The 57671-nt window shown below is 34.5% G+C and carries 46 protein-coding genes (2 of these 46 only partly in view); 27 read left to right on the top strand and 19 right to left on the bottom strand.

From position 1 onward, the window contains the following. The 10 genes from ACHRV3_RS06255 to ACHRV3_RS06210 form a co-directional block, all read right to left on the bottom strand. Nucleotides 1-2009, bottom strand: partial view of a two-component regulator propeller domain-containing protein gene (locus tag ACHRV3_RS06255; RefSeq protein WP_395433670.1) — the 5' portion only. Its footprint begins 2041 nt before the window's first position; the window shows 2009 of its 4050 coding nt (coding positions 1-2009); the start codon lies at nucleotides 2007-2009; the stop codon falls past the left edge of the window. A gap of 101 nt (nucleotides 2010-2110) precedes the next feature. Continuing rightward, nucleotides 2111-4801, bottom strand: coding sequence for a DUF4962 domain-containing protein (locus ACHRV3_RS06250; protein WP_395433668.1), 2691 nt, complete (start codon nucleotides 4799-4801; stop codon nucleotides 2111-2113). A 29-nt stretch (nucleotides 4802-4830) separates the two neighbouring features. Continuing rightward, complete coding sequence (locus ACHRV3_RS06245; protein ID WP_395433667.1) at nucleotides 4831-6210, bottom strand: sulfatase; 1380 nt, start codon at nucleotides 6208-6210, stop codon at nucleotides 4831-4833. 249 nt (nucleotides 6211-6459) lie between these two features. Further along, nucleotides 6460-7890, bottom strand: a complete 1431-nt coding sequence (locus ACHRV3_RS06240) for an alpha-L-fucosidase (RefSeq protein ID WP_395433666.1) — start codon at nucleotides 7888-7890, stop codon at nucleotides 6460-6462. Nucleotides 7891-7901: 11 nt separating this feature from the next. Beyond that, entirely contained in the window at nucleotides 7902-9794 is a 1893-nt protein-coding gene (locus tag ACHRV3_RS06235) for a RagB/SusD family nutrient uptake outer membrane protein (RefSeq protein WP_395433665.1), read from the bottom strand. Nucleotides 9795-9810: 16 nt separating this feature from the next. Next, nucleotides 9811-12966, bottom strand: a complete 3156-nt coding sequence (locus tag ACHRV3_RS06230; RefSeq protein WP_395433664.1) for a SusC/RagA family TonB-linked outer membrane protein — start codon at nucleotides 12964-12966, stop codon at nucleotides 9811-9813. A gap of 731 nt (nucleotides 12967-13697) precedes the next feature. Continuing rightward, the gene (hepC, locus tag ACHRV3_RS06225) at nucleotides 13698-15680 is read right to left on the bottom strand and encodes a heparin-sulfate lyase HepC (protein ID WP_395433663.1); all 1983 of its coding nucleotides are present in this window, start codon (nucleotides 15678-15680) and stop codon (nucleotides 13698-13700) included. Nucleotides 15681-15692: 12 nt separating this feature from the next. Then, nucleotides 15693-19292 carry a heparin lyase I family protein gene (locus ACHRV3_RS06220; RefSeq protein WP_395433662.1) on the bottom strand — a complete coding sequence of 1200 codons (3600 nt, stop codon included), beginning with the start codon at nucleotides 19290-19292 and terminating at the stop codon, nucleotides 15693-15695. A gap of 243 nt (nucleotides 19293-19535) precedes the next feature. Then, a complete protein-coding gene (locus tag ACHRV3_RS06215) occupies nucleotides 19536-20726 on the bottom strand; it encodes a glycoside hydrolase family 88 protein (protein ID WP_395433661.1) in 1191 nt (396 codons plus the stop codon). Between the two features lie 650 nt (nucleotides 20727-21376). Beyond that, a complete protein-coding gene (locus tag ACHRV3_RS06210; RefSeq protein ID WP_395433699.1) occupies nucleotides 21377-21613 on the bottom strand; it encodes a DDE-type integrase/transposase/recombinase in 237 nt (78 codons plus the stop codon). 177 nt (nucleotides 21614-21790) lie between these two features. Here ACHRV3_RS06210 and ACHRV3_RS06205 point away from each other — a divergent pair, with 177 nt between their 5' ends. From ACHRV3_RS06205 to ACHRV3_RS06190, 4 genes are all read left to right on the top strand, one after another. Then, nucleotides 21791-22360, top strand: a complete 570-nt coding sequence (locus ACHRV3_RS06205) for a hypothetical protein (RefSeq protein WP_395433660.1) — start codon at nucleotides 21791-21793, stop codon at nucleotides 22358-22360. Between the two features lie 71 nt (nucleotides 22361-22431). Then, complete coding sequence (locus tag ACHRV3_RS06200) at nucleotides 22432-23850, top strand: hypothetical protein (protein WP_047778153.1); 1419 nt, start codon at nucleotides 22432-22434, stop codon at nucleotides 23848-23850. A 113-nt stretch (nucleotides 23851-23963) separates the two neighbouring features. After that, nucleotides 23964-25001 carry a hypothetical protein gene (locus ACHRV3_RS06195; protein ID WP_395433658.1) on the top strand — a complete coding sequence of 346 codons (1038 nt, stop codon included), beginning with the start codon at nucleotides 23964-23966 and terminating at the stop codon, nucleotides 24999-25001. 46 nt (nucleotides 25002-25047) lie between these two features. Further along, a complete protein-coding gene (locus tag ACHRV3_RS06190) occupies nucleotides 25048-25827 on the top strand; it encodes a hypothetical protein (protein WP_395433657.1) in 780 nt (259 codons plus the stop codon). 934 nt (nucleotides 25828-26761) lie between these two features. Here the strand turns inward: ACHRV3_RS06190 and ACHRV3_RS06185 are convergent. Next, a complete protein-coding gene (locus tag ACHRV3_RS06185) occupies nucleotides 26762-27112 on the bottom strand; it encodes a winged helix-turn-helix transcriptional regulator (RefSeq protein ID WP_395433656.1) in 351 nt (116 codons plus the stop codon). Nucleotides 27113-27355: 243 nt separating this feature from the next. On the opposite strand from ACHRV3_RS06185, the gene ACHRV3_RS06180 reads away from it, so the two are divergent. From ACHRV3_RS06180 to ACHRV3_RS06145, 8 genes are all read left to right on the top strand, one after another. After that, entirely contained in the window at nucleotides 27356-28099 is a 744-nt protein-coding gene (locus ACHRV3_RS06180; RefSeq protein WP_395433655.1) for an SDR family oxidoreductase, read from the top strand. A 296-nt stretch (nucleotides 28100-28395) separates the two neighbouring features. Beyond that, the gene (locus ACHRV3_RS06175) at nucleotides 28396-29694 is read left to right on the top strand and encodes an epoxide hydrolase family protein (protein ID WP_395433654.1); all 1299 of its coding nucleotides are present in this window, start codon (nucleotides 28396-28398) and stop codon (nucleotides 29692-29694) included. A 229-nt stretch (nucleotides 29695-29923) separates the two neighbouring features. Beyond that, complete coding sequence (locus ACHRV3_RS06170) at nucleotides 29924-30337, top strand: cupin domain-containing protein (protein WP_395433653.1); 414 nt, start codon at nucleotides 29924-29926, stop codon at nucleotides 30335-30337. Between the two features lie 240 nt (nucleotides 30338-30577). Continuing rightward, the gene (locus ACHRV3_RS06165; RefSeq protein ID WP_395433652.1) at nucleotides 30578-31609 is read left to right on the top strand and encodes an alpha/beta fold hydrolase; all 1032 of its coding nucleotides are present in this window, start codon (nucleotides 30578-30580) and stop codon (nucleotides 31607-31609) included. Nucleotides 31610-31704: 95 nt separating this feature from the next. After that, the gene (locus ACHRV3_RS06160) at nucleotides 31705-32115 is read left to right on the top strand and encodes an organic hydroperoxide resistance protein (protein WP_395433651.1); all 411 of its coding nucleotides are present in this window, start codon (nucleotides 31705-31707) and stop codon (nucleotides 32113-32115) included. A gap of 73 nt (nucleotides 32116-32188) precedes the next feature. Further along, nucleotides 32189-32962: a DUF1223 domain-containing protein gene (locus ACHRV3_RS06155; RefSeq protein ID WP_395433650.1), complete on the top strand. Its 774-nt coding sequence runs from the start codon at nucleotides 32189-32191 to the stop codon at nucleotides 32960-32962. Between the two features lie 270 nt (nucleotides 32963-33232). Next, the gene (locus ACHRV3_RS06150) at nucleotides 33233-34249 is read left to right on the top strand and encodes a sensor histidine kinase (RefSeq protein ID WP_395433649.1); all 1017 of its coding nucleotides are present in this window, start codon (nucleotides 33233-33235) and stop codon (nucleotides 34247-34249) included. Beyond that, entirely contained in the window at nucleotides 34230-34997 is a 768-nt protein-coding gene (locus ACHRV3_RS06145) for a LytR/AlgR family response regulator transcription factor (protein ID WP_395433648.1), read from the top strand. The genes ACHRV3_RS06150 and ACHRV3_RS06145 overlap by 20 nt, the downstream gene beginning before the upstream one ends. Nucleotides 34998-35059: 62 nt before the next feature. Here the strand turns inward: ACHRV3_RS06145 and ACHRV3_RS06140 are convergent, their stop codons facing one another. The 4 genes from ACHRV3_RS06140 to ACHRV3_RS06125 all read right to left on the bottom strand — a co-directional run bounded on the left by ACHRV3_RS06140 (nucleotide 35060) and on the right by ACHRV3_RS06125 (nucleotide 38440). Continuing rightward, a complete protein-coding gene (locus ACHRV3_RS06140) occupies nucleotides 35060-35854 on the bottom strand; it encodes a DUF1223 domain-containing protein (RefSeq protein WP_395433647.1) in 795 nt (264 codons plus the stop codon). A gap of 267 nt (nucleotides 35855-36121) precedes the next feature. After that, nucleotides 36122-36934, bottom strand: coding sequence for a helix-turn-helix domain-containing protein (locus ACHRV3_RS06135; protein ID WP_395433646.1), 813 nt, complete (start codon nucleotides 36932-36934; stop codon nucleotides 36122-36124). Nucleotides 36935-36997: 63 nt separating this feature from the next. Then, complete coding sequence (locus tag ACHRV3_RS06130) at nucleotides 36998-37885, bottom strand: oxidoreductase (protein ID WP_395433645.1); 888 nt, start codon at nucleotides 37883-37885, stop codon at nucleotides 36998-37000. A gap of 159 nt (nucleotides 37886-38044) precedes the next feature. Next, nucleotides 38045-38440 (bottom strand): DoxX family protein, encoded by a 396-nt coding sequence (locus ACHRV3_RS06125; RefSeq protein WP_395433644.1) that lies wholly within the window; start codon nucleotides 38438-38440, stop codon nucleotides 38045-38047. A gap of 171 nt (nucleotides 38441-38611) precedes the next feature. Here ACHRV3_RS06125 and ACHRV3_RS06120 point away from each other — a divergent pair, with 171 nt between their 5' ends. The 10 genes from ACHRV3_RS06120 (at nucleotide 38612) to ACHRV3_RS06075 (ending at nucleotide 45991) form a co-directional block, all read left to right on the top strand. Then, nucleotides 38612-39184: a Crp/Fnr family transcriptional regulator gene (locus ACHRV3_RS06120; protein ID WP_395433643.1), complete on the top strand. Its 573-nt coding sequence runs from the start codon at nucleotides 38612-38614 to the stop codon at nucleotides 39182-39184. A 286-nt stretch (nucleotides 39185-39470) separates the two neighbouring features. Further along, nucleotides 39471-40025, top strand: coding sequence for a YceI family protein (locus ACHRV3_RS06115; RefSeq protein ID WP_395433642.1), 555 nt, complete (start codon nucleotides 39471-39473; stop codon nucleotides 40023-40025). 4 nt (nucleotides 40026-40029) lie between these two features. Next, nucleotides 40030-40248: a 4-oxalocrotonate tautomerase family protein gene (locus ACHRV3_RS06110; RefSeq protein WP_029269944.1), complete on the top strand. Its 219-nt coding sequence runs from the start codon at nucleotides 40030-40032 to the stop codon at nucleotides 40246-40248. A 5-nt stretch (nucleotides 40249-40253) separates the two neighbouring features. Continuing rightward, complete coding sequence (locus tag ACHRV3_RS06105) at nucleotides 40254-40988, top strand: SDR family NAD(P)-dependent oxidoreductase (protein ID WP_395433640.1); 735 nt, start codon at nucleotides 40254-40256, stop codon at nucleotides 40986-40988. A gap of 70 nt (nucleotides 40989-41058) precedes the next feature. Next, nucleotides 41059-41817 (top strand): type 1 glutamine amidotransferase domain-containing protein, encoded by a 759-nt coding sequence (locus tag ACHRV3_RS06100; RefSeq protein WP_395433639.1) that lies wholly within the window; start codon nucleotides 41059-41061, stop codon nucleotides 41815-41817. An 81-nt stretch (nucleotides 41818-41898) separates the two neighbouring features. Further along, nucleotides 41899-42390 carry a cupin domain-containing protein gene (locus ACHRV3_RS06095; RefSeq protein ID WP_395433638.1) on the top strand — a complete coding sequence of 164 codons (492 nt, stop codon included), beginning with the start codon at nucleotides 41899-41901 and terminating at the stop codon, nucleotides 42388-42390. A 79-nt stretch (nucleotides 42391-42469) separates the two neighbouring features. Continuing rightward, entirely contained in the window at nucleotides 42470-42952 is a 483-nt protein-coding gene (locus tag ACHRV3_RS06090; protein ID WP_395433637.1) for a nuclear transport factor 2 family protein, read from the top strand. Nucleotides 42953-42974: 22 nt separating this feature from the next. Further along, nucleotides 42975-44060: an NAD(P)H-dependent flavin oxidoreductase gene (locus ACHRV3_RS06085; protein ID WP_395433636.1), complete on the top strand. Its 1086-nt coding sequence runs from the start codon at nucleotides 42975-42977 to the stop codon at nucleotides 44058-44060. Nucleotides 44061-44146: 86 nt separating this feature from the next. Beyond that, nucleotides 44147-44728 carry a TetR/AcrR family transcriptional regulator gene (locus tag ACHRV3_RS06080; RefSeq protein ID WP_395433634.1) on the top strand — a complete coding sequence of 194 codons (582 nt, stop codon included), beginning with the start codon at nucleotides 44147-44149 and terminating at the stop codon, nucleotides 44726-44728. Nucleotides 44729-44791: 63 nt separating this feature from the next. After that, complete coding sequence (locus ACHRV3_RS06075; RefSeq protein ID WP_395433632.1) at nucleotides 44792-45991, top strand: MFS transporter; 1200 nt, start codon at nucleotides 44792-44794, stop codon at nucleotides 45989-45991. A gap of 517 nt (nucleotides 45992-46508) precedes the next feature. Here ACHRV3_RS06075 and ACHRV3_RS06070 read toward each other — a convergent pair. The 4 genes from ACHRV3_RS06070 to ACHRV3_RS06055 all read right to left on the bottom strand — a co-directional run bounded on the left by ACHRV3_RS06070 (nucleotide 46509) and on the right by ACHRV3_RS06055 (nucleotide 51804). Further along, nucleotides 46509-47675: an IS3 family transposase gene (locus ACHRV3_RS06070; protein WP_395433631.1), complete on the bottom strand. Its 1167-nt coding sequence runs from the start codon at nucleotides 47673-47675 to the stop codon at nucleotides 46509-46511. A 660-nt stretch (nucleotides 47676-48335) separates the two neighbouring features. Beyond that, nucleotides 48336-48470, bottom strand: a complete 135-nt coding sequence (locus tag ACHRV3_RS06065; protein ID WP_395433085.1) for a hypothetical protein — start codon at nucleotides 48468-48470, stop codon at nucleotides 48336-48338. A 69-nt stretch (nucleotides 48471-48539) separates the two neighbouring features. Then, complete coding sequence (locus tag ACHRV3_RS06060) at nucleotides 48540-49397, bottom strand: sialate O-acetylesterase (protein WP_395433086.1); 858 nt, start codon at nucleotides 49395-49397, stop codon at nucleotides 48540-48542. Between the two features lie 553 nt (nucleotides 49398-49950). Beyond that, complete coding sequence (locus ACHRV3_RS06055) at nucleotides 49951-51804, bottom strand: tail fiber domain-containing protein (RefSeq protein WP_395433630.1); 1854 nt, start codon at nucleotides 51802-51804, stop codon at nucleotides 49951-49953. A gap of 950 nt (nucleotides 51805-52754) precedes the next feature. Between ACHRV3_RS06055 and ACHRV3_RS06050 the strand changes: the two genes are divergently transcribed. From ACHRV3_RS06050 to ACHRV3_RS06030, 5 genes are all read left to right on the top strand, one after another. Beyond that, on the top strand, nucleotides 52755-53396 hold the full coding sequence (locus tag ACHRV3_RS06050; protein ID WP_395433110.1) for a DUF305 domain-containing protein: 642 nt from the start codon (nucleotides 52755-52757) through the stop codon (nucleotides 53394-53396). Nucleotides 53397-53419: 23 nt separating this feature from the next. Beyond that, nucleotides 53420-53800 (top strand): YncE family protein, encoded by a 381-nt coding sequence (locus ACHRV3_RS06045; RefSeq protein ID WP_395433629.1) that lies wholly within the window; start codon nucleotides 53420-53422, stop codon nucleotides 53798-53800. 54 nt (nucleotides 53801-53854) lie between these two features. Next, a complete protein-coding gene (locus tag ACHRV3_RS06040; RefSeq protein ID WP_395433628.1) occupies nucleotides 53855-54841 on the top strand; it encodes a YncE family protein in 987 nt (328 codons plus the stop codon). A 355-nt stretch (nucleotides 54842-55196) separates the two neighbouring features. Beyond that, the gene (locus ACHRV3_RS06035) at nucleotides 55197-57569 is read left to right on the top strand and encodes a TonB-dependent receptor (RefSeq protein ID WP_395433108.1); all 2373 of its coding nucleotides are present in this window, start codon (nucleotides 55197-55199) and stop codon (nucleotides 57567-57569) included. A 4-nt stretch (nucleotides 57570-57573) separates the two neighbouring features. Next, a protein-coding gene (locus tag ACHRV3_RS06030; RefSeq protein ID WP_395433107.1) for a DJ-1/PfpI family protein crosses the window boundary here: on the top strand, nucleotides 57574-57671 show its 5' end (the start). 706 nt of this gene lie beyond the right edge of the window; only the first 98 of its 804 coding nucleotides appear in the window; it begins with the start codon at nucleotides 57574-57576; its stop codon lies off the right edge, out of view.

Raw genomic sequence — 57671 nt, 5'->3', positions numbered from 1 at the left:
TCCAGGGCGGTAAAACTAAGTTTAAGAGGAAGCGGACGTTGTTTGATCTTTTTAGGATAGAAGTAGGAAATCCCCTTTATACCTCCAAAGAGCATCATTCCATCTTTGGCTTTGCAAAACGAATATTCATTAAATTGTTTGTTTTGCAGTCCATCACTTTCATCAAAATTTTGAACAGTGCCCTTATCCGGATTGAATTTTACCAGTCCGCGATTGGTAGAAATCCAAAGATTTCCATCATCATCTGAAAGTATTCCGTAGATTGTTTCTTCGGTAAAATCTTTTCTTGTTTTAAAACTGGTGAAGGTTTCTTGTGCTTCATTGTATAATAAAAGTCCTTCCCGGGTTCCAATCCAGATTCGGTGTTTTTGATCTTCAGTAATACAATTTATAATATCATCACTGGGTTTGCCGTGTCCTACAACTCCAAACAAAAAATTATCAGGATAAAATAGGGTCACTCCATTTGTGGTTCCAATCCAGATGCGATGTTTGCTGTCTTCAAAAAGGAAATTAATATTGTCTGAAACAAGTCGTTTTCCTGCTTTATCAAGAAGGATATGTGTAAATGATTTCTTTTCTATATGAAATTGATCCAGTCCGGATTTTGTACCTACCCAAATACGATTTTTAGAGTCTTTAAGAATGCTGTACACCAAATCTCCCGCAATAGAATTTGGATTGTTCTCATCATGACGAAAACGCTCTACCATCCCGCTGTTGGGATTAAGTAAATTTAAACCTCCATTATGTGTACCGGCTAGTACATTTCCGTTATCATCAAATGCAATTGCCTTAATATTATTAGAACTTAAACTTTTTGGATTGTTTTCACTGTTAGAAAAATAGGTAATGGTATTGGTCGTTTTATTCCAATAATTTATTCCTTTATCGTTGGTTCCAATCCAAAAGTTGCCTTTTGTATCTTGTTTAATGACACCTATAACTTCATCATTTAAAGAAGGTTTGCCTGAGTTTTGACTTAAAAGATTGAAATTAATATCATTTTTATGGTAGTAGTTTAATCCCGCATAATACGTTCCGAGCCAGATACCGTTTTGTTTGTCTTTGAAAAAACAGCGCACAGAATTCTGACTAATCGTAAAAGGCTGTGCTATTTGATGGTAATAATTTTTAAAAGTGGAATTGTTGGGATTAAAAATAGTAAGGCCTTTAAAAGTGCCCAGCCAAATATTTCCTTCTGTATCTTTGCCAACACATCTAATATTGTTATCTGCGGCACTGTTTGGGTTGGTCGTATGCAGTAACGAAGTAATCTGTTTGGTTTGCGTGTTGTATGTTAGTACTCCGTCACCTTCCGTTGCAATCCAGAGTTTGTTTTTATCAATGTATACATCATTTATATAAGGCTTTTTTTTGCCTAAATCAATTTTTACCAATTGATGTACTGCAGGTTTCAGTTTAAACAGACCAACATCTGTACCTAAAATAATTTGCTGCTGCCAAATCCCGACATAGTTGATTTTTTTTATTTCATGAGAGGAAGCATTGAATTTTACCGGAGTGAAATTTTTGCTTTGTGGACTTAATAAAAAAACATCTCCGGCATTAGAAACTGCCCATATTTGATGCAAATGATCTTCTGCTATAGAAGAAATAAACCATTCTCCCAAGCTGCCGGGAAGTTTGTAATTTACAAAGCTGTCTGTGTTATAGTTGTAAATGCTGACTCCTTTGTTTCCTCCAATCCATAATTGCCCTTTGTGATCTAAGAATAAACTGCGGATGTAATAGGACTGCAGACTGTTCTTTTGACTTTTTAAAGGACGATATACTTTAAATCGTTTACTATCGTAGCGATTTAACCCATCTTGAGTTCCCACCCAAATAAATCCCAGTTTATCCTGCTGTATGGCAAATACAGAGCTTTGTGACAAACCTTTGTCTACGGAGATATTACGGAAATTACGATCCGGTAATTGTGCATAATTCTTAGATGGAAAAAGAACAATGCACAGTATAGCGAGGATGGTAAGTTTTTTTCTCATAAGGGGTATTTGTCGGTTCCGTTTTTTTAAATAGCGCTCTATTGCTAGTTTGTCTAAAAATCAATTTGGAAAACTAATTTACAGAAAAATAAGAGTGGTTTCTAATCTAATTTTTTATCGTATTTGACCACATCCGGCAGTTCATCAACGGCTTCTGTGATATCCCATTTTGTGCTGTTCATTTCTAATAATACAGAGCTGCCGGCAATTTTTGGGATATAGTTTTTGCCTTCAAAATTAATCGGAACATTGCCATAACTGAATAGGGATTGTATCGTTTTATTGGAAACTTGAAAGGCACTGGCTTGATCTCCGTCTAATTGCGCTTGTATTTCCCAGTTTCCTACTTGAAAATGTGCTAATCCATCATTAGTATTGAGCCTTTTTATAATTTCCGTTTTTCCGTCTTTAATTTGAATGATCGTTAGAAATCTAAATTTTTGTTTTGCTTCTGAGGTGATTCCGGCGTGCCATTGTTCTTTAAAATCCTTTATTTGGCCTTCATCATTCGTGACCTTATTCCAATTGACAGCCGGCTCAAAAAAATTGTTGTGCACTTGCATTTTCAAGGGACTGTTTGCGATTACTTTTGCGCTTATATTTCCTAAGTCACTATTGACAATAAAGTTTTGTTCTGCCGCATTTTCAGTATTTTGTGCTTCGATTGTATAATAAGGACACTGAAACTGTGTGGTCCATTTGACAGGAGTTTTTGCTTCTAATTCATCATACAAAACAATATAACCTCCTTCTAATTGCAGCATATGTCGACGGTATACGGTAACTCCGGATTCGCCATAACCATTTGTTTTATTAGGGACTACATTAATTTGCTTAAAACGATTTAACCAAAAATCACTTTTAATTTCTCCATAAGCATTACCGGCATCTCCCAGTGCATATTGGATATGTTTTCCCGAAATAGCCCTTGGAATCCAACCGTAACCTTCTTCTCCGATTTTTTGATTTAAACTGTCGGCCAATATAGTATTATAAGCCTTAGAAGTACGATAATCCAGGAGATTGTGTTTATCACTAAAGTTGCTGTAATACCCGGTGCCTCCAAAAATTACTTTTCCTTTAAAATTAATGGTAAAAGCATTTTGAGAAGCATGTCCATGTCCCGAAGAACCAAACGGACTGCTAATGAGGTAACTGCTCAGTGTTTTATTAGCATCCTTTAGATTTTCATGCATTGCAACCACCCCGATATCGGCAAACTTTCGCGTTTTAGGCAAGTCGCCAGGTGAGGAAACAGCTAAGGTTTTGTTTGGTTTATAATTCAATAAACGGAAAAGTAAATAATCATCTGATCCTTTAAAATAATCCGGATGCTCTTTTTTTATTTGTTCAACATACCAATTTAAATAAGGATTATTCATTTTATAAGTAAGTGCTTCAGCAAACCAGGCTTCTCCTTTTACGATATAAGGAATGTTCTCCCACATATCTCCCGTTGCTGTACTTGCAGCGTCGGTGGGATGTGTGTATAACATATAATACGGCAGGTTTTCCATCCATGGTAATTTAAAATAATCAACACCACTAAAATCACCAAACATCTGTGATAAGTAAATGATGGATTTAAAATTTACTCTAAAATATCCGTTTCCTTCGTGCCAGCCGCCATCTGTGGTACCTAATACAGGAAAACGTGCCGACCAGACTTCGTACATATAGGTGAGCCATTCTTTGGCTTCCGGAACGTCATTAATTACTGCAACGGTGGCTATAGCTAAGTTGCGAAGCGTAATCTGCCAAACATGATTATCGCTGACATGCAACTCAAAACGATTTGGTAAATGACTGTAAACCCGTTTAGCTCTAATGGTAATTATATTTTTAAAAATTTCTTTTTCCTGTGCATTCAGAAAGTCATAACCTGCATCATAAAACCATCCTAAGGCCTCCAGCACGGCACCGCTGGTAAAATCATCACCTGTCGCCAATCCATTTGGGTTCATATTGGCAATATTCAGGGCTCTGCGTTTGGCATCAAGAATAAATCGTTTGTCTTTAGTCAATTGATAAGCAATACATAAGTTTCTAACGGGAGTACCCACTGCATCACCAAAACCATGATACATTCGCTCGACAATAATCTTCTTTTCTAATTTATTTTTACCGGTGGTATCAATGACACGTTGGGGTTTTTCGGTAGGAAGAGGAGCCAGCATTAGTTTTTCTGCGAAAGCAATAAATTTCTTAGCCTCCGGATTTTCTAAATTATTCTTATAAAAATCCGATCCAATGCGATTCATATCCCATAAAAGGGGATGTGCTCCTTGGTTTCTTTTTAAAACGACGCTTATTGGAGGCGATACTTTTTCGTTAGCATATTTAGGATCAATTACAAAATCATAAACCGGTGACCAGGTCCATTGGTTGCTTCCTTTTAATGCATAAGCGTATTTCCAGTACCATTTTCCCGGTTTTAAAGACTGATGTAAAGGATAAACCGCCCAAGCTTGTTCTGAACCGGTAAGCAAATCTTTGGTGAAATTCTTATCACTGGCCAGCATTACTTTGTAACGGACTTTACCAATATTTGGATCTTCCGGTACTTCGCTTCCGCTTTCCATTGGTTTTACCATTGTTTGGCCATTAGTAGCAGGCCAAAGTAAAGCCGGAGCATTGGTTGGCACCGTTATTCCATTTACGGGATAAGGCCATTCTCTGACTCTGGAATGCAATTTTTCAGCATTCAATTTGATTATAGCCGGTTGCTGTTGACCGAAAGTATGTAAGGTAAGAAGTAAAAGCGATACTATAATTATTCCTTTTTTTATCATTTTTTCTACTAGTTTATTTTCTAAATCTTTTATAATCCGGAAACGAATTGGTCTCCATTGTTTTTACACCATTGTTTCAAATAGCGGCGCATTGCGATAAGTTCTTTTTTGTAGACTTTATCTACTGCCAGATTTGTTATTTCTCCTTGGTCTTTGGTTAAATCAAAAAGTTGTTCTTTGATAGCTCCTTTATTATAAACAATATATTTGAAATTTTTAGTGATTACGGCACGACCACTAATCCCCAAAAGTTCTTCATTGTCGGCAAAATCAGTTTCTATTACCAAAGTATCACGAAGATTTAGAGTAGGATTTGCTATTTTTTTACTGAGGTCAACACCTTTCAAATAGGCAGGTTTTTTAACGCCTGTAAAACCGCAAATTGTTGGAATAATATCGGTACCATTACAAACTAACATTTCATCGGTGCGTGGTTTCCATTCGCCAATTTTTGAAATAATAAAAGGTATTTTGGCCGCTTCTTCGTATAAAATTTGTTTTTGATTCCAGCTGTGGCCTGCATAACCATCACCATGGTCGGCTGTAAAAATGATAATGGTATTTTTTTCAATATTATATTTTTTCAAGGAAGCCAGCACCATTTCAATATAAAGATCAACTTTTTCAACCAAGCGGTTGTATGCCCAGCGATATTGACGCCATTGGTCGCCATTCCAATTAACAGTAGGGTAGGTGCGAAAACTTACTTTTTGCTGTTCGCGTACAATTTTAGGTTCAAAGTCCGGAATTTTCCAGTTTTCCGGAAGTGCAGGACATAAATTTGGTGGAGGTGCTTTTTCTAGCAGATCCATTTTTAAATCTTCGTCTCGTGCCCATTCACAAATATCATGTGGATTTAAAAAAGATGCGACTAATAGAAAAGGAGTGTTTTTATTTTCTTTTATAAAACGAGCACAGAAAGAAGGCGTTGCGGCATCATTATAATCTTGAAAATCGGTATTCTCGATATATTCAAATCCATGTTGGCTTTTTTTGGCAGTTGGAACAGGTAGATGCCATTTGCCTACATAACCTGTTTTATAACCTCCATTTTGAAAAATTTTGCCCATCATTAACAAATCCTCAGGCCATTGTCCGTCTTTTTCAGGTGCATTACCTATAAAACCGGTTTCATGAGGCATTTTTCCACTCATAATTGCACTCCGAGATGGAGAACATAAGGGCTGCGCGCAATAGGCTTTGGTAAAACGAACTCCATTTTGGGCTAGTTTATCCATAGCCGGAGTATGCAAATCTTTGTTACCGACAATGCTCATTGCATCAGCGGTTTGCTGATCTGTCATTATAATTAGAATATTCGGACGCTCTGTTGTTTGCCCATTAGTGATTAATGGAATGCTTAAAAATAACAATAGACATACAACCAGACTGTTTTTTTGAAATAACATAATATCTCTTTATAAGATTATTTATTTGATTTAAGAGCACTCAAACACAAAACGAATTTAGGTAGCAATAGGTTAATAACGTTTTGAATTTGTACAAAATGATATTAAATTTAGCTAAAATCTTTTATGAATAGTAGCTATGGTTTTGAATTGATTTTATAACTCTTTGGAATATTAATGCAGCACATTAAGCACTGCATTAACGTCCAAAAAAAGAACAATTCTAAAAACGATTGCTCTATTTCTGTTTTATCGTATTGAAAATGCAAGTGCCGGAATATTTTTTCCGACTAGATCTTTGGGCAAGGAGACTTCTATCTTATCTCCCGTTTGTTTCCATTTTAAAGTTTTACCTGTTGAAAGCAATTTTAGGGTGCTTTTAGTAGGTATAATTCCTTTCCATTGAAGACTAACTGGAACTGGTGTATCTTCTTTTAGGCAAGCAATAGCGTATTTAACTTTGCCATCTTTGGATTGCGTAAACCAAATATTTTCATTGTTATAAATAGCTGAGGTTCGGGTTGCATAAATCGCTTCTCCATTTTGTTTGAGCCATTGTCCCACTTTTTCTAAACATGCGGTCACTTCTTCAGGAAATTCTCCTTCCGGTGTAGGACCAACATTCAACAAAAAATTTCCTCCTTTAGCGACAACTTCTGTCAATTTATGAATGATATAGGTAGCGGATTTTATTTTATCGTTTTTTCTATAACCCCAGCCTTTACCAAGTGTCATGCAAGTCTCCCAAGGATCATTAATTTGTTCTTTTGGGATAGATTGTTCCGGTGTTCTGTAATTTTCATAGGGTCCGTGTACCGTTCTGTCCACAATCAAAATACCAGGCTGTGCCTCGCGTGACATGCGGGTTATTTCTGGCATATTTATATCTTGGCTGAAATCAGGGTATAAAGAAAAACCTTCGGGCCTTTTTTTGCCTTGTTCCAATGGGCGAACCCAGCCGCCATCCAGCCATAAAACATCGATCGCTCCATAATGATGCATTAGTTCGCTAATTTGGTTATAGGTGAAATCCTGAAATTTTTTCCAGCGCCAAGGGTTTTTATTTCCATCATAATTGACATTTCTGTCCGTTGTGGCGTAACGAGGCCACCAAAAATATTCGGAATGCCAATCGGGTTTAGAAAAATAGGCCCCGATCATCATTCCTTTTTTGCGATACGCTTCAAAAATAAATTTGGTTACATCGGCTTTTGGATTTTTGGCAAAAGGTCCTTTGGTTATTCCATAATCGGACTCTTTGGTATCAAACATATTAAAACCATCGTGGTGTTTGGTGGTAAAAACAACGTATTTCATTCCAGCCTTCTGAGAAATTTCTGCCCACTTATCGGGATCAAATTTTGTAGGATTCATTTTTTCAGATAAACTCCAATACCACTTTTTATAATCTTCATAAACGACATTACTGTCTCGTACAAATCGTGGTTCGTTGCACAAGAGCCATGATTCACGAATTCCTTCTACACTGTAAATTCCCCAATGCATCATGATACCAAACTTTTGATCCCGCCATTTTTCTAATTTTTGTAATACCAGAGGGTCAGTTGGGTATTCATACACTTTCGAAGCCTCATAAATATCTGCAGGTCTTTGCGGTTGCTGCGCAAATGATACTATAGAAAGGAGCGCTATAAAAAAGGTTAGAATGTTTACTTTCATGGTTTAAAATTTTAATATCCTGGATTTTGACGTGTTATATTTTTATTTACGTCAGTTTCATTTTGTGGATAAGGATAGAGTTCGTGTTTTCCTTTTACAAAATTGGTAACCGCCGGATAGAAATAGTTGGAGCGAATGGCTTTAACTGCGGTACTGGTTTCTGTTATTTTATCGGATAAAATTCCCCATCTAATCAGATCTGATCGATGCATTCCTTCACCGGAAAGTTCCCAAGCTCTTTCTTGTTGTAATGCTTTTAAGAAATTATCTTTATTTAATCCGGCAGGAAGATGTATTTGTGTTGTTGTGGGTTTTGTCAAAAGTGTCGCTGTAGCTGTGGCTCCTGAGCCTTTTCCGTCAGTACTTGTAATGGTTATTGTGGGTGCCGATGTATAACCGTCACCTGAACGAAGCATTGCAATGGTACCTATTGTTCCGTTAGCAAGTGTGACCACTGCTGCAGCTGCATCTGTACCTCCGCCGCCAGTGATTTGAATTAGAACATTACCAACCGCTGTATATCCTGTTCCTTTGTTGCCTAAGGTGATATTTATTCCGCTTCCTGTAATGTCTGCGCCAAAGCCTCTTCTTCTCACTTGATTAATAGCATCATAGGCAATCGCATTTGGACCTTCGTTTAATTCGTTTTCTATTTCGGCACGCATTAAAAGCAGATCTGAATAACGCATAACCACCCAATTAATGTGTGTATACGAACGTTCAAGTGTTGAATTAGTTTGATATTCGCGACTCCACTTGGCTGTTGTCCACGATTCGTCTTGCCTTGCGGTTAACAGTGGGTTTTTGTTTCCAAGGGCGTTAATAGAGTAGGTTGCAATTGAAACATCTCTTCGTTGGTCGGCGGCGTTAAAACTGGTGTAAAATGGTTTTGGCACTAAACATCTTCCGGGAGTTGTTGCATATAAACTACTTGCAGCGGTCAATGGAGCATTAAAATAACCAACCCATGAGGCATTACCAATAGTTCCTGAGGGATTAAAAAAAGCAATTTGAAAAATGTTTTCAGTTGGCTCTAAAACATGCTGACATTGATTTTTAAATACTTTTGAGTAGGATGGATTTAACTTATATGGATTTTGAGCCATAATATCATTAATCTCTTTCTGAGCTATTAAATAGAAATCTTTGTAATTACCAGGTCTGGACATCGTTCCATTTGCACTTAATGAATAACCTCCGGCAAAAAGAGCGACTCTTGCCAATAGGGCTTTTGCGGTCCATTTATTTACGCGTTCATCTTTCGGTGTTTCTTCAGGTAATAAAGCAGCAGCTTCCTGCATGTCCTGAATAATTTGAGCATATATTTCTTTTCGATCTACAAGAGCTCCTCTCAGATCATCACCTGTTTGTGAACTTTTAATTTTAAATGGCACATCACCCCATAAACGCACTAATTCAGAATAATAAAAACCACGCAAAAACTTAGCCTCGCCAATATAGCGGTTCAATTGATTTTTTTGGTTTTGTGTACCATTCGTATATAAATCCATTTGAGGAATCTTTTCTACAACTACATTTGCGCGGTCAATTCCCTGATAGAATTTAGACCAAACCGTATATAATGCATTTGTTTGTGAAATTCCCTGATAGTGAGCGATGGTTCTCCAGTCGTCTGAACCTAAGCCGCTTATTTGTAAAATATCTGTATCCGCATCAAAGACAAAAGGGATATACCAGCCATAAGTATCTCTTGAAGACATTGATTCGTAAACACCCAATGTAGCCATGTTAGCCTGATCTGTATTAGAGAAAAAATTGGCACTTGTAAAATAGGAATACGGAGTTACTTCTAATTCGTTATCACAAGAATTTAAGAGGAATAATAAGCAGGCTATTCCAGCCGCGATGCTTATTTTTTTATAGGAAAATAACTTATTTTTCATTTTCTGAATTTTTAAATTAAAGTGAAATACTTAGTCCTGTGATAAAGGATTTGCTTCTAGGATAAGCACTAAAATCTACTCCTCTGGTTATCGCATTATTACTCACACTTACTTCAGGATCATAGCCTGTATATTTAGTAAATACATATAAATTGTATGCCGTAAAATAAATTCGGAAGTTGGAAATTTTAGACGCATTTAACCATTTTTTGGGTAATGTATATCCTAAACTTACATTGTTGATTCTCAGAAAGGAACCGTCTTCGATAATATCACTGTACAAACGTCCTGTCGTATTACCATTATAAACAGGATTGGTTTTTCCTTGGTTTAAAGCAGCAAGCTCGTTAGGATTTGTGACAACATTTCCGTCTGAATTTATAGACATCCATCTGTTGGAATAGATATCTAAAGTGTTTAAATTCTCTAAATTAAGTCTTGAGTTATTTAATACATTGGCATTATAGATATCATTTCCGACACAGAAATCAAGGAAAACACTAAAATCAATTCCTTTGTAGCTAAAAGTATTGTTTAGACCTCCGGTATATTTAGGATTTGAATTACCAATGGCAGTTCGGTCTAAATCATTTATAATTCCGTCCGGTGTTCCATTCGGACCGCTGATATCTTTAAATTTGATAAATCCGGGTTGTACGACAATATTATCTTTTACCACACCCGATTTTAGAGCATAAGTATTGGTTGTCTGATTGTAGTCAAAATCGTTTACCTGATATAATCCGTCTCTGACATAACCGTACATAATACCGACCGGTTTACCAACTTGTAAGATGTAGTCATTAGTGGTTGTATAACTATTGGTAATAAGTGAAGTTTCACCTTGGCTTAATTCCAATACTTTGGTTTTATTAAAGGCAATATTAAAACTGGAACTCCAATTAAAATGATCCGTTTTAATATTTGTCGTATTTAACGTAAATTCTAGTCCACGGCTGGAAGTCGCTCCAATATTTTGAAATTGCTGGCTGAAACCGGAACTTGCAGGGACACGGGTATTGTACAACAAATCTTGAGATTTATTATCGTAAAGTTCTGTCGTAAGACTGATGCGTTGTTTAAAAAAACCTAAGTCTAAACCAATGTTGGTTGATTTTGTTGCTTCCCATTTCAAGAACGGATTAGGGAGATTGTCTTGATAAGCAGTTGCGGTCTGCTGATTGTTGAGCGGATAAGATCCGGAATCAAAAATACCTAATGCAGCATAATTTGCAATACGATTATTTCCTGCTTCACCATAACTTACACGCAGTTTCAAATCCGAAAACTGAGGGATGCTTCTCATGAAATCTTCTTCAATAATTCGCCATGCTAAAGAGATTGACGGAAAAAAGCCCCATTGGTTTTCAGTACCAAATTTCGAAGATCCATCTGCTCTTAAACTGGCAGATAAAAGATATCTGTTTTTATAAGAATAATTTGTTTTTCCGAAAAAAGACAAGAGTTTATCATCCTCAGCGTAGGTGGTAGGAATTCCTGCAATCGTTCCTAATTGCAATTTATCCCAGCTTAAGTTAACATCCGGAAATGCTGAAGCTGAAGCAGACATTCCTTCGGCATAATTATAAATATATTCTTGTCCTGCGGTGACATCTAATTTATGCTTTTCGCCAAATTTAGTACTGTAGGTTAGAACGTTATTATAATTTAGACGTGTAGCAGTATTGTGTGTCACAGAACCATTAGCTCCACCGCTTCTGATTGCTTGAATACCTTCGGCACCGTTAAATAATTTGTACTTATAACTATTGTCAGAATAATTGATTAATCCGGTGTAGGTCAAATGTGGCGTGATATTGTATAAGAGCTGAAAACTCATATTTAGCGTTTTTTTGATGGTTTCTCTTTGCTGATTTTCTATAGTAAGCACCGGACTTTGAAAAACGGGAGAATCTTGATTGTCTAGTGGGTCAACTACCAGAGTTTTTAAATCTTCATCGACACCGTTTTTTCCAATTGTTGGTCTGTATTGTAATAAAGCCTGCAGCATACTTAATCGGGCATTTCCGCCTTCTCCTGTAGACAGGCCTGTAATTTTTTGATTTGAAAAATTTACAATAGAATTAATGGTGAATTTCTTGCCGACTTTATTGGTCACAGAAAGCTTCGCAATATTTTTTATAGATTCACTTCCCAGCATAATCCCCTGATCGTTATTATTCGAATAAAAGACATTGTATTTAGTATCATTTTCGCCACCACTAATACTCAATTTATGATATTGGCTTACCACAGCTTTACCAAAAACTTCCTCTTGCCAGTCGACACCTTGTCTGTTTTTGTATAAACCTTCCAACTCTTCAAAAGTGCCGTAATTATTTGTGAATTTTTGCAATCTTGCCGGATCGGCTAATGCTCCTTCGTACATTAATTTCACATAATCGTAAGGTTTCATTACGTCCAGCTTATTTGCTAATGTTTTTATTCCGCCATAAGTATCATAGCTTAAGGTCAGTTTTCCTCCTTTAGCTTGTTTTGTAGTAACCAAAACAACTCCATTTGCTCCCTGAGCCCCATAAATTGAAGTGGATGCTGCATCTTTTAAGACATCTACAGATTCTATATCCATTGGGTCTAAAAAAGCCAATCCGGTAGTCTGAGCTACGCCGTCAACAACATATAAAGGTTCATTACTTTGTGTAATAGAGGTTCCTCCTCTGATTTTTAGAGAAGGCTCTCCACCCGGTCTGCCGTCAGACATGGTGACCTGCATTCCGGCAATACGCCCTTGTAAAGCCTGTGCCACGTTTTGTACAGGGATTTTAGCCAGTTCATTACCTTTAATAGAGGAAACAGCTCCCGTAAGATCTTTTCTTGATTTTGTGCCGTAACCTACTACGACTACTTCATCCAGATTATTTGTGTCATCTTGAAGTCTGATATTGATGCTGGTTTGGTTTTTAACCGGTTCTTCTTTTGTTTTGGTTCCGATGTAAGAAAAGACCAGTACGGCATTAGAATGTACTTTAATGGAATAAATCCCGTCCATTGATGTTGTGGTACTGTTTGTTGTTCCTTTTTCAGAAACAGTCGCTCCCGGCATAGGCATCTTCTGTGAATCGGTTACCAGACCTTTTACAGTAATAACATCCTGTCCGTACATAACCTTACATGTGGTAAGCAGTAAAAATAAAAATATAGTCCTTTTCATAATCTATTGTAAAACAGGAATTAAATTGAAATTTTATCCCTAATTAATATTGTTTGGTTGATTCCCGTCTTTTTGAATAGTTTAAATTCTACTGTCTCAGATTCATTTAATTTACCTGATAAAGTTGAAGCTACTAATTTCAAAAAGTGTTTAAAATACTGTTGCTTCTTTTTTAGAGTTTGATTTTCCTAAAAACAGCTGTATTGGTTTTTTCTTTAAGCAGAAAAGGATAACGATTTAGTAACTTAAAAAAAGAGTTGTGATGTTTTACTTCCAGATGTAAAAACGGTTGGTGTGTTAGTTGATTCATTTTTTTTTGGTTTAGTCATGTTAAAAGTTTGATTTGATAAAAACAAATATAGAAATCGAGTACAAACGGTTGTTTTGAAAATAACTAAAAAGCTATTGAATTTGATTAATGTGTATTTGTAATGGTTGATTTTTAACGAAATAACCCGTATTTAGGAGTGTTCTTGAGGTTTTTAAAACAGCGTTTTTATCTTACTTTTTCAAATCGTATAACCATGTAAGCGTTAAATCAAACGTATTGTAAGGTTAACTTTAATACTGTTTGGGTTTAATTATAATCTGGAATTTAATGGGTTGACTTTACCGATTAGGTTCTGGTATTTATTTTAAATAATGGAATAATTTTAAAAAATAAAATCATAAAAAAAACACCTAAATAATTTCAGGTGTTTTACAGAGCGCATTTTAATAAGGTGAAAAAATCAATCGATTAATTGGGCTGTTATTTTGCTTTTCTTGCCATTTACAGTAATGTTTAAGTCAATATTTCCTTTCTCAAAATCATTGTTTCTATTAGGTTTTACCTTTATTTCGGGAGCTCTATTGCCTTCATAAGGGAAAATGATCGTTGCAAATAGTTCATTCTTGTTTTCGTTTTTAATCTTTTCGAATACAAAAGCGGGTCTTTTTACTTCTTTCGCATATATATAGGAAACTTTTCCGTCTTCTTCAGTAAGTGTTACATGATTTGAATATATTGCTTGTATCAAAAGATTATTGCCATCGGCATAAGTGGTATAAATCTTATTTTTAGCAGTATCAAAAACGGGTTTACTGTCTTCCTTTAATTGAAAATGGACGCCCAAATTCCCGGTTGCTTTACCAATGGCACGATCTATAATTACGAAATATTTTTTGTCAATAAAGAAAACGGTACGCTGGTGATTTAAATCAGTATAACTAGGATTTGTATAGGTTAAAATATCTAAGTTTTTAGAGGTTTTCCACTTATTTTGTTGGGCTTTGGTAATGATCATATTCTCATTGTTCAAAGTCAAAGTACTGTGCACTTTGGTCTGGCGATACCAATTTCTCTTTTTGGTTATTTCTGCGTCACCGCTATAGAGATAGGAACCGCTGTCCGGTGTAAAATTCCTTCCTTTTACCCATAATTCAAATGTTCCATTATCGGGCTGAGCATGAAATTCAGCAGGAGGGCCGGCTTTTAAAATCAAGACCGTCGATTGATCGTTCCATCCATTTCTAAAAGTATAAAAGCCGGCATTTGGCAATTCACTTGATAAATAATCAGGTACTTTACCTTTAGCGCCATTAGTAGCAAAATATTTCATTAATTCATTTTCCGGAAATATTTTTGACCAGTCTGTAAATTGTTTCATTCGCAAACGTTTTTCTACGGGCCAGGAATCACCAAACATTGGGTTGTTATAATCCGGGAAAGAGATATTTGCGACTGCCGTGATCATTTTTTCAATCGTTTCGCGGTAAGTGTTTGGAAATTCTTTCTCAACTCCAGCCATTTTAGCCGAATTATAAGCTTTCAAGAAAATATCAATGCAGGCAATATGATAGGTAGGGGATAGTTCCCATTGCACACCGTCAGGAAGTACTTGAAGTTTTATTTCACGATTTAAAACCTCGATACCGCTTTTGCGCCACTCTTCTGCCTTTTTTAATTCCGGAAAAAAAGCGCCGGCGCCCAGAACACGTTGAGCTTCAAACAGTAGGTGGTTCCCTTCTTTACTATAATTTTCAGGAATATAAGAGGTTTGTTTGTCAAAGCTGTTTAGAAATTCCATTAAAAATGCCGGCGTGAAATTAGGTGATGCGACAAATAAATTAAACGTTCCGGGAAGACTTTGTATACGCTCAGAAACTTCTAAAGGACGCCACGCAATGTGATTGTTTTCGATAGAACGTCCTAAATAGTTTTTCTTTTCCCAATCACGAAACTGAAAAATCCACTCTTTGGCATATTTTTCCTCTCCACTGGCGCGGTAGGCGATACCCATACTTTGCCACCACGTTACGCGGTGCAGCTGCCAGCGAATTTCGTTATCTTTTACAGGCCAGTAATCCCAATTGATGTCTTTTCCATAATCAAAAAATCCATATCCTTTTTGCGGTTTAAATTGGTGTAGTAGGGCATTATCTGCCTTTTCCTGATCTGCTTTTCCAATTTCTTTTCCTTTAAATTTAGCCTCATCGCCCAAATTAAAATCAGAGAGCTTACTATTTTTGCGAGTGCGATAATAGGTCAATAATTCATTCGCAGCATCAGTATACTTGCCGGCTTCAAACAGTTTATTTACTTTTTCCAGTCCCGGATAAGTAAGATTAACATTGTCGAAACTCGTTTTTGTAATTTCCTTTTCCTGAGCATTACCGAAAGAAATTGTCAATATTGCGAAAGTAAAAAGGATTGTTTTTATTAGATTTTTCATGCGAAATTTTGACTATTGTTTGATTAGCTTAACTGTTTTTTTATTCTGACCTTCCGTTATTTCCGCAAAGTATAAACCCGTTTTTAGCTCATGACCAATGGTGAACGTTTCACCACTTTTTGCATTTAAAAGTTTTATTTTTCTTCCTAACACATCAAAGATACTTACAGAATAAGTTTGATTGGGTTTTCCTCTAATGCTTAAATTAAATTCAGATTTCGATGGATTAGGAATTGCGGTTACGATGAACTCATTGGTTTCTTGTTCTGCGAGAGTTATTTCTTCTTTTGGGGTTTTACTGTAATCCATTTCACAACTACCAAGATAACAGCCGTGTGCTAAATGAGCCGAAACTGCATTTGAGGAAATGCAAAGTGTTTTATCGTGATTAGGGCTGCTCGTATGGCATATGCTTACTTTTTTACCGGCACAAAGAATATTGGTTACAGTGATTTCTTTTGTTACGGTGGAGGAACATCCAAGGGCATCTGTAACGGTAACGGTATAAGGATGTACCCCTTCAACCGAAGGATTCACTAAAATACGGGCTGTTGTGGCGCCATTATTCCATGCATAAGTGTAAGGCGCTTTTCCGTTCAGAGTAGTTGCAGTCAGGGTTAGCGAGGACGGACCGTAACCTAAATAAATAGTATTTGGTTTACCTCCCGGACTTACCGCATAAATATCGGGAATGTTTACTGAGAACTCACTGTTAATTGTAATTGTAGTAGTAGCGGTGCTGCTATTTCCGGCATGGTCAGTAACGGTCCATGTAATTGAGGATACTCCCACATTAAAATTACCATCGACATTTAGGCCATTTCCATCTCTATTGGTTGCGCCTGTAATGTGATAAAAAATAGATTTAATGTCGCAATTATCAACTGCTGTGACAGCCGGAAGTATATAATGATTCCCCAGGTCATAACATAGTGTAACAGCAGGGATAGAATTTAGTGCAGGTGATTCGACATCGAGAACAGTAATTTTCTGAGTCGTTATGGCGGTATTACCATTTGTATCGACAGCGGTCCAAGTTACGATTGTTGTTCCTGCAGGAAAAAAATCCAGAGCGTCACTAGTCACGCTTGCAACGGCACAATTGTCTGAAACTTCAGGTTTTAGTAATGTTAGTACTGCTCCACATTGATTTGGGTCATTATTTATTGTTATTTCTACAGGTTCTGAAAAAACAGGTTTTTCTAAATCTGCTACTTTTATCTTAAATGTAATAGAAGCGCTGTTGCAGTCATCTGTTGCTGTCCAGGTTACGGTAGTCTCACCGGTATTAAATATTTTATTTGCTAAAGATCCGGTGCCAGTAGCTGTAGTGGCTCCGGTGAGCGAATAACTGTAAGTAGGTGCACTGCAATTGTTAATGGCTGAGATGTCTAATTCACTTTCTTTAGCGGTATAGGTTCCTAAACCCTGATCGGTATTCTTTGTTACATCAGATTTATTAGGAATAGCAAGAATGGCTTTCGTTTGACCATTGAAAGTAAAATCATCAATACCTACTAAAGAAGTTCCGCTTGTTCTATCTGATCCGTACCAGTATAAACGTAGGGTAATGGGTGTTTTTACATTCGATAATGGAGACAGATCATAGGTAAGTGAAGTCGCTGAGGTACCTGGAAAATTTTGAGGAGCTGTAATATCAGTGGTAAAACCATCTAAACTGGATCTCATAACATAGGTACCCGGGTCTGTTGTATTTCCTTTTCTAGCCGTAAATGTAAGATTAGAAAAAATCACCTTATAGCCATTGGCTGGTTGCAGTTTGAACTCAAAATATTGGTCCGGGTTAAAAGAAGTGGCAGGATCTGAAGAAGTTGTTTTATTTGTCCATCCGTTTATTAAAACCCTTCCGCTTAATGCTCCGGCAGTATTTAGACCTCCATTAGTACCATAAAAAAAATCAGGCATAGTACTGCTATCATTGAGAATGTTCAGATTTACAGTATTACCTGTAGTAATAGATGAGGTAAAATCGATAAGGCCAATTAAAGCATTATTCCAGAGTTGGACTGGTGTACTGGCATTATTTAATTCAAAAATTCTAATATCATCGTGATAGACGATACGAGTGAGCACATTGTCGCTGGTGATTACATCTCCGTTGGCATCTTTTCCCGCTTCTCGATACACTCCCCATTTAATATATCCGACATTTCCATTTTCGACATTTCCTGTAAAAGTGACAAAATTATTTTTATCGAGCATTAAGTTGAAGTCGGCTTGGTCAGGGAGCTTGGTGTATATTTTTAGATATCCGGTAGCAGCTGTAGACCATTTTACATCAATACGAAAACGAATCCACTGATTAATGTAGGGACGAAAATCAGACACCAGATCGTTTTGTTCCGTATAATTACGAGTAACGATCGAGTTACGTCTGGTCAGGATCCTAACAGGCAGTAACTGTCCGTCTGACATCTTTAACTGAAAAATATTATCACCGTAGGCCGGATTGTTACTGTTCCATTGCTCCCAATCTTTTAGTAAAACACTAAATTCATAGCGGCGTTCATCTCCGGGAGAATAGCGAAATTGTTTTTCGGAAACTGCATCAGATTCGCTTCGATAGGATCCATCAGAATAGTAATCGGAATTGCCAAGGATAACTTTGTGAGCAACTGCATAATTACCTGTCGCGCCATTCGGAACCATATAAACGGCATCTGAAGCTAATGCATGAGTGGCTGTTACACCTGTAATACCTGAATTAGTAGTGCCGTTTTCGTAATCTACATTCAAAATCGTATTGGTGATACTTGGTGGTGGTGCCGCGGCTAAAAAATTAGTATAACTTATATCGTCGATACACAGCACAGGTGTTGATGAGCCTGCGCCTATGTTCAGTAAATTCATTCCATTTAGAACCGTGCCTTGTGTTAGCAGACCATTTCCGGCGTCAGCATTGGTGAGGATTTTAGTATTGTCGAGCCAGACATCAAAAGTTCCGGCCGGGAGATTATGTGCGATTGGAGTTGCACCATTGTAAGTTGTATAGGAAGCTTCACTATTACTGTTATTCATGAAAAACTTCAGTGTATAAACTTGATTTTTATTAATAGTGGTTTGTGTAAGCCCCGTTGTGGTATAGTTAGGACTGGCAGCTGCTGTAAGCCAGTCAAGATTTACACCGGTAGCAGTTGGGGATAGTCTTAAAGCAGCAAATGTTTGTGAGATATTTATGCCGCTTCCATTAGTGAAATTACTTCCATTACCGAAATAGAACAGGAATCTGCCATTTGTTCCGGATAAGATATTTATTTTGCATTGAAAAGTACCCACTGCTGTACCGGAAAAGGGAGCAAGTCCTAATTTAGCACCAGTTGTCGTAGTTCCACCGGTCATTTTAAGTTCAGCTCCGGTTCCTCCCGCATAACCATTAGTAGTTAGTTCTACAAAACCTTCCGTTGAAGTTGAAGCTCTTACACTCGCATCGCCACCGCCGGCCGTTGGTGCAGGTAAATAAGTTGAACTATAAGTGCCGGAGATATATGGTGATGCAGCAGTACTGCCAAAATCATAGGTCCAACTGGAATTTTGCGCATTTGATTCTAAAAAGGTAAACACACAAAGTAAAGCAAGTAATTTTTTTTTCATAATTATTGATTTTGATGTTTCTAAATAAAGCGTAATTATCAGGACTGCGTTTATATGTATTCTTTTAAGTAAACGGTATCTTATTCTGAGCGTATCCAATGCGATGAGAATAAGAGTTTGGCAAAATTCGATCTAGTTTAAAATATTTTTATAAGACTTATTTACTGCTGAAATATTTTAGGTAAAACAGATTAAAGAGAGAATCAATAGGCTTTTAATGGTTTCGTTCTTAATAAAAAGGGTTTAGATTTTTTTGATCGAAGCGTATCTTTTTAGAGCTTCCAGATAATAATAATCGGCGTAATCAAGAGGGGTGTCAATTTCTGAATTGTATAAAAATGCGCCCACGCTATGTTTCAATATAAAATAGCCATTTTCTCCCGGTTTTGCTAAATATGCATCGGATGATAAGGATTTTAAAATGTCTTCTGCATAATCAAAATATATTTTTCCATCTTTTACCTGTGTGCTTAAATCCAATAAACCAGAAGCAATGACGGCTGCTGCAGAAGCGTCTCTTGGAGCTGGCACATCTGTATCCATTGCGTTGTGAACATCAAAATCCCAAACAGGTACTTTGTCTTTTGGCATGCGAGGATGATTCATGATAAAAGAGGCAATGTTTTTGGCTTGTTTTAAAAATTGAGGATTTTTAGTGTTTGCATAACACATTGTATAACCATACAGTCCCCATGCCTGGCCGCGAGCCCACGCAGAGTCGTCTGTTACACCTTGATGTGTCATTTTACGTAAAACTTTTCCCGTTTGGGGATCATAATCTACAACATGATAGGAACTGTAATCTTTTCTGAAATGATTTTTCATCGTTGTTAAAGCATGGGTACTAGCTGCAGCAGCGTACTTTGGATTCTTAAATTGATTTGCGCTCCAATATAAATACTCTAAATTCATCATGTTGTCTATAATTACAGGATAGTGTAACCAATCCCAAGAACGAATCGTTCCAACTTTAGGATTAAATCGAGCATACAGATTAGCAGCGCCATCTGCTAATACAGGCAGATAAACCCTATCTCCCGTAATTCTGTAGGCATTTCCATAAGAGCAGAAAAGCATAAAACCAACATCATGGGTGTTTTTTATATTTCGAATAGAATCAAGAGCAAGTGTAAATATTTTTGCTTTTTCTGCCAGTGCTTTATCCCCGGTTAGTTCATACCCGTACCAGAGCGTGCCTGGAAAAAAACCAGTTGTCCAATCGGTTAATCCTGCTAATCGTATTGTCCCATCAGGATTTATGGAACGTGGATTTTTGCCAGGTTGATAAGTTTCGGCAGCTTTGTTTAATTGTGAATGAATTACTTCTGTTGTATTTTTAAACCATGCTGAAGAGGAGTCATCCTTCATTGGCTGAGCGGATAAACTTAACGTTAAAGTTGAAAAGGCTAAAAATAGATGGCAGATTTTTTTCATAGTTTATTCGTTTTATAGTATTCAGTTAAATTGAATGTTTGTAAAGCGAAATTAAACCGGAGTAAGAAAAAGGTATTTCAAATTTTATTATAAACGTTTTAAATTTGATTAAGAACCTTGTAAAAGAGGTGTTTTTTTAAGGAATGCAGCACGAAATAGTTTTCTTCGTTTTTATGAATTAAAGCTGACAGGTTTTTGAAACCTGTCAGCTTTGTTTTTTTTTGTTTTGAGATTTTATCTTGTCCGAAATGATAGGATGGAAAAAAAGGTGTAGAATTAGTTTATGGAATTGATTTTATGACTAGTCCTAAATAAACGATACAGTTTTTTAGATAAAATAATTAGACGGTTACAAGTTTTTCTCGTAGCTGTTTTTTGTTTTTATAAGTTCTCATTTTCGTTTTATTTGGCAATGTATCTGATTCGGTGTGAGCATGTAATTTGAATAATGAAGCCTAAAATCATTATAAATACCGATAGTTTCTTTTACTATTTGGGCTGTAATTTTCCTGTTTTTGTGACATCCGTTAATCATAAATACTTGCTTTGAAATTATGTTAATCATTTTTGCTACTGCATCTTAATAACGATCTGGGTTTTGTGTCATACTGCATAATACTGTATTTTTTACCAGCTCTTTTTGATATTCATCAGCAATACTGTAGACCTCTATCAAAATGATGGATCAAAGGCAGTTTGTTTTGCGTTCTCTGCTTAAGAGCCATCTTTAGTGCTTTTAAACAGCTTTGAGTATTTAGATTTTTAGCAACATAATATCCCATTTTCTTCTTTGAGCACGCATCAGTTATCAAACTTAAATAACACAGATTATCTCTTTTTCCAATGTAGGTAAGATCAGAAACCCAAACTTGTTCAGGAGTAGTCATGTATAAGTAAATTAATAAATAGTAGTGATCAAACAAGTTTACCATAAAGGAGCATTTTTTTATTCCATCAAAAGGACCACTTATCTATTTATTATCTTCATTTATTAAAAAAGACTTATAAGATAAATTTATTGGATGTAAAATTGTTTTAAAATGAACTAAAAATTTTAAAATAATATGATAGAGTTGTACAGAGAACCTAGCCCACAATTGATTAGAGTGCCATGGCAAGGAATTGTTTTAGATAGAGGTGTTTTAAAAAAAGCAATTAAAAGCTCAAAAGGAGATTTTTTGTTTTCGGAACAAGGGGCTGGTGTGCAGCCACTTGTGATAATTGGAAAACTTTCTGAATTGGTGGATTTCTTTTATATGAATCAAAATGTTTTTATTTCAAACGAAATTAGGGCTTTACCTGATGTTTATATTGGGATATCTAAATTTATAGAAAAAGAGCGATACGATGGAACTTACCCTGTTAATATTGCAATTAATGCGTTGACCAGAAGTATTTTAGATTTTATACCGGGAAATAGTATTATTGATGTTTTATCTAATACAGTAACTTTTAGAAATATTTTGAAGGATTTAATAAATAGTAACCATGGAGAAAGACAAACTGATGTCTTGTATTTAAAAATTTCCTACTTGAATGACTTCCAAAATAATGGAAAAAAAATAGGATCTAAGAAAATATCTTTTGAAACCATATTCAGGTATTTACTTGGAATTAATGAAACTCCAGTTTAGCTTTTTTAAATTAAAATAACGCAATAACGCCAATTTCTATACTCCCCAATAAACATTTAATAAATAAAACTATGACACAAGAACAAGAAAAAGAATTGTTGCAAGCGATTTATGATAGAATATTTGATGCTGTTACTTATCAACCGGCAAGCGGATCAAACCCATTTACAGAAGCGGAAACTTTTATTCATTTTTCTAAAAATGCAGCAGTAGATGTTAAATCATTTGCCAATCCCAGAACTCCATCAAATCCTTTGGGAGACTTAAAGGCATCCGAAGAATTTTCAAGAATGGTAGATCAAATTTCTCCATTGGCTATAGAATGGCAAAATTCAAATAATCCACTTTCAAAAAATTATGAGGATATAATTCTTAGCGCTAACTCCAACAGTGCTGTGGATACTAAACAAGCAGAAATTTATGATAAAGCCTATAATTATCTTCATCCTTTAAGAGAGGAAAAAAATCCATTTACAGGCGAGGTAGTAATCAACAGAACAAATGGTGAAGATTATGTAAATTATGAGTCAAATATGAACGATTATGTTTCTTCAATAATAATTTATAGAAATACGTATAATCTATATTTGGATGATTTAGGATCTAAAGATGATACAATTAGGTTTTCAGCTGATAGAAATTGGCAAGCGAAAGCCCCAATATTAGAAAACAATATTAAGGTCGCGTTTAGAAAATTGGCTGTTGGTAACGCTAAGTACGTTGAACAAGCATTAGCAATTTTAAATACTACGATTAATGATGGAATTAGACAAACTATTCAACGAGCTAGAGAAGCAATTAGTGATGATCAAAAATTTAGTTCTTCTCTGGGATTTTCAGATAAATGGTTGTTTAGCTACCCTTCACCTGCAAATTGGACTGATGAAAATAATCCAAATTTTACAGAATTAAAAATAAGTGGTGGTAATACTAAATTGAGATCAAAATCAACAGAACATAGTTTTAGTGTAGATACTAATGTTAATTATGGCCTTATTAAGGTAAAAGCCAACGCTGAAGGTAGTTTCGAACATTCAACTAGCAGTGCTGACAAAGATAGTGTAGAAATTTCGGCAATGATTGCAAAAGTAAATATACAACGTCCTTGGTTTTCCGAATCTCTATTTCGTTTAAATTATTGGTCCAGCAATCTGTTCAAGAAGGGTGAAATATCTAATGGCAAAATTGACTCAACAAATGCATCGAATTACATACCAATGTATCCCGTTGCATTCATTGTAGCAAGAGATATTACAATAAAAGCAGATTTTAGTCACGAAGAAGAAGAACATTTTAAAGAATCGATTAAAACTAGTATTTCGGTTGGTTATGGTCCATTTTCTGTTGGTGGAAGTTATGGTTATGGAAGAACAGAAGATAGTTTTGATTCTGATTTTCAAAATGGAGAAATAAAAATTCCAGGTATGCAAATAATTGGTTGGGTAAGTAAAATTGTTCCTTTCTCTCCAAAACTAGATTCAAATAATTAGATGTTTTATTAAAAAGGGAGTTCCTATTCAATTAACTCCCATTTTGTTCAAATTGTGTTTTGAGCGGAAAGAGGTACATTTTTTATACCATTTTCGATTTAAATAATTAATCTATGGGAAATATATCATCTTTGATTGCTTCTGAATTGTTAAAAAAAATAAATCTGGAACGTGCAAAAGATAAAAAAGCAGTTTTAAAGAATTTTAATAATGAAACTATCGGCCAAACCATTTTACAACTAAATTCGATTCCTTTTGTAATTGAAATTAATCAGTATAAAAATGCTCATTCTAGTGCAAATCCGACAGGAGATTATAGGGCTGCTTATCAGTTTGCACTATTGTCCGATACTATTCCATTACTGTTTCCTACTTATGTAGACAGTCTTAATTCTGTATCTAAAATTTGGGGGAATATTGTTAATAATGCTAATGCATTTTCAAAATATTCGCAAGCAGTGTTTGAAAATGCGCGTAACTCTTATAATTTTTCAAAACTTTCAGGTTTTGGAGGAATTCCAGAAGATTGGTATAATGTGCAAGCTAAACCGTCTGATTGGGTTGAGTTACTTGACAGCGGCTCTAACTTAGTCGAAATAGAGATTGATTTAGCTGATGCTGTCGCTAATTCCGAAGACTTTTTAATTTTGAGTGGGAATGACTCTAATTTATCATGGAAAATATTCGATTCCCATAAAAATTATGCAGAAATACCACTAAATGTAAATTCTAAAATCACAAGAATTTATTTAAAACTTCTTCGCGTTGATTTCTATCGTTCATGGTTAAACTTTGAAATCTTAAATAACAACTCTTGGAAAATTGATGGTTTAGATAAGGGCTATTTTTCAAATGGAAGTTTAATTGGTAATAAAGGTAGTTTTCCATTAATTCCGCAATCTGTTTTAATAGGATCGAGAATTGAAGTTGAAGGAAACTTTGATCCTACGGATAGAGAAATTCTTTCTAGTAATAGAAAAACTTCAGAGAACGTTGTTTGTATGGGAACATTTGTACTAAATAATATAATAGAGAGCCCAAAAAGCGACAATGTTGAAAAAGACACAATGATATTAACGTCTGATGTAAAACAAGTTATAGGCTACATTAGTCGTTTAATTCCAGAAAGTCCACCTTTATCAGGTGAATAGCAAAATATTAATTATCAATATATGATAAGTAAAATTATTTTAATAAATGAGCAACAAAGAAAACCACCTAACTAACCAGAATGATGATAAATTAGTTACATCGTCAGATGTTCAAAATGAACTTGGTATTTCAACGGAGGTCATCACCGAATTAAATAAACATATTAATAGTATGATTTCTTTTGCAACTTATAATGGTATAACAATTAATCCCCAAGTTAATATATTAGTCCAAAATAGTAGCATAAACGATTTACTAGAAGCATACAATTTACTATGTACAAATATTTCTCCTGTTACTCCTAAGTCTATAAGATTCTACAAAGAAATAGCTATTGATTGGAAGAATACAAGTTTTCTTAGTCGAATGCCTTTTTCAAAAAATTTATTAATTATATCTTTTCTTTTTCTCATATCTTTTATAGGGATAAGCTGTTCCTCAATGGTCAATATGAAATCACTGGATAGAGGAGTATTGGACAATCATGGAGTCTCTCTTTTATTTAATTTGGGGTATTTAATTTCTATTTCTGGTTTAGGAGTTATGTTTTATTTACTCAGAAGCATAAATTCTTCCATTAGAAAAGTTACGATCATTCCAGAAGATTCAGCTTATTATCCTGTAGTCATTATTTTAGGATTAATGTCTGGTTTATTAATGTCTGAAATTCTTATATTTCCATTTCTAAATGGGAAAACTTCAGATTTGTTATACAATAAAAGTTTGCTTGCATTATTGGGCGGGTTTTCATCAGATGCAATTTTTAGTATTTTATACAGTGCAATTAATCAAATGAAAAGAAAATTAGTATTTGAAAATAAATAGCTTAAACGACTCAGAGGTAAAATATAAAATAAGCAAACACAATATGTTATACACTGTTTGTCTATAAGATTGAATTAATTTTTCATCTTGTATATAAAATTGCCGAGTTATATATTTGGCTTCTGTGTTATTTGATTCTGATAAACATGCATTTCACTTATGTTGGCATTTTGGGTTAGTATTGTCACCAACGTTCTGGCAGTTAGTGTGGTTGGGCATTTCGAAGCCCGTATTTTCGGCTAAACGAATATATGATAAAAAAACACGAAGTAGTAAAAACAAAAAAAACTTCAACAAAAGTTGAAGGTTTCAAAAGTTCTGCGGAGAAAGAGGGATTCGAACAAAACCTTCGCATCTCGCTTTTATACTGCATTCTAATATTTCCTAGTTATTTTGCCACGATTCTGCCACGGAAATTTTCGGCGTTTTTATCGATATTGAAACTTCCGGACTGGTTTAAATCTGTTTAAATTTACGTTATAATTCTTAATTGATTGAAACACAAATTTAAACATTTTTAAGACAGAATGGTACATATTTTACGAAACCTTTTAATTGCTATGATGGAGAAATGAAGAAAAGTAAATATTAACTTTTGCACTAGAAAAGTTATCAAGGCCAGTATCGTTTTGCGATGATTTAGTCATTATTATCAGATATGTGAAATTTCTATAAAATTCGCCTTAGCTTTTTTGTGGTATTTTTGGAGGGAACTCCATTGCACTCCTGAAGGCAACTCCAAAGGGCATTAAACCCAAAAAAAAAGCTCCAGATTTCTCTGAAACTTTTGTCTTAGTAGCCCTGACGGTACAATTCTCGAACCGCTTTGTGGATGATTTGTAAATATTGGTTGCAGAATAATTAAATTAATTTGTAGTCAAAATTTCATCTTGATTCTATCATTAAATATTGCTAAATATGAAAATTTAAACTTTTATATTGTCAAAGAATTATTCTTCTTCCGAATATGTTCACGATGTGATATACCCCAATTGATCATTTCAGTAATGATAGGCCCAAAAGATTTACAATAAGCTGTCGATTCATAAAGTATAGGTACTTTTGCATCGCGGTCTTCTGTTCTTTTAACCAGATTATTGAGTTCCATATCTTTTAATTCTTTCGAAAGCATTCTGGAAGTAATTCCCGGAATACTTTGTTGAATTTCTTTGAATCGGGTATTTCCATTACAAATGGAGTTGATAATAGGTAATTTCCATTTACCGCCTAAAACATATAAAGTGTCCTGAAGTGCCTGAAACTCTTCTTTCTGATTTCTTGCCATAGCTAGTATTTTAAGACTAAGATAAAAACTTTTTTTACCATATAAGTTATATAACTCATTTAAACATTCACTACTCATTTAGTATTTTCTTATATGATTTCAACTTTTATATAAAGCAGCTAAATAAGTTGCTATAATAGAAACTTATATGGTGAAAAGTATTCAGTATACTCCATGATACCATTGAAAAAGTAATGTCTTTTCAGATTTAAATTTGTCCTGTTAATTTAAAAACATAAAATAATGGACAATTTAAAAAATAAAGTGGCAGTAATTACCGGAGGAAATAGCGGAATTGGTTATGCAACAGCAAAACAATTAAAAGAACAAGGTGCTACAGTTATCATTACTGGCAGAAGAAAAGAAGCGATTGAAAAAGCGGCTTCAGAATTGGGAGTTAATGCAATTGTTGCAGATCAATCTCGTATTTCAGACATTGAAAATTTGACATCAAAAATAAAAGAAGATTTTGGACAAGTCGATATTCTATTTATTAATGCAGGAATAGCGGGCTTAGGAACTATTGAACAGGCAACAGAAACCTTATACGATGATATTATGAATATCAATTTGAAAGGAGCCTATTTTACGCTAAGTCGATTTATTCCGATTTTAAAAGATGGTGGATCGGTAGTATTTCTTTCTTCTAATACAGCGAGTATGAGTGGCGTAGGATCATCCATTTATTCTTCAAGTAAAACGGCTCTTAATGCAGTAATGAAAATAGCGGCTCTGGAATTAGCACCAAGAAAAATCAGAGTAAATTCGGTTAGTCCTGGTCCAACAGAAACTGAAGTAATGAAAAAAGTAGGTTTAGATGAAGCAACAGTAAAAACTATTATGGATGTTGTTGTCGATAGAATTCCACTAAAACAAATGGGAACTTCAGAAGATGTTGCCAAAATGGTTTCGTATTTAAGTAGTGAAGCTTCAAAATTCATCACCGGAGCCGATTTTATTATGGATGGGGGAATGGTTTTGGCTTAAAAGTTTTAACCGCAAAGTATACTAAGATCTACGCAAAGGTCGCAAAGTTATTCATCTCATAGCTTTGCGATCTTTGCGTTTTTATAAAAACCTGCTAAAAATACCTTTGCGCACTTTGCGGTTAAATAGGACTTTGCGGTTAAGTGGTAAAGGATTTCAAATCTCACATTTTACACTGTCCGTTTCACTCCTTAGTTTGTCCATTTGGGCTATTTTATGATTTTAAAAGAAGGATTGTCAGGCTACTTTTGGCGAAGAAATTAACTGATAATCAAACAAATTTAAATATCAAAAAAATGGAAACAACTCAAAAGAATAAACGCAGCTTCTTAAATGCAATGGCAACAGGAGCTTTTATGTTGATCGCAGCGACCAGCTTTGGACAGAAAAAACAAACTCAGACAAAAGATTCTGAAACTATTCGTCCGTATCACATTAGTGTAAATCAAGAGGCTATTACAGATCTTAAAAATCGTGTAAATGCTACAAGATGGCCACAACAGGAAACAGTGACTGATCAATCTCAGGGAGTAAAACTGGCTCAGATTCAAAAATTAGTGAAGTATTGGGGAACCGATTATGACTGGCATAAAGCTGAAGACAAACTAAATATCTTACCTCAATTTATAACCAACATCGACGGTTTAGATATTCAATTTATGCATATTAAATCGAAACATAAAAATGCTTTACCGTTAGTAATTACTCACGGATGGCCGGGTTCTGTTTTTGAACTTTTAAAAGTTATTGGTCCGTTAACAGATCCTACTGCTTATGGCGGAAAAGCAGAAGATGCTTTTGATGTTGTAATTCCGTCAATGCCGGGCTATGGCTTCTCAGAAAAACCAAAGGGAACAGGTTGGGGGCCTGAAAAAATTGGAAAAGCATGGGATGTATTGATGAAACGTTTAGGATATACACATTATGTATCTCAGGGTGGAGATTGGGGCTCTGTAATTGCAGATGCGATGGCACGTCAGGCACCAGATGGATTATTGGGTATTCATGTAAATATGCCTGCTACTGTTCCTGCAGATGTTGCAAAAGTACTTAAAGACGGAGATCCGGCACCTGCAGGATTATCAGTAAAAGAAAAAGCAGCTTTTGTTTCACTAAATAAATTATACACAAAAGGCGGTGGTTATGCCGGAATGATGGTAACAAGACCTCAAACTTTGGGATATGGTCTTACAGATTCGCCAGTAGGTTTAGCTTCGTTTTTCTTAGATAAATTCAATGAATGGACGTATAGTGGAGGAGATGCTGAAAAATCGCTAACCAAAGATGAAATGCTGGACGATATTTCGTTGTACTGGTTAACAAATACAGCCAACTCATCTGCTAATTTATATTGGGAAAATAACACAAACAATTTTAATGTTGTCGAACAAAGAACAACTGAAATTAAAATTCCGGTTGCCGTAACCGTGTTTCCCGGAGAAATCTATCAGGCACCAAAAAGCTGGACTGAAAAAGCCTATAAAAATCTGATTTATTTTAATGAAGTGAACAAAGGCGGTCACTTTGCTTCCTGGGAAGAACCACAGCTTTTTACAGAAGAACTTCGTGCTGCTTTTAAATCATTGAGAAAATAATAAAAAAACAATGATACATTCTGTTTTTTAATTTCAGTAATCAATTAGAAAACAGAATGAATCATTCTACAGAAACAATACAAAAACAAACAGAAACTTTGGCTTTAAGCCTGTCCGTTTCATTCCTTAGTTTGTCCGTTTGGGCTATTTTCTGATTTTAAAAGAAAGATTGTTAAACTACTTTTGATGAAGAAATTAACTGATAATCAAGTAATTAAAAATTAATAAAATGGAAACTAAAAAACAAAAAACATGGGTTATAATAGCTATTATCATTTTAGGTATAATCGCCTTTTTAATTCCGAATCAAATTGCGGCGCAAACCGGAATAAAACGTACTGATTTGCAAAAACACGCTTTGAGTATTCCGGGAAGAGAAACTGTTCAGGCCCGAATTGATTTTGACGGACATGCGGCTTTCGGAAAACATTCGCATCCTGGAGAAGAAATTATTTATGTGCTAGAAGGCTCGCTAGAATATGAAGTTGAAGGTCAGGGAACAGTCATTTTAAAAGCAGGAGAAGTACTTTTTATCCCCGCTGGAGTTGTTCACTCAGCAAGAAATAATACAGATTTACAAGCATCTGAATTGGCAACTTACATCGTAGAAAAAGGAAAACCAGTTTTGGTTTTGAAGAAATAGGTTTATGAATAGTTTAACCGCAAAGCACGCAAAGATCGTAAAGCTGTGCGAAAAAAAACTTTGCGTCCCGAGGCTTCGGGATTGCGTAAATCTTAGGGTGCTTTGAGGTTAAAAAAAACTTCTGTCCATTTCAACTTTTACTTTGTCCACTTCACCTTTTTCCTCTTTTAAAATGGGGAGTGTCGAACTACTTTTGACGAAGAAATTAATTAGTAATCAAATAATTAAATAATCATAATTATGAAAACAATATCAAAAATAACAAACACTATTGCTGCTTTAACTTCTAAAGTATTTTTAATCGCAGTTTTTTTCTTTGCAATGACATCAATCAATGCACAATCAGAAAATCAAAAAGAAAAAACAGTAAGTTCTTCTCTTGGAACATTAAAACAAATCAACGCGGGATTATTAAACGTAGGTTATACTGAAGCTGGCCCTTCAACAGGAAAACCAGTAATTTTACTTCACGGCTGGCCTTATGACATTCATAGTTATAATGAAGTAGTTCCAATTTTAGTTGCAAAAGGCTATAGAGTAATCACACCATATTTAAGAGGATCCGGAACCACAACATTTCTTTCAAAAGATACTTTCAGAAACGGTCAACAGGCTGCATTGGCAAGTGATATTATGGCGCTGATGGATGCACTTAAAATTGATAAAGCTATTATTGGCGGATTCGACTGGGGAGCAAGAACTGCCGTAGTTGTAGCAGCACTTTGGCCGGAACGTTTTGACGGATTGGTTTCTGTAAGTGGTTATTTGGTTGTAAATCTGGAAGTGAACTTAAAACCATTACCTCCAAAAGCAGAATTAGGATGGTGGTACCAATATTATTTTGCTACAGAAAGAGGAAAATTAGGATACGCTCAAAACACCTATGAGTTTAATAAACAAATCTGGCAGATAGCTTCTCCATTGTGGAAATTTGACAAAGCGACTTATGATCAAACAGCACAATCTTTTGATAATCCGGATCACGTAGCAATCGTAATTCACAATTACAGATGGAGACAATCGCTTGAAGCGGGAGAATCAAAATACGATAGTTTAGAAAAACGTTTGGCAGCAAGACCGGTAATTAAAGTTCCAACTATTACTATTGGAAGTGATTTTGATGGCGCTTTCGCGGATGGAAAAGCATACAGAGACAAATTCATAGGAAAATACGAGCACAGAATCCTAAAAGGCATCGGACACAACGTACCACAAGAAGATCCAAAAGCATTTGCTCAGGCAATTATAGACGTAGCTAATGGTAAATTGTAAATGGTTAATGATTAATTACCTTTTACATCTCACATTTTACATATCAATATCAAGCATATAAAAATCACAATTAACAATTAACAATTAACAAAGTCATGGAAACAAAAATCTTATACACAGGAAAAACACACACAACAGGTGGTAGAGAAGGAGCTTCTCAAAGTTCAGATGATCAATTGAATATTAAACTTAGTTCTCCGGGATCTTCACGTCCGGGTACAAATCCGGAACAGCTTTTTGCGGCTGGATGGTCGGCTTGTTTTATTGGTGCGATGGGAATTGCAGCTTCAAAACTAAATATTAAACTTCCTGCTGAAACTGCAGTTGACGCAGAAGTAGATTTAGGTGTAACAGACGGAGCCTATTCTTTGCAGGCAAGATTGAATATAAGTCTTCCTGGCTTAGATGCTGAAACGGCAAGAAAACTTGCTGATGAAGCACATCAGACTTGTCCTTACTCTAAAGCAACTAGAGGAAATATTAATGTTGAAATTAATATTCTTTAAATGTAAAATGTGAGATGTTAGTAGTCATCAATTACATCTAATATCTCACATCTCACATCTAACTCAACAAAAAATGAAAAAGATAAAATTAATACCCGCTTTTTTTGTGGCATTACTGCTGCTAATCGCAATGACTTCTTTCAGTCAGAATAATCCAAATAATAATGTACACAAAGGTTTTGCCTTATTAGAATTATATACTTCTGAGGGCTGTTCAAGTTGTCCACCTGCAGATGAATTGATGGGGAGAATTCAAAATGAATACAAAGACAACAATGTTTTTGTTTTGGCTTACCACGTCGATTATTGGGACAGACAAGGCTGGAAAGATGTTTTTAGTGATGCAGATTATACCAAAAGACAATATGACTATGCCAAATTTCTGGGAAAAGAGCCAATTTATACGCCACAGCTAATTGTAAATGGAAAAGCAGATTATATTGCTTCACAAGAAACAGCGGTTAGAAACGGAATAAAATCAGCACTTTCAAAACCTGTTACTACCGATTTGTCTTTAGAAGCCAGTCAGGCCAATAATAATCTTAACGTAAATTATAACATAGAAGGAACTTTTAAAAATAGTAGTTTATTAATTGCAATTGTTCAGAAAGCAGCTAAAATTAATGTAAAAAGAGGGGAGAATGCAAACCGCGTTTTATCACATTATCAGATTGTACATCATTTGCATTTAGTAGATTTAAAAGAAAAAAAAGGAACTGTATCGATTCACTTGCCGAAAAGTTTTAACGAAAAAGATTTTGAAGTAATTGGTTTTATCCAGGATAAAAACACCGGAAATATTTTGGGAGCAACAAGAGGCGTTTTTCAACAATCTTCGATTTTATGAAAACACTCTTCTTAAGTTTAACCCGTTGTAGTAAAACGGCGAAAACAAAACGCATCAATAGTGTAAAGCGTTATAAAAACGATCTTATAATAAATGAAAACATCCTGCAGCTCATGGAGGAAAATAGAGCACTTTGGCTTTGAAATTTGAATGGGAAAAGGTTATAAATCGGGATAAAAATATTTGTTCCGATTTTTTACGTCATTAAAAAAAGCTTCCAAAATATCCTATCTTTGACAGAGCGAGATTTAAAAAACACATAAAAAAATTATGGAAAAAGTAAAAAGCTTTCACGTTTCCCGAAAGGTGATTTGGGGAAGTTCTATAGCATTGGCAATTCTTGCTTCAATACCAAAATTATTCGATGCCGATTCAACTCCTACAGATATTGTCATCAATTCTTCGATTACGCTGATGTTCTCTATTTTTATTTGGTATTACAACATTTACAGCCTACCTAAATTTTCATCTCAACGGACCAATAAAAATTTATTTAACTGGAAACTTTTATTGAGTGTTATCCTTGGTATTGCAGTTATGGTTGTCCTGGTAATTGGGCATCAGGAACTTTTTCAGATCTCCAAAATGGATGCCCCAATTATGTTTGAATTGCGAGGTATTTTAATCAATCTGATCGTTTATATGTTTTTGCATTTGCTTTTTCAAAACTATCAGACACAGCAAATGGGAATTGAATTAGAACGTACGCATGCTGTAAATCTGGGAGCACAGTACGAATTATTGAAACAACAGGTCAATCCGCATTTTTTATTTAATAGCCTGAATACGTTGAAATCGATGGTAGAAATTCAGGATCCACAGAGTGCAGATTTTATTCTGAAATTATCTGATTTTTATCGATTTACCTTAGAAAGCAGAAAAATGGATTTGATTCCGTTAAGTGAAGAACTTCAGATTCTGGATTCATATGTTTATCTTCTGAAAGCCCGTTTTGAAGACGGATTCGTTCTGATAAATAATGTCGATAAAAAGCAATATGATTCGGTTATTCCGCCTTTTACTTTGCAATTATTAATAGAAAATTGCATTAAGCACAATGTGGTTTCTTTAGATAAACCTTTGCAGATTAAATTATATTCTGAAAACGACTTTTTGGTTATTGAAAATCAAATACAGCTCAAAAGAGGTGTTTTGTCAACAGGCGTTGGTCTTGATAATATCAATCAGCGTTTTATGCATTTAATTCACAAAGAAATTGAAATTGACAAAACCGAAACTATTTTTAAAGTAAAAATACCAATGATCTATGACTATCCTAATAATTGAAGATGAAGTAAAAACGGCCAAAGCACTTGGCCAGCTTATTTTGAGTATCAGGCCTGACATTCAAATTTTGTCGTATATACAAAGCATAGACGGAGCTGTGAGCTATCTGTTAGAAAACGATCAGCCTGATCTTATTTTTATGGATATTCAACTGGCAGATGGTTTGTGTTTTGAAATTTTCAAAAATGTTGAGGTTTTATCACCCGTAATATTTTGTACCGCTTTTGATGATTATGCTATTGAAGCTTTCAAGTCAAACGGAATCGATTACGTATTAAAACCTTTTTCAAGAGAAAGCATTGCTCAGGCGATTAAAAAAGCAGCCGAACTAAAGAATTTCTTCCAAAGAAATAAAAAAATGATGCCTGATTTCGATTATTTATTGACAAGGACTGGCGAGAATAAAGGAAAGAGCAGTTTCCTGGTTTTTAAAAACAATAAATACCAAACCGTTTTAACCGAGAACATTGCATTATTTTGCATTAAAAACGAGACTCCAACAATTATTACTTTTGATAAAACCGAGTATCAAATTACGCAATCTCTCGATGAGGTTCATAAGCTATTATCGCCAACGCAATTCTTTAGAATCAACAGGCAAAATTTAATTAATTTTTCTGCAATTAGAGAAGCAGAACATTATTTTTCCCGTAAATTAATTCTCAAACTAACCATTCCTACAGAAGAAAAATTATTAGTTGGAAAAGAGAAAGCAACTGCATTTTTGAGTTGGTTAGAAAACAGATAACTGTACGTGGGATTTAACCGCAAAGGTCGCAAAGCTAAATATTAACTTTGCGACCTTTGTGGTTAAATTTTTTCAGCTTTTTTGTTTATAAAGATTTTTCCCGTCGTGGTATTTTGGATAAAACCAATTATTTCAAAATCTTTGGAATTGAAATTCTTCGGTTTTGAGATTTTTACGTTTCCTTCTTTTTTAGTTAATTGAAAAGAATTAAGCTGTTTCACAATTTGAACATGATGAAGTGTAGTGCCTTGGTTTTCGCCTCGAAATACTTGAGAAATGGCTTGCTTCTGAATGGCAGCAACAAACAAATTGTTATCTTTTTGAAGCACATTAGTTGTATAATGAATTTCTAAAGAATCTTTAACTGTTTTTGTTGTAAGGTTTAAATCAGCCGTTGTTTTGGTTCCTAAGGCATCTGAAATTTTTTCGCTTAGCGCAGATTCATTATAACCTGCAAATTCTGTAGTTCCATTGATGATGAATTGAGGTGTATACATCACATACAAATTAAGCCAATCCTGGTATTTTTGTTGACGCTTTGTAAATTCATTCGAACTGAATTGATCCTTCCATCCTAAACGATCCCAATAATCTACATGGTACGATAAAAAATAGATGTTTTTGTCACCAGCTTCACGTTGTAATTTAGCCAATAATTGATCGGCAGGAGGACAACTCGAACAGCCTTCTGAAGTAAAGAGTTCGACTATCGCAAATCCATTGTTTTGAGTAGATTCTATTTTAGTTTTTTCCGTTTTAAAATTCCCTGCAATTTCGCTTTCGGGAAACATAAAACAATCTAAAAAGAAGAGAGAGGAAAGTATTATAGCGAAGAAGATTAAGATACTATTTTTCATAATTTCTATTTTTAAAATTTGACATTTTATTAATTTCTTCAAAAGTAAAACTGCAGTTTCTGTTTTTAAAGTCCAATAAGTGTCAAGTGTCCATAATAGCAGTTGAATAGTCCAATCTTTGGTGTAGAGAAAAAAGATAATGGGTACTTGAAACTTAAACCGCAAAGTACGCAAAGGTCGCAAAGCTATCTACTAGCTTTGCGACCCTTGTGTTTTTATAAAGCCCTTTACTTCAAAAAAAACTTGCGTACTTTGCGGTTAAATTTTTTAAACTTTTGAAGGAGACAATCCATATTGTTTTTTAAAAGCAAATGAAAAATGCGAGAGATCTTCAAAACCCACTTCAAGGTAAACTTCAGACGGAGCTTTTCCTTTTTCTTTTATTAGGTAATAAGCTTGTTGTAATCTTTTTTGTAGTAACCATCGGCTTGGCGAAATGTCAAAAATGCGTTGGAAGTCCCGTTTAAAAGTAGCAAGACTTCTGCCAGTGAGATAGGCAAACCGATCTAATTGTACATTAAAATGAAAATTCTTTTTCATGAAAGCTTCAAGATCTATTTTTCCGGGTTCATTAAAATCAAAAAGTATGTCTTTGAGTTCGGGTTTACACTGTAATAGAATATTGATCGCTTCATTTACTTTTAAAATTTGAAGCTCTTCGGTAATTAATTGATCTTGGTTGATATAAGGAATCAACGAATCCATTAAACTTTTAAGCAACGGAACTTCTTTTAACTGAAAAACAGTTTCCGTTTCCGGAGTTTTAATTAAACTGGTTTTCCGATTGTGTTTTATAGAGAAATCACGCAGCGCTTCCTGATTCAGATAAATTGAAATGGACTGAAATGCGGTATTTGGATCGGGTTGTTTAATGAATTTTATAAGCTGATTCCTTTTGATAAATCTAAAATCGCCAGATTTGAAAATATACTCTTTAGTACCGTTGTTTAAAGTAAGTATTCCCGAAATCTGAAAACTTAAAACATGTTCTGCAGCAAATTGCTCACCTTCCCGATTTTGGGTATAGTAACAGGAATAAGCAATTGGCGATGTCTTTTGATTTATTTTTGAATCGTTCATATTACAAATTTATGAAAAATGGGCAGTAAAACGGATTACTGCCCATTGTAAAATGCCTTTAAATTATTGTTTTTTAGTGTTATTGGTATACCATTTTCCTTGCGCTGTATCAAAAAAACTTCCGGCCTTATCATGATCTGTAGAAAAACTAACATTTATCCAATTTTCCATTTCTTCTGTTCGGCTTTGATCAGCATTTTTTAAAATACCAATTGCTTCACTTCCTAAAACTAAGTGTACAGGTGGATTTGGATGAGATGCTAAATCTACCATCACTTTCGCTGCTTTTTCAGGATCTCCAACCGCAACAAATTTTCCTCCTTTGAAAAAATCAGAACGTTGTTTTACCATTTCGTAGCCTTCTATTTCAGCTGCATACGACATAGAAGCGCCTGCCCAATCGGTACGGAAACCTCCAGGTTCAACGCTGGTTACGAATATTCCTAATGGTGCAACTTCTTTAGCGAGAGCCTCGGTAAAGCCGCTTAAACCAAATTTTGCCGCCTGATACATTGTTAAACCCGGATTACCAACGCGTCCGCCAATTGAACTAATTTGCAAAATTCTTCCAGAACCTTGTTTGCGCATATAAGGCAATACGGCACGTGTAATTTCAATTGGAGCATATAAATTGGTTTCCAACTGACTTCTAACTTGTTCATCCGTATAGGCTTCAGCAGCGCCAATGATTCCGAATCCGGCATTGTTTACCAATACATCTATTCTTCCAAAATGTTCCGCTGCAGTTTTAACAGCACTATACACTTGTTCGTAGTTGGTAACATCTAATGCTAACGGAAAAATTTGATCTTTAAAACGGTCCTTCAAATCGTTTAACTGATTGATATCGCGAGCTGTTGCTATAACTTTATCGCCACTTTCTAAAACTGCTTCTGTAAGATTACGTCCTAATCCTCTTGAGCTTCCTGTAATAAACCATATTTTGTTCATTGTAATTCTATTTAATTGTTCATTACAAAATTAGATCAGAAGGGTAGTTAGTTATTTTGTTAAAAAGCTCAAATTTATTTGCTTAAAAGCTCAGTAAATAATGCAAAAAAGCCTAAGATTAAATCTCAGGCTTACGCAATACTTCTTGTTAAAATAAATTTATGCTGTAGTAGTGGCAATATACTGAGCACTATATAATTTTCTAAACATTAAATAAGTTACGTTTACCATTATAAAAGCAATAATGGCATCGGTCGTTGCAGAAAAACCTAATACAGCTAATTTTGAAAAGAAAGCGAAGGTGATGTCGAAGAAAACACCAGCAAATACCCATTCTTTCAATCGTAATAATTTATTTGGAATTAATAATACTATAACTCCCGCTACTTTAAATACGCCAAGTAAATAAATGAAATGTTCAGGATAACCTAATTGTTGTGTGATTTTCCAAACCAGAGGGTTTGTTGTAAGTTCGAAAAAACCGCTGGCGCCAAACCATAAAGAAGTTAAAATAACACCTGTCCAATAAATAATTTTTGTTGTTTTTGCATTCATGATTTTAAATTTTAAGTTGTTAAACAGGACAAATTTGCATCAGAATACGCTCATTAAATAGTTATAATTTATTGAAGTGGACAATTTAGATGTTTAAATAGACAATCAATAAGTTGATTTGTTTATAACTTTACAATTTGAAATTAAATCGGTATTTATTTAAAATCTATAATGGAAGCCAAAGAACTATTACAACAACATATTGCAAAAACCGCTTCATTAACGGAAGAAGAATTTGGTTATATCTTTTCTCATTTTAAACCGCAGTCTTTTAAAAAAGGTCAGGTTATTATTAGTGAAGGAGATAAAGTAGATTGCGAATATTTTGTGATTTCGGGTTGTCTGAAGGCTTTCTATATAAATGATGAAATCAAAATGTATATATTACAGTTTGCCATGCCAACCTGGTGGGCCTCTGATTTTGCCGCTTTATACAATCAGACGCCTGCAACAATAAGCATTGATTGTATTACAGATGCAGAAGTCCTTTGTCTTTCTAGTGAAGATCGTGAAAAACTGTGTGCAGCATTTCATCAGCTTGAGCATTTTTTCCGCTGGCGAACTAACAGAGGTTATATAGCTTCTCAAAAAAGGCTTTTGTCCTTTATGAATAATAATGTCAAAAAAAGATATGAAGAACTTTTGGCATTGTATCCCCAATTATACAATCTTGTCCCAAAACATTTGATTGCCGCCTATCTCGGCGTTTCAAGAGAAACTTTAAGCCGATTGCATAGCTCGTAAAAGAAGCTGTATTTTTTTGGAGCTGTAAATAAAAATGTTCCTCGCAGATTAATATAAATCTGCGCTTATCTGCTTAAATCTTTTTAAATCTGCGTGAAATAAAAGCTTTGCGACTTCGCTCCCGATAGGTATCGGGATTGCGAGAGCAAAAAAGTAAACTTATATCTGCGTGAAATAAACCAATATAATTCCCAGATTTAACCCAAAAATCAGAATGTGATCTAGGTCACGTAACCAATTTTGATAGTCGCCGTTCCTTTGTATTGTACTTTTAAATACAATAAAAATGGAAACAACAAATTTTAAAATCGTAAGCTCAAATAGCAACGTAGAATGGACTGGTAGAAAAGTTACCGGTGCACATAATGGTACAATTGGTATCAAAGAAGGTAATTTCATCCTGAATGATGGAAAAATAAAAGACGGTAATGTTGTCATCAACACTTCTTCAATTAAAATTCTGGATGTAACAGATCCGGCAACAAATGCGCAATTCGCGGGTCATCTTGCCTCTGATGATTTCTTCTCAATCGAAAAATTCCCTACTGCCTCTTTTGATATTCTTACTGTTAGAGAAGTATCAGACAGCACTTATTATCTTGAAGGTAATCTTACTATAAAAGATATTACACACCTTGTTGGTTTTGAAGCCACAGTTGAAAACAATAGAAATACCATTTCAATTTCAGGTAAACTGGTAATTGATCGCACCAAATATGATATCCGATTCCGTTCAGGAAATTTCTTTAAAGATTTGGGAGACACCTTAATTTATAACGACTTTGAGTTGGATTTTAACATCACAGCCGAAGCCATCTTTTCAGAACAATCTAAAAACTAAAGCCATGCCTTACGTAAAAATCGAACTGACCCGCGAAGGAGTAACCCGCGAGCAAAAACAGGAATTAATCAGTGGTATAACCAATTTGATTACAGAAGTATTAAACAAAGATCCGCACTTAACTCATATCGTGATTCAGGAAATTGATTTAGACGATTGGGGTTACGCAGGAGAACAAGTATCAGTATTAAGAGAAAAAGGCATAACTGCCGATAAAAAATAAGTATCATGAAAAAACAAACAATAATCGTAACAGGTGCAGCATCTGGTATAGGAAAAGGAATCGCTAAATATTTTTTAGACAGAGGCGATAATGTAGTAATTAATTCAGTGAAGCCAGCTTCATTGGAGATTGCGTATAATGAATTTGGTGCAGGAGATAATTTGGCGATGTACGCAGGAGATATCAGCGATAAAAATACAGGTGAACAACTGGTAAAAATTGCACTTGAAAAATTTGGTTCTGTAGATGTATTGGTAAACAATGCCGGAATTTTTGACAGCAAACCATTTTTGGAAGTTGATGAAGCTTACTTAGACAAGTTTTTAACTACAAATTTAAAAGGAACTTATTTTACTACTCAGGCAGTTGTTCCTCAAATGTTGAAACAAAAAGATGGTGTTGTAATTAATATCGGAACCCCATTAGTAAATCACGGATTAGGCGGATGGCCAGCTTCAGCTCCTGTTTCAAGTAAAGGTGCTATTCATGCTTTAACGATTCAATTGGCAGCAGAATTCGGGAAACAAAATATTCGTTTTAATACTGTTGCTCCGGGAGTTATCAGAACACCGATGCATGGCGATAAAGCCGATCAAAGTGCAGGTCTGCATTTATTAAACAGAGTAGGGGAAATAGATGATGTTGCCGAAATGGTATACGTTGTTGCAAAAAGCACTTTTATTACAGGATCAATTATCAATGTTGATGGTGGTAAAGCAGCTGGTCATAATTTAAATTAATTTGAAAAGAATAATAATTGCTTCAATGCTTTGTAGCAACATAAAGCATTGAAGTATAATAATAAGAAAAATGAAAAATATAATTAAGTCATTATTTATTGCTCTTTTTGCAATAAGTAGCTTTGCGACTATTGCGCAGGAAAACAAAAAAACAAAAGTATTATTTGTTTTGACTTCACATAATAAATTGGGTGATACCGGTGAATTAACCGGTTCATGGATTGAAGAATTTGCAACGCCTTATTTTTACTTTTTAGATAAAGGAATTGAAGTGGTAATCGCTACTCCAAATGGAGGACAAGCACCAATTGACCCGAAAAGTAATGATCCATCATTTCAAACTCCGGCAACTAAACGTTTTTATGCAGATAAAAATGCACAAACTGCATTGGCTACTACAGTAAAAATCACTAGTGTTAAACAAAAAGATTTCAAAGCCGTTTTCTATCCTGGAGGTCATGGTCCAATGTGGGATTTGGCTACTGATAAAAATTCGATAAAACTTATTCAGGATTTTTACAATAATAGCAAACCAATTGCTTTTGTATGTCATGCACCGGCAGCTTTGGTAAATGTTAAAGATAAAAACGGAAAATATCTGATTGCAGGGAAAAAAGTAACAGGTTTTACTAACATTGAAGAAGGAGCCGTTGGATTAACCAAAGTGGTACCGTTTTTATTGGAAAACAAATTAAAAGAACGCGGAGGTAAATATTCTCAAGGTTCTGATTGGAGTTCTTATGTAGTACAAGATGGCTTATTATTAACAGGTCAAAATCCGCAATCTTCAGAAGAAGTAGCTACTAAGTTATTATCAAAAATAAAATAATTAGACCTTCTGATTTAATGATTTGGTATGGTTTCAAAAGCAGCTGTACCAAATCTTTTTAATAATTAAAATAGGTTCATTATGAGATTTAATACATTTTTTAGCAGCATTTTAATGCTATCCTTTATTTTTATTGGTACTAACCTGAGTTCTGCACAAGGGCTAAGTTCTAAAGAATTTAATTTTATTAATTCGGAAAATATAGTCTGGAAATCATTTCCTGCTTTTCCTGAAAAAGTAAAACTGGCAATTTTGGTGGGTAATCCAACTAAAGCAGAACCCTTTATTGTGAGGGTCAAAGTACCCAATGGCGAAAAAATAATGCCGCATGTGCATCCTGAAGACAGAATTTATACGGTAATTTCAGGTGTTTTTTATATTGGAATAGGAGACAAGTATGATGAAAATAAATTACAAGCCTACCCACCTGGTTCAATAATAATATTACCGGGAAATACACCTCATTTTCATCTTGCTAAATCAGGAGAATATATTACTCAGGTATATGCCATAGGTTCTCTTGGATTAGAGTATCTGGATAAACAATTTGATCCGCGAGTAAAATTTAAATAAGTATTTAAAGTGATGTAGATCACGTAGTCTTCTCGCTGTTTCTTTTGAAATTTGTAGTGTAATTATAAACTTTAAAATCATGAAACTACAAAAATCAAAATTGTTGGTATCAAAAGTAATTTTATTAATCGCTATTATGTTCTATAATGCACAAGCCATGAAAGCACAAAACAATAACACAATGAAAACTCATAATTCAGATACAGAAGCTATTACAGATGCAATAGAAAATTATTATTTTAAAGGCATTTATGACGGAGATGCCATACTGTTAGAAACTATTTTTTATCCCGGAACATTAGTTTATGGAGATGTAAACGGACAGCCGTATTTTAAAACAGCAGACCTTTATTTAAATGGCGTGAAAAACAGACAAAGTCCGAAAGATTCGGGTAAACCTTTTAAAGGTGAAATTCTGAATATAAAAGTCGTAAATTCAATTGCGATGGCGGAGATTAATATAAAAATGTACGAGTTTAATTATCGCGATTTTTTATCTTTCCATAAGATTAATGGCAAATGGTATATTGTCAATAAAATGCTGACTAACGTAACGGAATAAATTTAAACTTAAATTTAAAGTGATGTGGTACAATACAAAAGCAACAAAATTACTTGGAATTCAATATCCAATATTGCAAGGACCATTTGGAGGTAATCTATCCTCTGTGGCATTAACAGCTGCCGTTTCAAACGCAGGTGGACTTGGAGGTTACGGAGCGTATACAATGACACCTCAGGAAATTTTTGAGATCGATAAACAAATAAAAGCCGCAACTGACAAACCTTACAACATTAATCTGTGGGTTTCAGATCATGATATTTCGGAATCTGGTTTAACAGATGAGCATTTTAATAAGGCTGCAGCATTATTCAAACCTTATTTTGATGAAGTTGGAATTCCGTTACCGGAAAAACCAGCTTCCTTTCAATCCAGATTCGAAAATCAATTGGAAGTAATTTTAGATATTCGCCCAAAAGTTTTCAGTTTTATGTTTGGTGCATTGTCCGCTGATGTTTTAGAGCAATGTAGAAAATTAGGAATTGTAACTGTTGGAGCAGCAACAACCTTAGACGAAGCCATTTTTTTAGAAAATTCGGGTGTCGATATGATTATCGCATCCGGTTTTGAAGCTGGTGGACACCGACCTTCTTTTTTAGCTTCGGCAGAAGCATCGGTAACAGGAACTTTTGTTTTATTGCAATTAATTAGAGAAAAAGTAAAAATTCCGGTTATCGCAGCAGGTGGAATTGCCAACGGAAAAGGAGTTGCGGCGGCGTTAGCTTTGGGAGCAAGTGCAGCTCAAATCGGAACTGCTTTTTTAGCTGTTGATGAATCGAATGCATTACCCATTCATAAACAAATGTTATTCTCTGATGCAGCAAAATATACCACATTATCACGTGCCTATACAGGTAGATTAGGCCGTGGAATAACCAGCAGAATTGCTAAAGAACTTATTGGTAAAGAAGCAAATATTTTACCATTCCCGTTGCAAACAACTTTTATGTCACCATTGCGTAAAGCGGCATTAGACCAGGAAAAATCGGATATGATTTTATTTTGGGGAGGACAAATTGCACCCATTTTAAAACATACTAAAGCCACCGAATTAATGCAGGCGTTAATCACTGAAACAACATCTTATTTTGATGATTTAAAGAGGTGACAATAAGTCAATTTTAAAATAAAAGTTAAAATAGTTGCAAAATAAAGACCGTTCGGTCTATATTTACAGTGTAGAATATGGAAATCATGAGTAAAGCGGAACGAACCAGACAATTTATAATTGAAACGTCGGCGCCTCTTATTAATAAGAAAGGCATGGCAGGTATTTCATTGAGTGATATTATGCAGGCTACAAAATTGGCTAAAGGCGGTATCTATGGTAATTTTGAGAATAAAGAAGAAATCTGCATGGAATCTTTTTTATATCTAAGGACACAGTTAGCTTCCAAATTAGATTTAGCTGTTTCTAAAGGGAAATGTGCAAAAGAAAAACTTTTTAATTTACTGGACGTTTATGGCAATGGTAAAAACATGTTAGAAGGTTGTCCGATTCTAAATTTTGGAGTAGAAGCCGACGATACAAATCCGATGATGAAAGAACAGGTAAAAAAAGCAATTCTTTCAGCTCAGAAAAGGTTTTATACTATAATTGAAGACGGTCTTCAGAATAATGAATTATCCGCAGAAATAAATCCCGGACATTTTAGTATAAAAGCTTTTGCCATGATAGAGGGCGGTATTTTGTGTCGAAAAGTATTAGGGAATGATGATCAAATGAATATCATAGTAGATAGCATCAAAAATGAATTTGAAAGATATGTTTTATAACATATTTTTTTTAAACAATTTAAGACCAATCGGTCTATTTTTATTAATAATTAATTTTACAAAATGAAAAATTTAAAAGAAAACCATAAAGGTTTCAGCACTTTATTAGCTCTGGCACTTATACCCTTATCCGGATTTGCCACAGATATTTATTTGCCATCGCTTCCTGCCATGGCAAAAGATTTAAACGTTTCGGCAGGCGCCATTCAGCTTTCATTAGTTTTTTTTATGTTCAGTTTAGGTGTAAGCCAGATTTTTATAGGCAGTATATTAGATAGTTTTGGACGTTTTAAAATCAGTATTGCTTCATTAGCTGTCTTTTCAGTAACAAGTTTTGTTATTGCTTTTGTGCCAAGTATCTATGTTATATACGCCATGCGTGTCATTCAGGGAATTGCGATTGCCTTTATTGTAGTCTCGAAACGTGCTTATTTTGTAGATCTTTATTCTGGTGACAAATTAAAAAGTTATATCAGTTTGTTTTCTATCATTTGGGCTTGTGCGCCTATCATGGCTCCATTTTTAGGAGGTTATCTGCAAAGTTTATTCGGCTGGAGATCTAACTTTTACTTTCTTGGCGGACTATCATTACTTTTTTTGATTTTGGAACTTCTATATAGTGGAGAATCGTTAAAATATTTTCATACATTTAAATTAAAATCTATTGCAGAAACCTATTCAGTTATGCTAAAAACAGCCGATTTTACATTAGGAATTATAATTTTGGGTATTTGCTTTGGGTTAGTAGTCATTTACAATTTAGTTAGCCCTTTTATTATTGAACGCTTATTTGGGTATTCTGCTATTACAACTGGATATAGTTCTTTATTGTCCGGTCTATCTGTGATGACAGGCGGTATCATTGCCAAATCTATTATTCATAAACCTTTGGCAAAAAAAGTCTCAATTGCGGTTTCTGTACAACTAACGTTAGTTTTACTAATGATATTTACTGCGCAGTTTGAAAGTAGTATCTATACCGTAATTGGTTTTACAATGGGGTTGAATGTCTGTGGAGGTTTTATCTTTAATATTATTTACGGATATTGTTTAAGTCGTTTTTCAAAAAATGCAGGTATAGCAAGCGGACTAACCGGTGGCGCTACTTATATGGTGAGCTCAGTCTTCAGCTATGGATTTGTTAATTTATATGCTGTTAAAAGTCAATTATTACTTGGAGTGGCAAATCTATCTTTGGTTTTAATTATCACTTTAATTTTTATAGCTTTTAATAAACGTAGAATTCGGTATGCTTTTTCTTAACAAAATTGTTAGTAATAACTCTTAGCAAAACATTTAAGTTTTTTTTTATGACTAGTAAAATTAATTTAAAATTATCCGAAAAAAGTTGTTTACTGACCGATTAAAAAAATTAAGATATCTGATTGATGAGAAACTACATTCTGTAAAAACGTTTCGGGACAAATCATATTGAAAGGCAAAATTTGACTTTGATTCCCCATCTTAAAAGAATAAATAGAAGAACAATCTGCTAAAGTAAAAATTGGGTAGTTTTAATTGGCAGATTAAAGATGTATTATGGATTAAGTTAAATAAATGTTGGACTTCTAAGTTTGACTTAACGAGACTCGGACCAAATTTGCTTGAAAATACAGGCGTTTAAATAATCAAAGGAATAAGGCAAAATTTATCCAACCACAAAAAAAGCTGAGAAATTTTGATTTCTAAGCTTTTTTTTAAAGTAGTTGTGGGAACAGGATTCGAACCTATAGATAAAAAAAGACTAATTAAAACATAGACCTTGCAGAAGTGGCCAGCTCTATCGTTCGATAAGATTTATATTTTGAAATTCTTCTATAGTCAAATTACCTAGTGAGGAATGTCTTCTCACTGTATTATAGAAATTTTCGATATAGTCGTGAATTGACTTTCTGGCTTGTTTTCTGTTTTTGTATTTATGACGGTATATCAATTCTGTTTTCAATGTTTTGAAAAAACTCTCAGCCACTGCATTATCATAGCAGTTTCCTTTTCGGCTCATGCTTTGCTTGATCTGGTTTTTTTTTGATAATGCGTAGAGAAAGATTTTGCAAGAATATTGAATTCCCCTGTCAGAATGAAATATAAGGATCTGGTCTGCAACTAAAGGACGGTTAATCATGGCTTTTCTTAAAGCTGCAAAGCTGGTGTCGATTGCTTTCAGAGTTTCGCTTATTGACCAGCCTATGACTTTCCGGTCAAACAGGTCTATAACTGTAGTCAGATATGCCCAGCCCTCTGCTGTCCTGATATAGGTGATATCTGAGACCCATGCCTCGTTTTGTCTGCTAACGTTAAAATCCTGATTTAATAAGTTTTCAGCAACCGGATTTTTAGGGGAGGAGAACGTGGTTCTCTTAAATTTTAATTTTGCAATCCATCGGAGCTGCTGCTCAGCCATTATCTTTCTAACCAGGGAAGGGCATACTCTTATGCCTAGTGAGGCCAACTCTCTGGATATTCGCGGGCTTCCGTATCTGCCCTCGCTCCAGTGGTAGATTCTTGAAATCTCTGATGTTATAAAAATCCTGCGTTCCGCCCTGCTAGTGGGGAGTCCTTTCAACCATTTGTAATAGCAGCTTTTGTCAACTTGAAAAATCTGGCACATTTTCCCAACGGGAAATCTGCCGATATTTTCCCTAATGAATCGATATATTATTCTTCTAGGCTGATTGATATGTTTAGCGCCTTCCTGTAAAATGTCCCGCTCCAGTCTTATTTTTTTGAGTTCTTTCTGCAGTCTAGCGGTTTCTTTTTTGTCTAAATCTGAATCGTCTGCTTGAAGTAGGGTTAGCTTTCCCTCTCTGAAAAGGTTTTTCCAGTGCTGCAGGCTGTTTTTATTGATCCGTAGCTTATCGGCGGCACGCCGTACGCTTTTATATTCAATGCAGATTTTGGCGGCCCAGATTTTAAACTCGGTGCTGTATTTTTTTCGGATGATTTTCATGTTGTTAGAAGTTAGATATATTATTCCGTTTTCAGGCAGTCTGTAATATAGTATAATATGATTTTTTTCTAACAGATTTAAGTATCTCAAGAAAAATTCGCCTTAACTTTTTGTGGCAAAAATGGTATCAAGTCCATTTGAAAATGCGCCACGAATGCGCCACGAACTTTTCGAGTGCTTTTATAAATATTGAAAAGCGGTATAAAAGAAAAAACCCTGCAAATCGTTGGATTTGCAGGGTTTACCGCTTTTTTTGGCCTTTTTTGAAAACTTTGAAAATCTTATTTTCTCTTTGTTTTCGGGCCTTAGCGGAGAAAGAGGTTCCGCTTTTCTTATGTCAATCCCAGTAAATACAAGGGGTTAAGATATATTATTAAAGCTAGGGTCACTTATAGGGTCACTTAACTTTCAGCGTATTAAATTTCTACAATGTAAAGATAAGGATATCTTTTTAAAATTGTAATTTTAGATACTCGTTTTATTTTTAATACATAGTATTTATATTGCAAAATTTGCGGTATTAGTTTCACTATCATTTGGAGTCAATGTGGCTAGAATCTAACATCGTATTCTCGTTTTAACCTTTCTTGATAGCTTTAAATTATGATGTATGATGTTAAAATTTATCAGCAAAAAAGTGAAATTATCATTTTGATCAGCCTATAATCGTGCAAATTCGGGATTGATGGTGTAGTCTCTATCAGCCACCATATACCAGCTAGGTCTATATTTCCATGCCGGTTTTTGAATAACAGCACCAAAAACTTTATCTGCAGTTGGTGCTTGTGAATTCACGTAAAACAAGCATTATTTGGTAGCATGAATGAAAAATACAGCACAAACAAACAAGCAGATAATTTCTTTTTACGATTTTACATTTTTGATAAGTAGAGCTAATTCTTGGGTAAGCAGATCTAATGATATTTTACCGCTCGCGAAGCTGATTTCTAACAATGCAATTCTTTCGTTCGCTGTTAATGGCCTGTCGTGAATGATATTTAACAATTCATTTTCGTCGTTAGCCGGTATCTCAACATTTTTCTTTTCGAAGAACGCTTCAAAATATCGGATTCCGAATTTTCGCTGTGATACTGCATCAAAATGAAGACCGTCCTGGTTGGCCGTTAAGCCTTTTGCCGATACGAAATAAAAATTCGGCTTTGTGTCGGCTAATTTCTGAAGGGCCTGATTTACCTCATTGAATTCTGTAAAGTATGTAGCATATCTGCCATCGCTTAAAAAATCACCTAGACCACCTGCAATAAATGGAATCTCTGGAACACCCAGTTCATTGCGAAATGCGGCAACGATAACTGCCAGTTTATTGTAATACTCAGCAGAACGACCGGCAAAACTATCATTTTCTCCCTGATGCCATAAAATTCCGCTAAGCTTGCTAGTACGTTGGGCGGCTTTTGCCTGAAATACTGCATTTTCAAAAAGTGCCCCGCCAACACTCCAGTCTTCGAGGCTTGACCCTCCATCGGCGCACGGAACCAGGCCAATTTGTCTATGGTAATTTTTTAATCTCCAAGCACCTGCAAAAGATGCAGCAAGACCTATACCCGAGGTGGGGCGGTCAAAATTTATTGGTTCTGTCATTGTTTGCCAACAGCCGTTTACCAACATTTTTATTTGCTCATCGAAAATCTGTTTTACATCCTTTACGTATCCACGCCCCGCCATATTTGACTGTCCAACCAGCAAAAAAGAATTTATCATATTATTTTTAATTTGAATGGCTAATTTTTAATGACCTTACAACGATCAAATGCTGACAACACCAACTGTTCATTGATCTCAAACGGTGTCTCTTTTATAATGCGGCCTCGCCGGTAAAAAATGTATTAGGGTATACTGTACAATAAATCGTCTTTGTCCCTATAATGAACATAAGGCGGACGTACAGATATACCACACGCTTTTGCCAATTTGTTAATAATGAAGCACTCAAGACTATATTTTATAATTGTCTGTATCGTCTTTTGCTTACCAGCTGCTGTTTATCGTTGTCTTTTATCCTCATAAAAAATAGTTATTCAAAACTAAATGAATAATCATTTAATTGCAAATTTATCTCTATTTTCTTGATGTAAGTTAGTTATGTTTTTAATTGTAAAAAAAGTGGTGAACATTACTTAGTATTTCCTCTATTTTAAACGTTACTATTTTTAGCATATCTGTAGCTAGATACAGTTACAGGGAGAATGTAAGGATGTTATTGATCATTTGTCAAAGACGAACAAAAAAATAAATTTTCTAATTGTTTCGTGATCTACTTAGGAGAAGGAATTAACGCGTTTATTCTTTTTTCTAATGCTTCAAGTTTAGAATTTAATTCCATTATTTTATTTTCTTGAGCAGCAATTGTCTTTTGTAGATTTTCACTCTTTTTATCTGATTGAGATAATTCCTGTATACTTTTTATAATAGGTGCAAATAGATCAGTATATCTGATAGAGAGAAATTCATTTTTAGATTTATCACTTGTAATAATTGCAGCATTCCTATAATTCGATTTTTCCAGCGTTTCTTTTAACTCTTGAGCTATTAGTCCCCATTCCTTTGTCTTTCCAAAATTGTTCTTTTTAATATATTCTACAGGATGTAGTTGATTGATAAAGTCCAGCCCTAAAGGTATAGTGCAAATATCTTCCTTATATCGTCGATCGGAGGCTGTCGACATTGCTACAAAACCTTCAATAATAGTAACATTATCGTTACCAATCCTAATTTTATTAGATTGATCAACCAAAGCACCATTTCCTAAGGCAGTTGAATTTGTTATATTGGCATTAGATACATTCGCCTGATGTCCTACAACTGTGTTATTACTGCCGCTAACATTATTATATAAAGCAAAATTTCCAATCGCAACATTATTATTTCCTGATAAATTAGTTTTTAAAGCTTCTAGACCAATAGCAATATTACGGGTACCAGATGTATTGTCTCTGGAAGATTCTATACCAATTGCTATATTTTGATCTCCGACGGTATTAGAATATAACGAAGCATAACCTAAAGACACATTATTATTTCCTGTCGTGTTATTATATAAAGTTTCTTTGCCAATTGCGGTATTACCATTTCCTGATAAATTATGGAAAAGAGAATTAATTCCGTACGCTGAATTACCAGAACCTACATCGTTAGAAAATAACGAGATATTTCCCCCTGCAGTATTTTCATTTCCTATAGTGTTATTATGCAATGAATTACTACCGAAAGCACTATTGTTTGTTCCTGAAATATTCATAAATAATGATTCTCTTCCTAGTGCAGTGTTTGCACTCCCAGTGGTGGAATTTCTTAAGGATTGTCTTCCAACTGCTGTATTAGAATCGCCACCTGTATTAGCGTATAGTGACTGATATCCAACTGCAGTATTAGAATCTTTATTATTGCTTCTCAATGCTTGATAACCTACGGCTACATTTTCTCCGTGATCAATAGTTGAATACATTGCTTCAAAACCAATAGCGGTGTTAGCAGATGCAGTTGTATTTTCATGGAGAGCGTTTGATCCCATAGCAATATTTTCAGCGCCAGTATTATTTTTATACAACGCACTGGACCCAATAGCAACATTATGATAACCTGTGGTATTGGTATAAAATGCATTATCTCCTATCCCTACATTGTAATTTTCATTATTGCTGTTTCCTGCCTGATAACCAAAAAATGTATGAGTGGTATTCACTCTTCCAGCTTTTTGATTGTTTACTTTGAAATTTAAAGGAATATTATCAACAGTACCTATAAAATTAGTTCCATCAATAGTCGAACTATTGCCGTTTAGTGACCAACTTAATGTTGAAGAGCCAAGTCCTATCCATTTAAGCTGAGAAAAACTCCAATAATAAAAACCTGTTGGATTTACTCCAAATGGTGAGCTTACATCAGTATCTACATTTAAATAGACTAAGATACTATTTTGGACCTCTGTTGGATTAATTGTAGGAAACGCATCAATTCTGGGAATTAATAATCCATCTATAAAAGTAGGAGTCCCAATATTAGAAGCTGTAATATCCAACATAGCTTGTGGGGTTGTAGTATTAATGCCAATTTGAGAATATATGCTTGTAGATGTAATAACGCAAAATATAAATAAAATTTCCTTCATAATTAATTGTTTTGAGAATTTGACGTATTTCTACATCAAATATAATTAAATCTTGAAGAATATATGTTAAAATAGAAAGGAGTTAATTCGCAAAGTGCTCTAATTTAATATTTTATAATTACATTATACTCTATACACTATACCAGATTAAGATGCCCTTTAAGTGAACTTCTAATTTATAACAGTCATTGAACCTCCCATCTAATCGTTGAATAATTTTGCAACTTCTTTCCTCATTTGCAAAAGTTGCAACAATGGACCATCTTGCATCAAAATCAACTGACCAAGGGAATATAGTTTAAAATGGAATAGCAATTTTGAAATACTATCGTTAACTAATTAATTAAAGTAAAATATTAATTATGAATGTTTTTCAGTATAAATGCAATCGTTTTTTAAAAGCTATTTTTAAACTAAAACTGGATGATCAACTAATTCCGAACCAGATTGATCACTATAGACCGAAATAAAATGGTCAGATCATCCGTTTTTTCCATTATTGAACATACACACTAAAAGTAAACAGATTATTTAGTTTTAAAAATTCGGCTTTAGGACTAATAAATACCCTTTAACTCTTTTTGATTGTCGATACAGCTGAATTACATCTAATTTTGTCAAAAAAAATATTAAAAAACGAAATAGCGAAAAAATAATGTAGGCACTTCGGTCTTATTAACATTTATTGCTACTGTTTAAGAGACATGAAGAAATAAAATAAAATGCGATAGACCATCAAGCAAGGGATTAAAAATCTCCCTAATAGATTACCTATTATTAAGTTCTTCTTTTGACTGTGATTCCCAATATGGTCTACTTATTTGGTATTATAAACACATCAGAGATGCTTATGAAAAGTTTAAATAATTGAAGGTAAGCAAAAAACAAAAACAATCTTTTTTTGAAAATATATCTTGTATCTAACTTTAAAATAAATTCAACAATCAATTATGAAACTATCAACTCTTTATGATTCCCTAGCTTTACTATTTAGTACTTTTATTTTTACTTCATTTTCAGTAAATGCTCAGCACACATCATCCCATTTGCATCAACAAAATACGGATACTAATAAGAAAAATATTTTTATTTCCATGATGGATGCCATGATGGTAGGAATGGATGAAGCTGTGGTTGGAATATCTCCCGAGCATGATTTTACTGTGCAGATGATACCACATCATCAAGGCGCTATTGAAATGGCGGCATATGAAATAGAACATGGAAAAAATTTCGAAATGATTCAATTGGCCAAAAGCATTCAAGCAGAGCAAAAAATTGAATTGCAGCAGATGAAGCTGTTTATAAAAAACTCGCCAGCGGGTATAACATTAATGCCTAAAGAATATAAGACAGCAATGGATAAAAGCATGGCAGTTATGATGGAAAATATGCCCAATAATAGTGAACTCAAAGATGTGGATATTGCTTTTGCACGTGTAATGATACCGCACCATCAAGCAGCTATCGATATGGCCAAAGTTGTCTTACAATTTTCAAAAAATCAGCTGACAAATGCTTTTGCCAAACATATTATTTCATCAGAAAAAATAGAAATAGAACAAATGTTATCATTTATAAGTAAACAATAAACTTTAAACAAAAATAAATAATTATGAAAATTAAAATCTTAATATCATCAGTGTTTTTGAGCTGCTTTGCCTACAGTACTATAGCTCAAAATTCTTATAGACATGATAGAGTGTATACAGGTAACCAGATTTCCAATAGCGTTTCTATTATTGATCCTTCGGATAATAAATTTATTGGAGAAATTATTTTAGGTAAACCCTTTCCCAATGTATTGACTCCAGTATATAAAGGACAGGTTTTAGTTCATGGCTTACGTTATTCTGCCGAAAAGAAATTGCTAGCTGTAGTTTCAATCGGATCAAATTCCGTAACGTTTATCTCTACTGAAACTAATAAAGTATTAAAAACAGTTTATGTTGGGCGCGCTCCACATGAGCCTACGTTTACACCTGACAATAAGTAGGTGTGGGTCACTATAAGAGGTGAGGCTTATGTCAGTGTACTTGACGTAGATAAAATGGAAGAAATTAAACAGATTCCTGTTGCTGACGGTCCAGGTATGATTTCTTTCTCAAACGACGGTAAGCTGGCCTATGTTGGTTCAAGTTTTACGGCGGTAGTAGAAGTGGTGAATACCGCTACATATGAAGTGGTAAAACGAATTCCAGTAGTGAGTCCTTTTTCACCAAACATCTTTAATAGTCCTGATGGTAAATTGGTAGCACTCACTCATAAGGATATAGGTAAGGTTAGTGTTATAAATACAGAGAACATGAGTGTAGTGAAAGTTATTGATACCGGAGCCATTACCAATCATGTGACCTTTAATTATGTGGGAACAAAATTAATAATGTATGTAACTGTTGGCGGAGAAAATAAAGTCAAAGTATTTGATGTGGCTGATGATTACAAGTTGATAAACAATATAACAGTTGGCGCTTTGCCCCACGGCCTGTGGTCTTCTCCAGATGGGAAATTTTTGTATGTCGGTCTAGAATTTGCAGATAAAGTTCAGGCGATAAACACAGAAACAATGACAGCTTTACCTCCTGTGCAGATAGGGCAAAGCCCTCAGGCGCTTGTATATGCTGCTAATGCAGTTTCGGATGCCAATAATAATGTCGGATTAAAACCGCTAAATGATGTAAAGGCGACCCAAGTAATAGAATTAAAGTCAGTGAACGATAATGCTAAATCGTACGGAACTCTTGCTGTTAGAAGTATTGGTCTTGCAGATTTGGTGGAGCAAAGTTTTACATCGCTACAACCAAATAAGCCTTATACTTTAGCATTAACTAAATCCTTAAAAGTCCCTTACAATGCGGATTATGAAATTAACACCTTTACCTCTAACGAGATTGGGAAATACGCGGGACAATCTACTGGTCTGATTAAAAAAAATAATAATAATAGTGAAGGGAATTCAGATTACAAACATGTAATACTAATTGATAAGAGTACCGGTAAAGCAGTACTGATTGATAAAGTATCAGGTAAAAAGTAGTTGTGCAAAAAGATTGAAAACGAGCTTATGCTATCTTTTGTAAATTATTGTAACAGATATTTTTACTCCAAGTATTTTATTGGAGTAAAAATATCTTTATTAAAAATCAACCACAAATGATTATGAAAAACATTTATTTCGTATAAATTGTATGTAAATAATCAGTTTTAAAGCATTAACGAGGTGAAGAATATTTTACTAGGAAGTTATTGGTGGATTTTACAATTTTCATTTCCGAAAAATTACTGAAAGACAGAACAAGTACATTTTTACAATGGCATGAAAATAGAATAGGTGCTATGAATATTATCGGTTTGGGATACAACAACAATTGATTTGAATTAAAATTATAAAAATGAACTTAAAAAATCTAGTTATAATTTTACTGTTTTTATGTACCAATTCGCTGTTTGCACAAAATATCACAGGTAAAATTACTACTCAGAATAATATACCAATAAATAATGCCGAAATAAGAATATTGAATTCTGAATCTCGAACATTTTCGGATAAAGAAGGGAACTTTATTTTGTCTACAATCAAAGAATTTTTTTCTATAATAATAATTTTAGAAAATTATGCATCAAAAATTGTTGTTGTAGATGTCAAAAAAATGCAAACATTAAAAATTGTTTTAGAAAGCAACGAAAATGTCTTAGATGAAATCATAGTAACCGCAAATAAACAGGAAGAAGGATTGAAAAACATTCAAGGTGCCGTTACCTCACTATCTGCAAAGACCATTCAAAACTCAAGAATAGTTGATTTAAATGGACTTACCGCCATTGTACCTAACTATCTTTATCAAGATTTAGGGGTAGGCTTTTCAGGTATACAATCTATAAGAGGAATTCAAGTATTCAGTCAAAATCCCACAGTTTCAACTTATGTGGATGATGTAAACAATTTAGACATTATAGCCAATGGTCTAGTATTCTCGGATATTGAAAGAATTGAAGTCCTTCGCGGTCCTCAAAGCACCTTGTTTGGTAGAAACGCTATGGGTGGTGTTGTAAATATTTTTACAAAAAAACCAACCAACAAACTTTCTGGATTCGCAGAAATAGAAAACGGAAGCTTTGGCTTACAAAAGTATTCATCAGGAATTAAAACGCCAATTATAAAAAATAAATTATATTTTGGAGTAAACGGATTATATCAAAAAAAAGACGGCTATCTAATTAATAGTATTGAGGGGACAGCTAGCACAGACACTTCATTAAATGGAAGAAAAGTTGGTGGAGAAGAAAATACTTATGGCAATTTATTTCTAAAATGGCTGGTGTCTGCTAAATTGAGTTTAACGGCGAACATAAAAACACAAAAAGACTGGTCCGATAATTCAGGATATTTAGTTTCTCAAACCAGTGATATTTCCGGTTTTGAGAACCCAAGAAGAATTAATTTAACTAGGATTGGAAGGCATCAAAGAAATTTTAATAATTATTCATTAGTTGCAAAATACGAAGCGACTACATTTAACATCACTTCAATTACAGCATTCCAACAAACTAGCCTTGCAGTTAAGGACCTTGATTTTCCAGGATATTATCACACTTTCTACAAAAGTAAAATTGGAGAAAAATTACCTCCTCAAGAAGTAATAACACAAGAAGTACGAATAAATTCGACTGACAAAACTAATAAAATTCAGTACATTACAGGAATGTATGCATTTAAACAAACTGATTATAATTCAAGTTTGGCTTATGAAAACACACCAACTGACTTTACAATTTCCAGAAATAAAAGCGATAATAAAGGTTATGCTATTTTTGGAGAAGTGAGTTATAAGGTGATCCATAAATTAAAAGCTATTGTGGGGGCTCGTTATGATTTTGAAGAAAAAAAGAGTGTTTTTAACAGTTTTGGTGATGCCACTTTTATCGACGGAGTTTTTACAACTGTAAATCCTGATATTGAAAAAGCTGCGAAATACAATTCATTTTCTCCAAAAGCGGCTTTGTCTTATCAATTTGATGAAAGCAATAATCTATATGGAAGTTACACAAAAGGTTTTAGAGCAGGGGGAATAAATGCAAGTATCTTACCATCTGGAGTAAGCCATGATTACAATCCCGAATATTCAAATAATTTTGAAGTAGGATATCGTACTTCATTTTGGAAAAAAAAAGCTTCACTTTCGGCAACTGCTTTTTTAATCAACTGGAATGATTTGCAACTTACCAATCTAGTGGCTCCCAGTGTTTATGCGTTAGAAAATGTTGGCGATGCTTTTTCAAGAGGAATAGAGCTAGAAGCTAGCATTTTACCTTTAAAAGGTTTGCAATTAGATATTTCTTATGCAATCAATGATGCTGAATATAAAAACTTTAATTTGAAAAGGGTCAATTTCGGAACTGGAGAAGAAACCTGTACAGCTGTCGGTGCAAATAAATTATCTAATGCACCAAAAACAACTTTATTCGTTGCTGGACAATATTCTATTCAAACCTCAAAAGATTTTGGATTAATTTTTAGAGCCGAATTGCGAAATATTGGTGGTTATTATACTGATGTCCAAAATGCATTATATCAACCAACTTACATGTTATTCAACACGAGATTTGGAATTACTTATAAAGAATTTGGACTCTTTCTTTGGACAAAAAATTTAAATAACGCTAAGTATATGAGCTATGGAAGCGGAGACACTAGTTTCGGTGGACGAAATGTAAGAATAGCAGAACCTACCAGCATAGGAGTAACATTAACATCTAAATTTTAAAAAAATGAAAAAATTAATTCTATTTGTATTATTTACAACATTACTAGCAAGTTGTAATAAAAAAGAAACTTCAAAAAAAGAAGTCAATAAAACTCACGAGCA

The sequence above is a fragment of the Flavobacterium sp. FlaQc-49 genome (genome assembly GCF_044005985.1).
In the GTDB taxonomy this organism is placed as follows: domain Bacteria; phylum Bacteroidota; class Bacteroidia; order Flavobacteriales; family Flavobacteriaceae; genus Flavobacterium; species Flavobacterium cupriresistens.
Note: the sequence above shows the minus strand (reverse complement) of the source record. Positions and strands in the feature narration are given on the sequence as shown.

Coding starts and splice junctions, on each gene's coding strand:
- ACHRV3_RS06250 (WP_395433668.1), bottom strand. CDS start 4,801: ATGATAAAAAAAGGAATAATTATAGTATCGCTTTTACTTCTTACCTTA.
- ACHRV3_RS06245 (WP_395433667.1), bottom strand. CDS start 6,210: ATGTTATTTCAAAAAAACAGTCTGGTTGTATGTCTATTGTTATTTTTA.
- ACHRV3_RS06240 (WP_395433666.1), bottom strand. CDS start 7,890: ATGAAAGTAAACATTCTAACCTTTTTTATAGCGCTCCTTTCTATAGTA.
- ACHRV3_RS06235 (WP_395433665.1), bottom strand. CDS start 9,794: ATGAAAAATAAGTTATTTTCCTATAAAAAAATAAGCATCGCGGCTGGA.
- ACHRV3_RS06230 (WP_395433664.1), bottom strand. CDS start 12,966: ATGAAAAGGACTATATTTTTATTTTTACTGCTTACCACATGTAAGGTT.
- hepC (WP_395433663.1), bottom strand. CDS start 15,680: ATGAAAAATCTAATAAAAACAATCCTTTTTACTTTCGCAATATTGACA.
- ACHRV3_RS06220 (WP_395433662.1), bottom strand. CDS start 19,292: ATGAAAAAAAAATTACTTGCTTTACTTTGTGTGTTTACCTTTTTAGAA.
- ACHRV3_RS06215 (WP_395433661.1), bottom strand. CDS start 20,726: ATGAAAAAAATCTGCCATCTATTTTTAGCCTTTTCAACTTTAACGTTA.
- ACHRV3_RS06210 (WP_395433699.1), bottom strand. CDS start 21,613: ATGACTACTCCTGAACAAGTTTGGGTTTCTGATCTTACCTACATTGGA.
- ACHRV3_RS06205 (WP_395433660.1), top strand. CDS start 21,791: ATGATAGAGTTGTACAGAGAACCTAGCCCACAATTGATTAGAGTGCCA.
- ACHRV3_RS06200 (WP_047778153.1), top strand. CDS start 22,432: ATGACACAAGAACAAGAAAAAGAATTGTTGCAAGCGATTTATGATAGA.
- ACHRV3_RS06195 (WP_395433658.1), top strand. CDS start 23,964: ATGGGAAATATATCATCTTTGATTGCTTCTGAATTGTTAAAAAAAATA.
- ACHRV3_RS06190 (WP_395433657.1), top strand. CDS start 25,048: ATGAGCAACAAAGAAAACCACCTAACTAACCAGAATGATGATAAATTA.
- ACHRV3_RS06185 (WP_395433656.1), bottom strand. CDS start 27,112: ATGGCAAGAAATCAGAAAGAAGAGTTTCAGGCACTTCAGGACACTTTA.
- ACHRV3_RS06180 (WP_395433655.1), top strand. CDS start 27,356: ATGGACAATTTAAAAAATAAAGTGGCAGTAATTACCGGAGGAAATAGC.
- ACHRV3_RS06175 (WP_395433654.1), top strand. CDS start 28,396: ATGGAAACAACTCAAAAGAATAAACGCAGCTTCTTAAATGCAATGGCA.
- ACHRV3_RS06170 (WP_395433653.1), top strand. CDS start 29,924: ATGGAAACTAAAAAACAAAAAACATGGGTTATAATAGCTATTATCATT.
- ACHRV3_RS06165 (WP_395433652.1), top strand. CDS start 30,578: ATGAAAACAATATCAAAAATAACAAACACTATTGCTGCTTTAACTTCT.
- ACHRV3_RS06160 (WP_395433651.1), top strand. CDS start 31,705: ATGGAAACAAAAATCTTATACACAGGAAAAACACACACAACAGGTGGT.
- ACHRV3_RS06155 (WP_395433650.1), top strand. CDS start 32,189: ATGAAAAAGATAAAATTAATACCCGCTTTTTTTGTGGCATTACTGCTG.
- ACHRV3_RS06150 (WP_395433649.1), top strand. CDS start 33,233: ATGGAAAAAGTAAAAAGCTTTCACGTTTCCCGAAAGGTGATTTGGGGA.
- ACHRV3_RS06145 (WP_395433648.1), top strand. CDS start 34,230: ATGACTATCCTAATAATTGAAGATGAAGTAAAAACGGCCAAAGCACTT.
- ACHRV3_RS06140 (WP_395433647.1), bottom strand. CDS start 35,854: ATGAAAAATAGTATCTTAATCTTCTTCGCTATAATACTTTCCTCTCTC.
- ACHRV3_RS06135 (WP_395433646.1), bottom strand. CDS start 36,934: ATGAACGATTCAAAAATAAATCAAAAGACATCGCCAATTGCTTATTCC.
- ACHRV3_RS06130 (WP_395433645.1), bottom strand. CDS start 37,885: ATGAACAAAATATGGTTTATTACAGGAAGCTCAAGAGGATTAGGACGT.
- ACHRV3_RS06125 (WP_395433644.1), bottom strand. CDS start 38,440: ATGAATGCAAAAACAACAAAAATTATTTATTGGACAGGTGTTATTTTA.
- ACHRV3_RS06120 (WP_395433643.1), top strand. CDS start 38,612: ATGGAAGCCAAAGAACTATTACAACAACATATTGCAAAAACCGCTTCA.
- ACHRV3_RS06115 (WP_395433642.1), top strand. CDS start 39,471: ATGGAAACAACAAATTTTAAAATCGTAAGCTCAAATAGCAACGTAGAA.
- ACHRV3_RS06110 (WP_029269944.1), top strand. CDS start 40,030: ATGCCTTACGTAAAAATCGAACTGACCCGCGAAGGAGTAACCCGCGAG.
- ACHRV3_RS06105 (WP_395433640.1), top strand. CDS start 40,254: ATGAAAAAACAAACAATAATCGTAACAGGTGCAGCATCTGGTATAGGA.
- ACHRV3_RS06100 (WP_395433639.1), top strand. CDS start 41,059: ATGAAAAATATAATTAAGTCATTATTTATTGCTCTTTTTGCAATAAGT.
- ACHRV3_RS06095 (WP_395433638.1), top strand. CDS start 41,899: ATGAGATTTAATACATTTTTTAGCAGCATTTTAATGCTATCCTTTATT.
- ACHRV3_RS06090 (WP_395433637.1), top strand. CDS start 42,470: ATGAAACTACAAAAATCAAAATTGTTGGTATCAAAAGTAATTTTATTA.
- ACHRV3_RS06085 (WP_395433636.1), top strand. CDS start 42,975: ATGTGGTACAATACAAAAGCAACAAAATTACTTGGAATTCAATATCCA.
- ACHRV3_RS06080 (WP_395433634.1), top strand. CDS start 44,147: ATGAGTAAAGCGGAACGAACCAGACAATTTATAATTGAAACGTCGGCG.
- ACHRV3_RS06075 (WP_395433632.1), top strand. CDS start 44,792: ATGAAAAATTTAAAAGAAAACCATAAAGGTTTCAGCACTTTATTAGCT.
- ACHRV3_RS06070 (WP_395433631.1), bottom strand. CDS start 47,675: ATGAAAATCATCCGAAAAAAATACAGCACCGAGTTTAAAATCTGGGCC.
- ACHRV3_RS06060 (WP_395433086.1), bottom strand. CDS start 49,397: ATGATAAATTCTTTTTTGCTGGTTGGACAGTCAAATATGGCGGGGCGT.
- ACHRV3_RS06055 (WP_395433630.1), bottom strand. CDS start 51,804: ATGAAGGAAATTTTATTTATATTTTGCGTTATTACATCTACAAGCATA.
- ACHRV3_RS06050 (WP_395433110.1), top strand. CDS start 52,755: ATGAAACTATCAACTCTTTATGATTCCCTAGCTTTACTATTTAGTACT.
- ACHRV3_RS06045 (WP_395433629.1), top strand. CDS start 53,420: ATGAAAATTAAAATCTTAATATCATCAGTGTTTTTGAGCTGCTTTGCC.
- ACHRV3_RS06040 (WP_395433628.1), top strand. CDS start 53,855: ATGGAAGAAATTAAACAGATTCCTGTTGCTGACGGTCCAGGTATGATT.
- ACHRV3_RS06035 (WP_395433108.1), top strand. CDS start 55,197: ATGAACTTAAAAAATCTAGTTATAATTTTACTGTTTTTATGTACCAAT.